Here is a 56389-nt window from a genome sequence, read left to right as displayed (position 1 = left end):
GCGGAGGGCCACGGCGCCGGTGCCAAGCCCGGAGCCGCAGCCCGAGAAGGCCTCAGACTCCGCGTGAACGAGCCCTGCCCGCAAGCACCTTGATGCACAGCAGCGCGATCACCGACAGCCCGATGATGTACCCGGACACCGCCATCGACGTCCCGGTGGCCTCCAGCAGGAGCACCATCAGGAAGGGCGCGAGCCCACCGCCGAGCACGGCGGCGATCTGATAGCCGAGCGAGGCTCCGGTGTACCGCATCTCCGGCGTGAACAGCTCGGCGAACAGGGCGGCTTGGGGGCCGTACATGATGCTGAGGAAGCACCCGGCGACGAAGGTGCTGACCGCCAGCCACAGCAGCGACCCGGTGTCGATGAGCAGGAACATCGGTACCGCCCACAGAGCGATCCCGACCGCCCCGAGGGCGTAGATCCGGATGCGGCCGAAGCGGTCGGAGAGGGCCGCGGCTGCCGGGATCAGGACGAGCTGGGTGAGGCTGACGCAGAGCGAGACGGTGAGGACGGCGCTCTTCCGCATGTCGAGTTCGCGGGTCGTGTAGTCGAGGACGCCCGTGATCAGGATGTAGAAGGTCGCGGTGTTGACGGCGAAGGAGCCGCCCGCGAGCAGGACCGTGCCGAGGTGGTGACGGAGGATCGTGCGCAGCGGGGAGTTCTGCCCGCCCTTCTCCTGCTCGGCCAACTCCCGCTCGGCCTGGCGGAATTCGGGGGTCTCCTCGACCTTGGCGTGGATGTACCAGGCGAGCGCGAGGACGAACAGGCCGATGAGGAACGGGATGCGCCAGCCCCAGGCCGCGAAGCCGGTGTCCGTGGTGAACGCGCCGGCCAGCAGGAAGACCGTGTTGGCCGTCACCACGCCGATGGGGACGCCGAGTTGGACGACACTGCCGTAGAGGCCGCGCTTGCCCTCGGGGGCGTACTCGGTGGCCAGCAGCATCGCGCCGCCCCACTGGGCGCCGACGGCGACGCCCTGTACGACGCGCAGGAGGACGAGCAGGATCGGGGCGGCGACGCCGATCGTGTCGTACGTCGGCAGCAGGCCTATGCCGGTGGTGGCGAGGCCCATGAGGGTGAGCGCGAGGACCAGCATGGGCTTGCGGCCGCGTTTGTCGCCGAGCTGGCCGGCGACGATGCCGCCGATCGGACGGGCGAGGAAGCCGACGGCGAAGGTGGCGAAGGCGGCGAGGACTCCGGCGCTGGAACTGCCCGCCGGGAAGTACAGATCGCCGAGGACGAGAGCGGCGGCTATGCCGAAGACGAAGTAGTCGTACCACTCGACGGCGGAAGCGAGTGCGGCGGCCGTGGCGACGCGGCGGCGGTTGACCGTGGGGAGGGCGGTCGCGGGGAGGGGGTGAGCGGAGGGGGCCATGTCCATGCGTGCACACTCCGATGGGTGCTGTGGGGACGTTGGCGCGAGCATACTGACCGGACGGTATGCCGTAAACGGTCCTGCGCGAAGGTTGCCCGGAGCACCTGAAGGCCCCGGGCAACCGGCCGACAGGGCTCAGAACACCACGAGCGCCCTGCCGCCCTTGCCCGCCAGCATGTTGTCGAACGCCGCCGGGATCCCGTCCAGCGCGATCCGCTCGGTCACCAGCATCCCGAGGTCCAGGCGGCCCGCCCGGACGTGTTCGGCAAGCACCGGGAGGTCCTCGGCCGGGTTGGAGTTGCCGTAGACACAGCCCGCGAGGGTGCGGCCCCAGTGGAAGATCTCCAGGGCGTTGAAGCTGACCTGCTGGTCCTTGCCGCCGATGCCGACGACCGTCGTACGGCCGCCACGGCGGGTGGAGTCCCAGGCCGTACGGATGGTCGACGCGCGGCCGACGCACTCGACGGCGACATCGACGCCCTGCTTGCCGGTGAGGCCCCTGATCTCGCGGGCGGTGTTCTCGGAGGCGATCACATAGTCGGTGGCTCCGGCGGCGCGCGCCAACTCCTCCTTCTCCGGAGACACATCGACCGCGACGATCCGTGAGGCGCCCGCGATCCGGGCCGCCTGGAGTGCGGCCAGGCCCACTCCCCCGACGCCGTACACGGCCACCGTCTCGCCCTCCCGGACGCGCGCCGAGTGGTGGACGGCGCCGTAGCCGGTGAGGACCGCGCAGCCGAGCAGGGCCGCGTCCGTTAGGGGGATGCCCTCGGGGAGGGGCAGGAGGCACGACTGCGACACCACCGTCTCCTCGGCGAACGCGGCGACGTTCAGGCCGGGATGGAGGTCGGTGCCGTCGGCGGTGCGGGCGTACACATCGGCGGCGCCGTTGAGAGCGTTGGCGCACAGCCAGACCTCGCCGAGCGAGCAGGCGTGACAACTCCCGCAGGAGGGAGCCCAGTTGAGGACGACCCCGACGCCGGGCGCCACTCCGGTGACGCCCTCGCCGACCGCGACGACCGTGCCCGCGCCCTCGTGGCCGAGGACGGCCGGGACGGGGACGCGCATGGTGCCGTTGGACAGGGACAGGTCGGAGTGGCAGACGCCGGCGGCGGCGAGGCGGACGCGGACCTGGCCGGGGCCGGGGTCCGGGAGGTCGATGTCGGTGACTTCCAGGGGAGCGCCCACGGCGGGAAGGACGGCGGCACGAACCACGGGACGACTCCTCAGAACTGGAGGGACTTGGTCTGGAGGTACTCGGCGAGGCCGTGCGAGCCGAGCTCGCGGCCCACACCGGACTGCTTGTAACCCCCGAAGGGGGCAAGGGGGTTGAAGCGGCCGCCGTTGATGTCGACCTGGCCGGTGTCCATGCGGTGGGCGAACGCCACGGCCTCCGTCTCGTCACCGGCCCAGACGGCGCCCGCGAGGCCGTAGGCCGTGCCGTTGGCGATGCGCAGGGCGTCTTCCTCGTCCGCGTAGCGGAGGATGGACAGGACCGGGCCGAAGATCTCCTCCTGCGCGATCGTCATCTCGGGCGTCACATCGGCGAAGACGGTCGGGGCGACGAAGTAGCCCTGTTCACGCGGGGATTCGGGACCACCGGCCACCAGCCGCGCGCCCTCGGCCGTGCCCTTCTCGATGTAACTGCGCACCCGCGCCCGCTGCTTGGCGTTGACGACCGGGCCGATGCGCTCGCCGTACTTCGCGGCGGCCGCGGTGGCCAGCTCGACGGCCTCGTCGTACTGCGCGGAGTGCACCAGCATCCGGGTCCAGGCGCTGCACGTCTGGCCGGAGTTGGACATCACGTTGGCGACGCCGACGTTGACCGCCTTGGCGAGGTCGGCGCTCGGCAGGATGACGTTGGCGGACTTGCCGCCGAGCTCCAGGGCAACCTTCTTCAGCGCGGCGCCGGCGGTCGCGCCGATCTGGCGTCCGACCGCGGTGGAGCCGGTGAAGGAGACCAGGTCGACGTCCGGGTGTTCGGCGAGGGCCTGCCCCGCGACCGGGCCGAGGCCGGTGACCAGGTTGAAGACTCCGGCGGGGACACCGGCCTCGTGGACCGCCTCGGCGAAGAGCTGGGCGACCAGCGGGGTGTCCTCGGCGGGCTTGAGAACGACAGTGCAGCCCGCCGCGAGGGCCGGGGCGACCTTGGCGACGATCTGGTGGAGCGGGTAGTTCCAGGGCGTGATCGCGCCGACGACGCCGATCGGCTCCTGGTGGACGGTGGAGTTGCCGACCCTCTCCTCGAAGGGGTGGGTCGCGGCGAGCTCGGCATAGGAGGCGGCGACGGCGATGGGGACGGCCGCGTGGACGTTCTGCGAGAACTTCAGCGGTGATCCCAGCTCGGCGGTGACCGTCTCGGCGATCTCGTCCTTGCGGGCGGTGAGGACGTCCCGGAGGGCCGCGAGTCGCGCGGCCCGCTCGGCGGGGGCGGTCCGGGCCCAGGCCGGGAGGGCGGCACGGGCGGCCCGTACGGCGAGGTCGACGTCCTCGGCGGTGCCGGCGGGCACCCGGCCGATGACCTGCTCGTCGGCCGGGTTCACGACCTCGATCACGTCCGGGCCGGTGGCCGGGCGCCACTCGCCGTCGATGTACATGCCGTCGTGCGCCTTCATGGTGCGTCCTCCCGGGCTGGGCCGTGTCGTCGTCCGGCTCACAAACTAGCGGCGTTAGTTTTTCTGCGCCAGGTCGGGTCCTGACGACCCCAGGAGATCAGAAGTCGACGCGGGCCCGGTCGTCCACCCTGCCCACGGCCTCCTGTCCGAACGCCTTCTCGTACACCCGCCGGATCTCCTCGATCCTCCGGTCGCTCGCGGCGGCCCGCCCCACCGGATACAGCAGGATCAGCTCGTACGACCGCTCCGACTCGATCTTCCCACCGGCGTCCCGCCACTGTCCGCGCCCGGTCTGCACGGTCAGCCCGTCGGGGAACTCCGGGGTGACCTCCGTGTCGACGAAAGCCATGAACTGCTTGTCGGTGACAGCCGGTCCGCCGTCCGGGCGCTGGGTACCGAAGAAGAGCTGGGTCTCGACGTACGGCGCCCCGCGCTCCGGCGCCCTCGCCGAGGAGTCGGCCTCCGCGAGGGTGGCGTAGGCGGTGGGTGCGGCGGCGAGCAGGAGCGCGGCGCCGGTGAGAAGGGCCCTGGTCCGAGTGAGATGCACGTTCATGCACCCTTGCCTGGCAGCCCGCACTCCCCCGTGTCCGCCGGCCGCGCCCGGATTCACTCGTCCAGGGCGCCAAGCCGCGCGGGGGCCGTCCCGGCGGGTCGGTCGAGCGACACCGACCGGTGCCTGCACCGACCGCACCCCCGACCGGCCAGGGTCACCCACCGGCCCCCGTGGGCCAGGCGGCCACCCGCGCCACGTCCGGCACCCTCACCCCCTCCTCCAGGGCAGCAAGCCCCGCGACAGCCGGGCTCGGCGGGTTCGGTAAGAGCAAACGCCGACCAGCGCCAGCACGGCATCACACCCCCGACCCGCCCGGGTCACCCACCGGCCCCGTGGGCCAGGCAGCCGCCCGCGCCCGTCCGGCACCCTCACCCCCTCCTCCAGGGCAGCAAGCCCCGCGACAGCCGGGCCCGGCGGGTTCGTGCGAGCAACGCCGACCGGGGCAGGCACAGCCGACACCGACCACTCCCCGACCCACCCGTCAGACGCGCCCGTGACACTTCGCGGGCCCACCGTCCGACGCCCTCGCCCCTTTCACTCCTCCAGGTCCGGAAGCTGTGCCGGGGACGGGCAGATTCGTTCGCCGTGCTGGTCGAAGACGAAGAGGTGGGAGACGTCGACGAGGAGGGGGACCTGCAGGCCGCGGCGGAGGTCGATGTCCGGGGTGGTGCGGACGACGAGGTCACCGGGGAGGCGGGGGTCGACCACAGGGGACTCGGGGTCCGGCGGGTCCTCCAGGACCACCACGGGGCCCGCCCGAAGGGAACCCGCGCGTTCCCTCAGGCGGTCCAGGACCGTGCCCTCGCGGCGACGGCGCCGGGCCGGACGAGGGGCGGGGCGCGGGGCCTCCAGGTCGGGGACGAGGGCGGGGCGGGAGCCGGTGTTGAAGTGGACGAGGACCTCGTGGCCCTGGAACTCCACGTGCTCGACCAGCCCGGTGATCGGCATCTCGCCGGGGCGGGCGGAGGCCGGCTTGGCGATACGGATCGCCTCCGAGCGCAGACCGACGATCACCTCGCGGCCCTGCTGGACACGGAGCAACTGGTGATCAAGGGACAGGGGTTCGGGCAGGCGCAGATACTGCTTGCCGAGGCTGATGGTCATGGCGCCGTCCAGCGGGGCCCGGACCAGGCCGCGCAGAAGGTTGATGCGTGGGGTGCCGATGAAGGCGGCGACGAAGACGTTGCGGGGCAGCGCGTACACCGAGCGCGGGGTGCCGACCTGCTGGAGTACGCCCCCGCGCATGACGGCGACCCGGTCGCCGAGCGACATGGCCTCGGCCTGGTCATGAGTGACGTAGACCGTGGTGACGCCCAACTCACGGGTGAGGCCCGCTATTTCGGCGCGCAGATGGTTGCGGAGCTTGGCGTCGAGGTTGGACAGCGGCTCGTCCATGAGGAAGGCGGACGGATGGCGGGAGATGGCCCGCCCCATCGCCACGCGCTGGCGTTCGCCGCCGGAGAGCTGGCCCGGGTAACGGTCGAGAAGGTCCTCGATGCCCAGCATGCGGGCGGTGGCGTCCACACGTGCGCGGGGGTCCTCGCCAGGGGCCTCGATCCGCAACGGGAAGCCGATGTTCCCGCGGCTCGTCATGTTCGGGTACAGGGCGAAGTTCTGGAACACCATCGCCATCCGCCGCTCGGCGGGGAGCAGGTCGTTGGCGTACTCGCCGTCGAGTCTGAGCTCGCCCTCGGTGATCTCCTCCAGTCCGGCGATCATCCTGAGCAGGGTGGATTTGCCGCAGCCGGAGGGGCCGAGCAGGACGAGGAACTCGCCGGGCGCGATGTCCAGCGAGAGCCGGTCCACCACCCGGTTTCCTCGCGTGTAGGTCTTGCTCACGTGGTGCAGGGAGATGGCGCGTGTCATGGCAGTGCCCCCGAGGGCTCACTGAGCGAACGCTGGCGCTCCGCGGTCGGACGCCACGTGCGGGTCGTACGGGGCGTGTGAGTCACGGAAGCTAACGGAAAGTGCGCGCCTTGGGGAAGACACGTGCGTGATTCGGACGCCTCGGTCCACCTGGTGAGAAAGCGGATGGCCTGCTTCAGCGGCCGACGGGGTACGGATCTGGGTGAGATGGGCGAGATGGGCGAATACGACGAGGTTGCCCGAATAGCTGGTTCTGCGGTCGTAAATCATCGCCCCACGCACCGTCAGATATCGCTCTTACGGCTCAACGGCCGACGCACCCGGGGCGCCCCGGCAGGTTCCTCCGCGGGCCTAGCCGACGACCGCACCGCGACGCCCGACGACACCAGCAGCAGCGCGCCCAGCATCACGAACGGCGCCGCCACGCCCGCGGCTCCCGCGACCAGGCCCGCGGCGGCGGGGGCAGCCACCTGACCGAGACGGTTGCCGGTCAGCCGCAGGGCGAGCGCGGTGGAACGGGCGCCGTCGGGCGCGGCCTGGACGACCGTCGTCATGGACAGCGGCTGTCCGACGCCGAGGCAGAAGCCGAGCAGCGCAAGGATCACGGCCAGCGCCCACACCGGGACCGGCAGGGCGATGCCCGCGCACAGCAGGGCGGCCAGGAGGCACGTCACGGTGAGGAACAACGCGCGCCCCAGCAGCCGTAGCAGAGGAGTCAGCACCAGACGGCAGGCGATCGTCGCGGCCGCGCGCAGGCTCAGCAGCAGGCCGATCACCGAGGGGGCGATGCCCCGGTGCTCGCCGACCACCGGAAGGTAGGCGGTGAGGATGTCCGTGGCGGACAGCACGGAGAGGCTGACGAAGATGCCCCCGGGCACGCCCCTGGTGCGCAGTATGCGTCCGACGGGGACCCGATCCCCTTGCCCGTCACGGTAGTTGGCGGCCGTGTCCCGATGCTCGATGCGCCACAAGGAGGTGAACGCGACCGCCGCCCCCGCACCGGCGACGAGCAGAGCCAGCGCGCTGGTGCCGGCCATGTCGGAGCCGCCGATCAGCGCGCCCGCCGCGATCGGGCCGACCAGCTGGCCGAGGGAGGCGCCGATGGTGAAGTGGCCGAAGTTGCGGTCCTGTTCGTGCGGTGCGGACTGGCGTGCGACGAGCGACTGGGCGCCGATGACGAAGCAGAGGTGGCCGAGGCCCATCACCCCGCTCCAGACCGCCATCGCCCAGAGGGAGTTGACGACGCCGCTGAGCGCGCAGCCACCGGATATGAGGACGACTCCGACCGGCAGCAGGGGCGCACAACGCCCGTGATCCGTACGGCGGCCCAGCGGTACGGCGGCGAAGAGCGGCAGCAGCGCGTACACCCCGGCGATGACACCGATCGCCCGCTCGTCCGCGCCCAGCGCGAGGGCCCGGTAGGAGACGGCGGGCCGGGCCATCGACACCGCCCCCTGCGCGAAGCTGAAGGCGATGACGAGGCGGAGCAGCCAGCCGCGGTTCCCACCGGGCCTCACAATGACGTCCTCCATGAACTGATCAGATGATTCCGAAGAGGATCCCTGCCCCGAGGATGACCAGGCATGTGAGGGCCGCCCACTTGACCACGAACTTCGTGTGGTCGCCGAACTCCACCTTGGCCATGCCGACCAGGACGTAGACGGCCGGGACGAGCGGGCTCGACATGTGCAGCGGCTGGCCGACGAGGGAGGCGCGGGCCATCTCCAGCGGGGTGACACCGTGCGCCGCGCCGGCCTCGGCGAGGACCGGGAGGACGCCGAAGTAGAAGCCGTCGTTCGACATGAAGTAGGTCAGCGGGAGGCTCAGGATGCCGGTGACCAGGGCCATGTGCGGGCCCATGCCCTCGGGGATGACGTCCACCATCCAGCGGGCCATGTGATCGACCATGCCGGTGCCCTGAAGGACGCCGGTGAAGACGGCGGCGGCGAAGACCATGCCGGAGACGTTGAGGACGTTGTCGGCGTGGGCGGCCAGCCGGGCCTTCTGGTCGGGGATGTGCGGGAAGTTGACGGTGAGCACGAGCGCGGCGCCGAGCAGGAACAGCACCGGGATCGGCAGCCACTCCATGATCATGGAGGTGAGCAGGGTGGCGGTGAGCAGCGCGTTGAACCAGTAGAGCTTGGGGCGCAGGGTGGGGCGGTTGGGGTCGAGGACCTGGAAGCGCTTCTCGTCGCCGTCCTCGGCGTCGGCGTCGGTGCCGGAGCCTCCGGCGCCCACCGCGGCCTTGCCCGTGCCGGATCCACCGGAACCGGCGCCGACCAGGACCGCCTCGGTCTCCCTCTCCTCGACGAGCTCCTCCACGGGCTCCTTGACCAGCACGTCGCCCAGCGTCAGCGTGCCGAGCCGCTTGCGCTCGCGCATGCCGAGGACGTACGAGAGGACGATGACGCCGAGGAGACCGACGGCCAGGGCCGGGATCATCGGGACGAAGATGTCGCTGGCGTCGACCTTCAGCGCGGTCGCGGCACGGGCCGTCGGGCCGCCCCAGGGCAGGGTGTTCATCACACCGTTGGCCATGGCGGCGACACCGGTCATCACGACCAGGCTCATCTTGAGGCGCTTGTACAGCGGGTACATCGCCGAGACGGTGATCATGAAGGTGGTCGAGCCGTCGCCGTCCAGGGAGACGATCGCGGCGAGGATCGCCGTACCGACCACGATCCGCATCGGGTCGGCCTTCGCGAACTTCAGGATCCCGCGCACGATCGGGTCGAAGAGACCGACGTCGATCATCACACCGAAGTAGACGATCGCGAACATGAGCATCGCCGCGGTGGGGGCGAGGCTGGTGACGCCTTCGATGACGTAGTCACCGAGCTTGGCGCCCTTCCCGACGAAGACGCAGAACAGTGCCGGGATCAGCACGAGCGCCGCGATCGGCGACATTTTCTTCATCATGATCAGGACCAGGAAGGTCGCGATCATGGCGAAGCCGAGGATGGTCAGCATGAGTGGATACCTAACGTTCGCCCTTGAACTCCCACCGGAGTCGGCAGTGCGATGACGTTAGGACCCGTCAAGCGGCGTTAACAAGACGTTGACATGCGAGCAATAAGCGCAAAACTGCTGGTCACAGCTTTGCACTGCTCACAGCGTCGCCAAGGCGGCCAGTTTTACCGGTACGCCGTTGAGGACCGCGTTGCCCGAGAGCGGGTCGAGCAGGCTGCCGTCGAGGAGCTGGTTGACGTTGACGCCGGGGTCCTTGAGGGCGTGGCTGAGCCGGGTCCCGGGCCGGTCGTGGCCCCAGCCGTGCGGCAGGCTGACCACGCCGGGGCGCACGGCGTCGGTGAGCTCGGCCTCGGTGACCACCTCTCCCCCTGCGCCCCTGACCCGCACCGCGACGCCGTCCTTCAGACCGAGGCGTTCGGCGTCCTCGGGGTGGATGTGCAGGGTGCAGCGGTTGGTGCCGCCGGTGAGGGCGGGGACGTTGTGCATCCAGCTGTTGTTGGAGCGCAGGTGCCGGCGTCCGATGAGGACGAGCCCGTCGGCCTTGTGCCGCAGGGCTTCCCGCAGCCTGGGCAGGTCGTCAGCGATCGGCTGCGGCAGCAGCTCGACCTTGCCGCTCCTGGTCTTCAGCGGCTGCGGCAGCCGGGATCGCAGCGGACCGAGGTCGATGCCGTGCGGATGCGCGAGCAGCTTCGTGAGGCTCAGCCCGTCCGGTCGTACGCCGAAACCGTCGCCGTAGGGACCCAGGCGCAGCATCATGTCGAGCCGCCGCTCCGGGCCGGTCTCGCCCTCCAGGAGCGCGGCCAGTTCCTGCGGATCACGGCCGTGGACCGGGGAGTACGGCTCCTTCACCGCCTTGCCCAGGGTCTGGCCGACGACCAGGTCGTCCACGGCGGACGGGTCGGCGCCGTGCATGCCGGTCGCGGCGAGGATCAGCCGGGCGAAGATCTCCGTCTCGGCCATCCGGCCGGGCTCCAGCGGGACGGCGGGGCGGGTGTAGCGGACCTGGTTGCGGACGGCGAGGGTGTTGAAGGCGAAGTCGTGGTGCGGGCTCTGGGAGGGCGGGGGCGGCGGCAGCACGACATGGGCGTGGTGCGAGGTCTCGTTGAGATACGGGTCCACGCTGACCATGAAGTCGAGCGAGCCGAGGGCCTTGTCGAGCCGGTCGCCGTCGGGGGCGGAGAGCACGGGGTTGGTGGCGACGGCGACGATCGCCCGGATCGGCTCGCCCTCCGCGGTCGCGGTGTCGATCTCCTCGGCGAGCGCGGAGAGCGGCAACTCGCCCTTCGCCTCCGGGTGTTGGCTCACCCGGGAGTGCCAGCGCCCGAGACCGAAGCCGTGACTGGGGCCCGCGGGCCGTGGTGTGCGGTCGGTGGCCGCCTGCGGGAAGAGTGCGCCGCCGGGCCGGTCGAGGTTGCCGGTGAGGATGTTGAGCACATCGACGAGCCAGCTCGCGAGGGTGCCGTGCGGGACGGTGCAGCTGCCGATACGGCCGTATACGGCGGCTGTCGGGGCGGCGGCGAGTTCGCGGGCGAGGGTGCGCGTCACCGAGGCGTCCACGTCACAGGCGGCGGAGACCGCTTCGGGGGTGAAGTCCCGTACGGCTTCCCGGAGTTCGTCGAGCCCTTGGAGATGGGGGGTCAACTCCCCGGTCTCGACGAGGTCTTCCTCGAAGAGCACGTGCGCCATGGCGGCGAGCAGCAGCGCGTCCGCGCCGGGCCGGACGGCGATGTGACGGTCGGCGAGCTTGGCGGTGCGGGTGCGGCGGGGGTCGATGACGGTGAGTGTGCCGCCGCGGGCCTTGAGCGCCTTGAGTTTGCCGGGGAAGTCGGGGGCGGTGCACAGACTCCCGTTGGATTCCAGGGGGTTGGCGCCGATGAGGAGGATGTGGTCGGTGTGGTCGAGGTCGGGCACGGGGATGGCGTTGGCGTCGCCGTAGAGCAGCCCGCTGGAGACGTGTTTGGGCATCTGGTCGACCGTGGAGGCGGTGAAGACGCTCCGGGTGCCGAGTCCGGCGAGCAGCACCTGCGGGTAGAGGGCACCGGCCATGGTGTGCACGTTGGGGTTGCCGAGGACCACCCCGACGGAGTTCGCCCCGTACCGCTCGACCACGCCCCGGATCCCGGCGGCGACCGCGTCGAAGGCCTCCTCCCAGGTGGCCTCGCGCAGCTCCCCGTCCCGCCGGACGAGGGGTGTGCGCAGCCGGTCCGGGTCCCCGTCGACGGCCCCGAAGGAGGCTCCCTTCGGGCAGATGAACCCCTTGCTGAACACGTCGTCGCGGTCTCCGCGGGCCCCGGTGACCCGGGTCCCCTCAACGGTGAGCGTCAGCCCGCAGGTGGCCTCGCACAGGGGGCAGATTCGTAGGGCGGTGCGGGACACGGGTCCTCCCGGGGCAGCGGTGCCTGTCCGGGCGAGCATACCGACCGGTATGGATGGTGGCGAGGGGTTGTCGACGGTCAGTCCAGGACCCGCGCCAGATAGGCCCGCAACATCTCCCGGGCCTCCTGGATGATCCGCTCGTCCCCCTCCGGCGCCATCCGGAAGGCCAGGTGGACCAGGGTGTCGGCGGTTTCCACGGCGATCAGGAAGGAGCGGCGGAGGTCGTCGTCGGGTTCGCGGGAGAGGTAGCCGGAGAGAAGCTCGGTGAGGCGGTCGGCGACGCGGTGGTTCGGTTCGGCGTGGCGGGCACCCACGGGGATCTGATTGCCGAAGTCGACGAGGGAGAAGCCGGGTGCGGTGCGCTTCATGGCGATGTACTCGTCGAGGACGACGTCCATCGCCGTGCGCCAGCCGCCTTCCTCGCCCGACTCCTTGAGGCGGTCGGTGACCCGGTCCGTGAAGCGTTCGAGGTTGCGCTGGGCCAGGGCGTCGGCCATCTGCCGCTTGTTGCCGAAGAAGCGGTAGACCGAGCCGATGGGCACGCCGGCGCGCAGGGCGACGGCGCGGGTGCTCAGGTCGTCGTAGCCGACCTCGTCGAGGAGGTCGGCGCAGGCGTCGAGGATTCTGGTCAGCCGTTCGGCACTGCGCCGCTGCACGGGGGCGCGGCGAAGCGAGGTCGCTTGGGGCACGGGCTTCATGATGCCTTTCCGCCGAGGTCCGGTGAACCCCGCCACCTGGTACGGGGCCGGGGGACTGGAGCACTCACCGACCACCGCCGGTGCTCGCCGCGGATGGCGGTGCCGAGGCGCCGCCGTCGGTGCTCGCCGCGGACGGCGATTCGGAGGAACCGCCCGTGCTCGCCGTGGACTGCGGCTCGGAGGCCGTGACGTCCGCCGTGCTCTCCACCGGCTCACCCTCCACGGCCCACACGGTGCCGTCGTCGGCGTACAGCCGGGCGGTGACCTTGTGGGTGCCCTGCGGGACGTACGCGGCCGGGAGGCGGTAGGCGGGGTCGCGCAGGGTGGTGACCGGGCGATCGTCCACGAAGAGGACCGCGGCACCGCGGCCGGGGACGGCCTTCGCCTTGGCTCCGGCGGCCGAGAAGGTGAAGTTCTCGACGGTCAACCGCACGGACCAGCTGTCGTCGGTGTTCGGCTGCACCTCTATGCCGACCACGGGGGCGTTGCCCTTGTCCACCTCGCGGTAGTGCCGCCCCTCGTGGTCGGTGTCGTCGAGGACCTTGCCCACCGGCGAGACCGACTGGCCGTCCTTGTGCTCCTGTGTCCCACTGGTGCCACAGCTCACGGATCCGGTGACCAGCAGGACACAGACCGCGAGCAGGGCGAGGAGTCCCCGCGTCCACGACATGTCGGGGAGCCTAGAACACGGGTCCGACACCGCGAATCCCCCTGGGGTCTGGTTCTCATCCTCCTCCCTGAGGAGGTCACGGCCGCGCAATCGGTTCCACGCGACGACCCTCTTGCGTCGACGAAACCGCAATCCTACGGTGTTGCATAGGAATCAGACCGCAAGGGAGCGATCATGAGCGGGGACGCAGCGATCACGGGCGCGGACGCGCGGAAGACCGCCGAGGGCTTGGTCTACCTGTCCGGTTTCGGCAACGAGCACGCATCGGAGGCCGTGCCGGGCGCCCTGCCCGAGGGCCGCAACGCCCCGCAGCGCGCCCCCCTCGGCCTCTACGCGGAACAGCTCAGCGGTACGGCGTTCACCGAGCCCCGCGCCCACAACCGCCGTTCCTGGCTGTACCGGATCCGCCCGTCCGCCGCGCACCCGGCGTTCGTCCACACCCACAACGGCTGGATCCGTACGGCCCCGTTCACCGAGTCGGTCCCGGACCCGAACCGGCTGCGCTGGGACCCGCTGCCGGAGCCCGTCGAGGGCACCGACTTCCTCGCCGGTCTGTGGACCCTCGGCGGCAACGGCGACGTGACCCAGCGCACCGGCATGGCCGTGCACCTCTACCACGCCACCGATTCCATGGACCGCGTCTTCAGCGACGCCGACGGCGAGCTGCTGATCGTGCCCGAGCTCGGCGGACTGCTGCTGCGCACGGAGTTCGGACGACTGCATGTGGAGCCGGGACATGTGGCGCTGATCCCTCGCGGGGTCCGCTTCCGTGTGGAGCTCCTGGACACTTCAGCCCGCGGCTATGTGTGCGAGAACTACGGTGCCCCCTTCCAGCTCCCCGACCTCGGCCCGATCGGCGCCAACGGCCTCGCCGCCGCCCGCGACTTCCGGGCCCCCGTCGCCGCCTACGAGGACGTCGAGGGGCCGGTGGAGGTGGTCAACAAGTTCTGCGGCAACCTCTGGACGGCGACCTACGACCACTCGCCGCTCGACGTCGTCGCGTGGCACGGCAACCATGTGCCGTACGTCTACGACCTGCGCCGCTTCAATGTCATCGGCAGCATCTCCTACGACCACCCCGACCCGTCGATCTTCACGGTGCTGACGTCCCCGTCGGACACCCCGGGCCTGGCCGGAGTCGACTTCGTGGTCTTCGCGCCGCGCTGGCTGGTCGGGGAGGACACCTTCCGCCCGCCGTACTTCCACCGGAACGTGATGAGCGAGTACATGGGCCTGATCGAGGGCGCCTACGACGCGAAAGCCCAGGGTTTCGTCCCTGGCGGCGGCTCACTGCACAACATGATGTCGGCGCACGGGCCGGACCGGGAGACCTTCGACAAGGCCAGCGCGGCCGAGCTGAAGCCGCAGAAGGTCGACGACGGTCTCGCGTTCATGTTCGAGACCCGCTGGCCGGTGACGCTCACCGCGCACGCGGCCCGGGCGGATCACCTCCAGCCGCACTACGACGACGTGTGGCGGGGCCTCGAGCGTCACTTCCGCCCGTTGCGTTGACCGATCCGCGAAAGGTACGGATAGCCCGTGACCTCCTTCGCCCCGGACTCGATCGTCCTGAACCGCAAGCTGCCGCTCTGGTACCAGGTGTCGCAGTCCCTGCGCGCCTCGATACTCGGCCGCTCGCCCCAGGACCCGCTCCGCCTGCCCACCGAGGAACAACTGGCCGGGCACTACGGCGTGAGCGTGCTGACCATGCGGCAGGCACTGAAGGAGCTGGAGGACGAGGGGCTCATCACCCGCCACCGCCGCCGGGGCACCTTCATCGAGCCGGACGCCCGCCGGGGCTCCCCGGTCCGGCTGCTCGGCTCGGTGGACGCGATCGTGGCCCAGCAGTCCGGCATGACGACCGAACTGCTGGAGCACGGCAAGGCATCCGTGCCGTCCGAACTCGCCGAGCACTTCCCCGAATTGGACGAGGTGGCGTCGTACCACCGGCTGCGCAGCGACGAGCAGACCGGCGAGCCGACCAACCACGCCCGCAACTACGTCCGTCCCGAACTGGCCGCGCGCATCGACCCGTCCGACCTGGTGCGCTGGCCGATGACAAAGGTGCTGCGGGACATCGTCGGGGCGGACATCAGCCGCATCACGGACACGGTGGAGGCGCGGCTCGCGGACCCGGAGACGGCCCGACTGCTCCAAGTCCCGCTGCTCAGCCCGATCCTGCACTACACGGGTCTGGCGTACGACACGGAGGGCCGGGTACTGGACGCGGCGGTGATCCACTACCGGGGTGACCGGTTCTCCTTCTCGGTGACTCTGGAAGCCACATGACCTCACTGGAACCGGCTGCCTGTCGGCGAATGGTCGTACGATGCCCAGCGTGACGCACGACGACGCTCCGCCGCTGGCGGACCTCATGCCGTGGTCCGTCGCACCGCCGCGGCTCGGCCGGGGGTGGCCGACGGGCCCCGACGCGGCGTCCCTGAAAGCCCGCTGGGACGCCCTGCTGAAGGCCGAGGGACCCGACCGGGAGGCCCTGTTCGAGCCGACCCGCTCGCGTACCCTGCGCTCGGCGGTCGGACAGCTGCCGGGACGCACGGGCGGCACGGAGCGCCTCGCGCGCGCGTCCGGTCCCTGCCCGGAGCCGGTACGGGTCCTGCACGCGCCCTTCGACGAGCAGTGGCTGATCCCGGACCACCGGCTGATCGACGCGGCCCGGCCCGAGTTGTGGCGGGTGGCGGACGACGACCAGGTGTTCGTGGTGGAGACGCCGTCGGACACCCAGGGCCCCCGGCTCCTCGCGACCTCCCTCCTCCCGCTGCTCCGGCCCGGCCGCATCCGCCCGCTGCACCGCCGGCCAGGCGGCACGGAACCGAACCTGGCCCCGGGCCTCCTGGAGCACCTGCGGACCCGGCTCGGCGTCCCGGTGGAGCCCGTGGACACCCTCGCCTGGATCCTGACGGCCGTCCGCCCTGACCTCACCGTCCCGCTGACCGACGACCCCGAACTCTGGTCCCGGGGAGTGGAGTCGGGCCACCGTGCGCTCTGGCTGATGCGCCGCGACGGGGACCGTCCGAAGCTCCCCGGCGGCCGCCGCCCGTACGTTCGCGCACCCCTGCCGGCCCGCCCTCTGACCCTGGACTACGACCGCGACGAGGAGGCCCTCCTGCTGGACGAGGGCCGCGTCTCCCCCGTACCGCCGGAGGCCTGGGACTTCGCGACGGGCGGAGTGCGGGTACTGGAACAGTGGTTCACGACCCGGATCGCGGAGGCGGAACCGGGCACACTGTCCGCGATCCGCCCGGCGACCTGGCCGCAGACGTGGACGTCGGAACTCCTTGAGCTGATCACGGTGTTGACCCTGCTGGCGGATCTCCAGCCGCTGGAGGACGAGTTGACGTCACGGATCACGGCGACCGACCTGCGCGAGGCGGGGGTGCTGCCGGTCCCGGACTCGGCACGAAGGCCGGCCTCGGTCCTGGACGGCCACGAAGAGGGGCCGGAGGGCCAACTAACGCTGCTGTAGCCACCCAGGGGCGCGGGAACTGCGCACCCAGCCACGACTGGCGCCGCACCCCGCACGCAAACAGTCACCCCCGCGGCGCAAACCCATCCAACACCCGCCCCAACATCCGCTCGAACACGGCCTCAAGATCAATCGGCCCCGCGTCCTCCATGAACGACGCCGCCAGCCGCGGATACGCCCCCGACGCCACCTGGCTCCCCAGGTACGCGATCCGCACCGCGTTCTCCTGCTCCTCCGACCACGGCAACGACCGCGCCCGCTCAGCCGTGGACAGCTCGTTCGAGACATACGTCGTCACGCACCCGTTGAGCATCGCGACGAGCTCGATCTTCGTGCCGTAGGGGGCGTCCAGCGGGTCGAGGCAGGCGAGGCAGTGCTCCAGATAGCGCAGGGCGTTGGGGCTGAAGCCGTACACCCCTGACATCAGCCGCACCATCCAAGGATGCCGGTGCATCAGCGCCTTGGTCTGGCGCGCGTTGCGGAGCATGTCCGCCCGCCAGTCCCCCGTCGGCTCGAACAGCTCGTGCTCGCCGCTGACCGCGTCCACCATCAGCTCGTACAGGTCCTCCTTACGGGGGACGTAGTTGTACAGCGACATCGTCCCGCAGCCCAGTTCGGCCGCGACATGCCGCATGGACACCGCGTCCAGACCGCCGGCGTCCGCGAGCCGCACCGCCGCCGCCGCGATGTCCGCCCTGGTGAACGCGGGCTTCGGCCCACGCCCCGTCCGCTCGGGACGAGCCCAGATCACTTCGGGTACGGCCGCTCGGCCCGCCATCGATCATCACCTCGGCCACCATCCTAGTTACGTACAGCGTACGTAGTGCGCTATGGTCGAGCCATGACTTCTACGTACGGCGTACTTAGTGAAGGTCTGGAGAAGCGATTCGGGGAGGTCCATGCCCTGCGCGGCCTCGATCTCGCGGTCGCCCCGGGTACGGTCTGCGGCATCCTCGGCCCCAACGGCGCGGGCAAGACGACGGCCGTACGGCTGCTGACGACGCTGCTGCGGCCGGACGCGGGGTCCGCGCGGGTCGCCGGTCACGACCTCGTCCGGGAGCCGGAGGCGGTGCGCCGCGCGATCGCCGTCACCGGGCAGTACGCGTCGGTCGACGGGGACCTCACCGGTCGGCAGAACCTCCGGCTGTTCGCCCGGCTGCACCGGGTGCGGGGGCCGGCCGAGCGGACCGCCGAGCTGCTCGACCGCTTCGGGCTGTCCGAGGCCGCCGACCGGCCCGCGGCCACCTACTCGGGCGGTATGCGTCGCCGCCTCGACCTGGCGGCCAGCCTGATCCGCCGCCCCGAGATCCTGTTCCTCGACGAACCGACGACCGGGCTCGACCCGGCCAGCCGCAACCTCATCTGGGACGCCGTGCGCGAGCTCACGGCGGACGGCACGACCGTGCTGCTGACCACGCAGTACCTGGAGGAGGCCGACCAGCTCGCCCATGACATCGCCCTGGTGGACGAAGGGCGGGTCGCGCACACGGGTTCGCCGTCCCAGCTCAAGGCGCTGATAGGGGCGCATGTCGAGATCGTCGTCGCGGACGCGGACGTCCTGGTGAAGGCGGCGGGTGTCCTCGACCAACTCACCGGCGGGGAGCCGTCGTTCGACCATGAGCGCAAAGCGGTCGGCGCGGTCACCCGGGACACCACCCTCACCCTGCCCCGGCTGGTGCGCGAACTGGACGCGGCGGGCGTGCCGTTGCTCGACGCGAGCATCCAACCACCCACCCTCGACGACGTGTTCCTGCGTCTCACCAAGGAGCGTGCGGCATGAGCATGTTGGCCTACGACGGCACCGCGATGCTGGGCCGTCAGCTGCGGCGGGTCCGGAACAACCCCGGACTGCTGATCCTGACCCAGACGATGCCGATCACCATGCTGCTGTTCTTCGGCTACGTCTTCGGCAGCGCGCTGGCGATGCCGGGTGAGGAGTACCGGTCCTTCCTGGTACCGGGCCTGCTGGTGGCGACGGCGGCGAACGGGATCATGACCGGGATGTTCCAGGCGGCCCAGGACGTCCACCGGGGCGTGACGGACCGGCTGCGGACACTGCCGATCAGCCGGGCGGCCGTACCGCTGGGCCAGTCGGTCGCGGACGTGCTGGTCACGGCCGCCGGCACGGTGCCGTTCCTGCTGGTGGGACTCGCGGTGGGCTGGCGCGTCGAGGGGTCCGCAGTCCAGGCGGTGGGCGCGGTCGGGCTGTTGCTGCTGTTCCGGTTCGCGACGACCTGGATCGGTATCTTCCTCGGCCTGCTCACCCGTAGCGAGGAGGCCTCCGGACAGCTGGGCGGCGCGACCTTCGTCCTGCCGCTGCTGTCGAACGCGTACATCCCGACCGAGGGCCTGCCCGGCTGGCTGCGCACGCTCGCCGAGTGGAATCCGATCAGCGCGGTGACCACGGCCCTGCGGGATCTGTTCGGGAACGCGCCCGTACCGGAGGGGGCGTCCTGGCCGGTGGCCCATCCGATCGCCGGTTCGCTGGCCTGGTGTGCGGTGCTGCTCGCGGTCTTCGTGCCGCTCGCCGTCCGCCGGTATACGCGCGGCGAGGGCTGAACACCTCTTGCCGGGAAGGGGGTTCGGGCCCTGCCGGGGCCCGGGCCGACCTCGGAGTGCATGACAAAACTGTGACGCAGGGGACTGAGGCGGGGACGTACCCCGCGCTCGGTGGACTCACCTGGATCGTGCCGCATGCCGTGGGGATGACGGACGGGATCGCAGCACAACGCCGGGGTGGCGGTACCGCCGAGCGCGGGTCGGGACGTCTGAACCGTCGGCCCCGGGGGCCGGTACGGCTCAGCGCACCGGCACGGCTCAGCGACCGCCGAAGAGCGAACGGCGCAGTCGGCGCAGCGGCGCGAACAGCGAGACACGGCGGACCCGCGCACCCCTGTCACTGCGCTCCTGCTTGGTCCTGTCGCGCGCGGTCAGCTCACGCATCAGCAACGTCGCCTCGGCCGCCTCGCGCTGCGGGACGGCAGGCCCCGACAGCACCGAGAGATGGCGGTCGAGGCGCGAACTGGTCGCGCTGCTCCCGCAGGTGATCGCAGGGACCCTCGCCCTACGCACTGCTATCTGTTCCATGTCACTCCCCACCCGTACGAGTCCACCCGGCCCGGGCAGGGTAACCCTATCGCCCCGTCGGGGCACACGTGTATCGGCGTCACAGGATTCACCTTCCCCGTAAGGGTGTTGACGACCCCTCCATGATTACTCTCCGAATCCGACCGATTTCAGGGCGAGTTGGACAACCGGCTGGGTAGTGGGCTGCGGTGAGCCCCCGTCGGGCTCGACAGTCACAGCGAGTGATGTCGCGGACTTGTCGAGTCCGGTCGCGACCAAGGGCGTGTCGGCGTCGAAGAGCCCGAGGGAGCGTGGTTGCTCGTTGGGGCGCATGAGCCACAACTGGCGCACACGGCCGCTCGGGGGCGCGCTGTACCCGCTCAGGGTGACGACCGCACGCCCCTCCGATGCGGAAGCGATCACTCCGATCGTCCGGCCCTGTGGGTCCTGGCCCCGGGTCGCGAGCGCGTCCGAGGCCTGGAGAACGTGGGCGATCTCACTGGCCTGGGCCTTCTGCGCGTCCAGTTCGTCCTGCGTCCGGTTGGCCTGGACGGCGAACAAGGAGGCGACGACGAGGGCCGCGGCGGCGGTGGCCGTGGCGAAGGGCACGAACAGCGGCCGCCGCCGACGCTGCCTGGGCGGCGGCTGGGCACCCCAGACATGGGGCGGCAGCTGGGACTTGCGCGCGCGTGCCGGCTCCTGCCGTACGGCGGGCGCCTGCGGAATGGTGCGTACGGCGGCCAGCACCCGGTCGCGCATCGCGGCCGGCGGCGGAGCGGCGGCCGACCACGCGAGTCGTACGGCGTCCTCGGACAGCGCACGGACCTCCGCCGCACAACTGTCGCAGTCCCTCAGGTGCTTCTCGAAGCGGGCCCGTTCGGCGGGCTCCAGCGCGTCGAGGGCGTACGGGGCCGCGAGGGAGTGGAGGTCTTCTCGGCGGAAGAGGCTCATGCCACACCTCCCAGGCACTCCCGCAAGCGGGTCAGTCCGTCACGCATCCGCGTCTTCACCGTTCCCAGCGGCAGGGACAGTCGCTCGGCCACTTCACGATAGGTGTAGCCGTCGTAGTAGGCGAGGGTGACGGACTGGCGCTGCAGGACGGTCAAGCGGTCGAGACACCGCCGTACCCACTCCCTCTCCAGACCCGCCTCGACCTCTTCGGTGACATGGTCGAAGGCCGGGCTGTTCGCGCGGAGCGCCTCGCGCTGCTCGCGCTCACCTGCCGCGCGGGCGCTGCGCACCCGGTCGACGGCACGGCGGTGCGCGAGGGTGAGGATCCAGGACAGCGCGCTGCCCTTGCTGGGGTCGAACCGCGCGGCCGAACGCCAGAGTTCGAGCAGCACCTCCTGCGACACCTCCTCCGACTGCGCCGCATCGCGCACCACCCGCCGTACGAGCCCGAACACCGGTCCGGCCACAAGCCCGTAGAGCTCCTCGAATGCCTTCTGGTCACCGCCCGCCACGAGCACCAGAAGCTCGTCCGCTTCCAACTCGTCGCCCCCTCCCGCAAAGCCGCACCTGGGCCGTCCCGTCCCACGAGGTATTCGCAACGAACTCACCTTCGGATGGGTATGAGCATGCGCCACCTCAGGCTCATACGGATCAGCGGGCCGAAAACGCGGGTCGAGCAGCAGAAAAGAAGTTTTGAGATTCGACCAATCCGGCCCGGCCACCACTCCGAATCACCGAGCGTCAGGCAAGTTGGACTGAGGACGGACGGCATGACACCTATCTCCAGGAGCGGCTCGGGACGCAGGAGTCTCGCGACCCTCATCTGTGGTGCGCTGGCCGCCGGGGGGCTCGCAGCCGCCGGCGTTGCCACGCTGGAACCGGGGGCGGCCCTCGCCTCCAGTCACCGGGAGGCCCCGCTGATCTCGGGTGACCCCCAGTACGACAACACGGACCTGTACGCGTTCGTCAGCCCCGACAAGCCGGACTCGACGACGATCGTCGCCAACTGGATCCCCTTCGAGGAGCCCGGCGGTGGGCCGAACTTCTACCAGTTCGCCGAGGATGCGCAGTACGACATCCACATCGACAACAACGGTGACGGACAGGGCGAGTTGCTGTACCGCTTCACCTTCAAGACGCACATCAAGAACAAGAAGTCGTTCCTGTACAACACGGGCGCGGTCGAGAGCCTCGACGACCCCGACCTGAACGTCACGCAGACGTACGACATCGAGCTCTTCCAGCTCAAGAACCAGAAGGTGAAGTACAAGACGAAGATCGCCGACGACGTCCCGGTGGCGCCGTCGAACGTCGGCAAGGCCTCCATGCCGAACTACGAGAAGCTGCGCGACCAGGCGGTCTACAAGCTCCCCAACGACCAGACGTCCTTCGCCGGCCAGGCCGACGACCCGTTCTTCGCCGACCTGCGCGTCTTCGACCTGCTGTACGGCGGGAACCTCAGCGAGGTCGGCAACGACACGCTCAAGGGCTACAACGTCAACTCGATCGCCCTGCAGGTCCCGACGGACATGATCACCGAGTCCTCGCACCAGCCGATCGTGGGCATCTGGTCGACGACCCAGCGCAAGAACGCGCAGGGGTACTACTCCCAGGTCTCGCGCCTGGGCAACCCGCTCGTCAACGAGGTCGTCAACCCGCTCAAGGACAAGGACAAGTTCAACGCGTCCGCGCCGTGGGACGACGCGCAGTTCCTGAAGAACGTGACCAACCCCGAGCTGCCGAAGCTCATCGAGGCGATCTACAAGATCCCCGCCCCGAAGGAGCCGCGCAACGACCTCGTGGACGTGTTCCTCAAGGGTGTGAAGGACCTGAACCAGCCGCCCTATGTGCGTGCAGCGGAGGAGCTGCGCCTCAACACGTCCATCAAGCCCACCGATTCTCCGAAGCGGCTCGGTGTGCTTGATGGCGACAACGCCGGGTTCCCGAACGGGCGTCGGCTCACCGACGACGTGATCGACGCGTCGCTGCAGGTCGTCGAGGGTGAGCTGGTCGGGTCCAAGAACGACCTCGGTGACGCGGTCGACAAGAACGACAAGGACTTCGAGAAGTCGTTCCCGTACGTGGCGCTGCCGACGGAGGGTTCTCGCGGGCCGCTCGCGAAGGGCACCTCCGGTGGGAACGACGTGCGGAACCAGCTCGGGGACGCGCTGTCCCCCGCCGGGTCCTCCGGGTCGGACAACGTGACCCTGATCGCCGCGTCGGCCGGTGCGGGGGCCGCGGGGATCGCGCTCATCGGGGCGGCGCTCATGTGGTGGCGTCGGATGCGGGGGCGTGCCTACTAGGGTGCCTCGGCCCGTTGTGCGGCGGGTGCGGGTGCGTGGGGGCTGGTCGCGCCCACGCGGCGCAGCCGCATATCGATACAGCCCCGCGCCCCTGAAAGCCGTCGTCTCACCCCCCTTTACTGGCGCGGCCTGCGCGTACCCATCCCCCACGGTGCAGGCCGCGCCGCAGTACACGATCGATCACGAACGAATCAGGAGAGGGCAATGTCCGGGTCTACGACCGACAGCGCAGCCGAGAACGAGCACGACGGATCGTCGGAGACCGTGGAGCCCTCTGCTCAGGCCGATGACGAGAAGGTCGCCGCTGTACGGCGGGTGTCCGAGGCCGGGCGGCGGTGGCGGGCCGCTCAACTCGCCGGGTGTGCGGCCCTGTTGGCCGTCGCGCTGACCGGGGGGTCGATCGCCTTCGGGGCACTGCGGGACGGTGGTACCGCCACCGTCGCCAGTTCGTCCGCGGCCGTCTCCCCGGGGCTCATGGCCAGTGGGGACCTCGACACGAGCATCAAGGCGCTGCAGGCCCATCTCCGCGGTCAGCCCAAGGACTTCGGCGGCTGGGCCACCCTTGGACTCGCCTACGTCGAGCAGGCGCGGACGAAGGGTGACCCCTCGCGGTATCCGCAGGCCGAGCAAGCCCTCAAGAAGTCACTGAAGTTGGCCGCGGACAACGAGCAGGGCCTCGCCGGGCTCGCCGCGCTCGCCGCCGCCCGCCACGACTTCAAGGGCGCCCTCGGTTACGCCGACAGGACCCTGAAGCAGAACCCCTACAACGAACGCGCCCTGTCCTCCCGTATCGACGCACTCGTCGAACTCGGCCGCTACGACGAGGCGTCGAAGGCCGCCGGCCTCGCGGACGAACGACGGCCCGGCATCCCGGTGTTCACCCGCTACGCCTACGTCCACGAGCTCCGCGGCGACGTCCGCACCGCCCGCGGCGTCCTGGAGCAGGCCCTGGCCACCGCGACCACCCCGGGAGACATCGCCTACGTGGCCACCGCACTGGGCCAACTCGCCTGGAACCAGGGCGACTACGACACGGCCCTGACCGACTACGCCCGCGCCCTCGCCGCCGACGACGCCTACCTCCCCGCTCTGGAGGGCCGGGCCCGGGCCCAGGCCGCGAGCGGGGACCGCGCCGCCGCGATCAAGGGCTTGGAGGCCGTCGTAGCCCGGTATCCGCTGCCCCAACCGCTCGTCGAACTCGGTGAGTTGTACGAGGACAGGGGTGCCGACGGCGACGAGGTGAAGGCCAAGGACCAGTACGCACTCGTCGACGCCTGGATCGCGCTCGCCCGGGCCAACGGCGTCAACGCCGACCTCGACACCGCGCTCGCCGCCGCCGACCACGGCGACAAGGCCTCGGCCCTGAAGGCCGCCCGCGCCGAGTGGGCCCGTCGGCACACCGTGCACACCGCGGACGCCCTCGCCTGGGCCCTGCACGTCAACGGCCGCGACAAGGAGGCGCTGCCGTACGCCCGGCAGGCCACCGCCACCGGCTACCGCAACGCCTCCTTCCGCTACCACCGAGGCGTCATCGAGCTCGCCGCGGGCGACGCGAAGGAGGGCCGGAGCCAACTCGCCTCCGCCCTGAAGCTCAACCCCGGTTTCTCCCCCCTCGGCGCCCGTGAGGCCCGCAAGGCACTCAAGGAGGCGTCCAAGTGAAGCCCCGCCGTCTGTTCGCGTCCGTCACGGCCGTCCTGACGGCGGCTTGTGCGCTCGCGCTGCTCCCTTCCAGCAGCGCGAGCGCCCACCCTCTCGGCAACTTCACCGTCAATCGCTACGACGGTCTCGTCACCGCCCCGGGCCGACTCCGCGTCGACCATGTCGAGGACCTCGCCGAGATCCCGGCCACCCAGGCCAAGCCGGACATCGAGAAGCTCGGCATGACCGGGTGGGCGGCTCAGCGCTGTCAGAAGGCAGCCGAGGGCGCCAAGGTCACCGTCGACGGTCGTACGGCCGCTCTGGCGGTCGCGAGCAGCCACGCGCGCGTGCGTCCCGGTCAGGCCGGGCTCGACACCCTGCGTGTGGAGTGCCGGCTGACCGCCCCGCTCCCCGAGGACACCACCGTCGCCCTCGGCTTCCACAGCGCGGGCACCGACTCCGGCCCCGGCTGGCGCGAGATCACCGCGCGCGGTGACCGGACGACGCTCACGAAGTCGGACGTACCCACGAAGTCGATCTCGAACGAGCTGACCAAGTACCCGCAGGAGCTGCTCTCCTCGCCCGCCGACACCGTGACCGCCTCCGTGCGGGTACGGCCCGGTGGTCCCGCTCTCGCCGAGGAGCAGTCGGACGCCCCGGCCGCCTCCGTGCTGCCCCGCGGCGCCGACCGTTGGACCCGCGCCCTGGACTCCCTGGTCGCCCGGCACGACCTCACCGTCGGTTTCGCCGCGCTCGCCCTGCTCATCGCGGTCTTCCTCGGCGCGATGCACGCGCTCGCGCCGGGCCACGGCAAGACCCTGATGGCCGCGGTGGCCGCGGCGCGCGGCGGCAGGGCCCGGATGAAGGACGTTCTGCCGCTGGCCGCCTCGGTGACGGTCACCCACACCCTCGGCGTGGTCGCCCTGGGCCTCCTGGTCACGGCCGGTTCGGCGGCAGCCCCCTCGGTGATCGCCTGGCTGGGCATCACGAGCGGGGTGATGGTGACCGCGGCGGGAATCACCCTGCTGCGCCGGGCCCAGCGCGACCGCGCCCACCAGCACGGGGGCGGTCCCGGGCACGGGCACACCCATGACCATGACCACCCGCACGGGCCGGACGGCCACACCCACACGCCCGCCGTGGAGGAGCCCGAGGAGCGCTCCCTGGTCCTGGTGTCCGCCCACACGGAAACCGCCTCCGCGACGGCGGAGGCCCACACACACTCACACGCACCCGGCCACAGCCATGATCATGGCCACAGCCACGATCATCCTCACGACCACGGACACACGCACGCCCCCTCCCACTCCCACACCCTCGAACACACCCACGGCGGCTTCACCCACACCCACGCCGTCGCCCCCACCATCCGCGGCACGATCCTCCTCGGCTTCGCCGGCGGCCTCGTGCCCAGCCCCTCCGCGGTCGTCGTGCTCGTCGGCGCCGCCGCGCTCGGCCAGGCCTGGTTCGGTCTGCTGCTCGTCGTGGCGTACGGCGTCGGGCTCGCCCTGACCCTGACCGCGGCCGGATTCGCCGTCGTCAGGCTGGGCAGTGGAGTCACACGGGTGCTGGACCGGCGCCCCCGTCTGGCGGCGAGCCCGCTGACCGCACTGGTGCGCAGGAGCGCACCGCTGATGTCGGCGTTCGTCGTCGTGGCCCTTGGGGCTGGATTGGTGCTCAAGGGGGCGGCATCCGCACTCGGCTGAGCTACTTTTGTGAAGAAATCATGCGAAGTCGAGTGGAGTGCGAATTGGGGGACGTCCGTGTCCGAAGAACCGGGCAGTGAGCGAGTGATCGCGGGCCGCTACCGGCTCCTTTCCCCGCTCGGCGAGGGCGGCATGGGAACCGTGTGGCGCGCCCGTGACGAAGTGCTGCACCGCGAGGTCGCCGTCAAGGAGGTGCGCGCGCCCCACGGACTGCCGACGCACGAGGTCGAGCGGATGTACGCCCGCCTCGAACGCGAGGCGTGGGCGGCGGCGCGGGTGGCGAACCGCAATGTGGTGACGGTGTACGACGTGGCCACCGAGGACGGCCGCCCGTGGATCGTCATGGAACTGGTGCGCGGTATCTCGCTCGCCGAACTGCTGGACGCCGAGGGCCCCTTGAGCCCGCAGCGGACCGCGCACATCGGTGCCGAGGTGCTCTCCGCGCTGCGGGCCGCGCACGAGGCCGGGGTGCTGCACCGGGATGTGAAGCCCGCCAACGTGCTGCTGTCGAACGACGGCCGTGTGGTGCTCACCGACTTCGGTATCGCCCAGGTCGAGGGAAGCTCGGCACTGACGATGACCGGCGAGGTCATCGGCTCGCCCGAGTTCCTGGCCCCGGAGCGGGCGCTTGGCCGCACCCCGGGCCCCGAGTCCGACCTGTGGTCGCTGGGCGTGCTGCTGTACGCGGCCGTCGAGGGCAACTCCCCGTTCCGGCAGAACACCCCGCTCAGCACCCTGCGCGCGATCGTGGACGAGGAGCTGCCGCCGCCGTACCGGGCGGGTCCGCTCACCCCGGTGATCGAGGGGCTGCTGCGCAAGGACCCGGCCGAGCGGCTGTCGGCCGACCTGGCCGAGCAGGAGCTGCGGATCATCGGGGCGGGGGGCACGCCCCGGGCGGACACCGTACAGGCGGCGCCGTACCCGCCGACTGTTGCGGCGCCGTTGCCGCAGGAGCCGCCGTACCGGCCCGCGCCCACGCCGACCTCCACCCCGGTCGCGGCCACCACGGCCTCCCACGCGCCCGACCGCAACCGCCGAGCGGCCTTCGTGCTGATCGCGGGTGTGGTCGCCCTCGCGCTGGCGATCGCGGGGCTGACGTACGCGTTGCTGAACCGGGACGACAACGACAGGAACGGGGAGACCGCCAAGGACACCGGTCCCGCGGTGAGTTCACCCGCGCGGACCGAGACGGAAGGGTCCGGCGAGGAGAACCCGCCGCCCAGCGAGAACGAGAGCACCACGAGCGCACCCCCGCAGCAGTCGGTGGACGTCTCGCTGGCGGGCGCGAACACCGACTACTCCGGCACCTGTCCGCCGGACAAGTCGGCGGCGCCCACCTTCACGGCCACGCTGACGGTCGGCAGGCTTCCGGCGACGGTGACCTATCGCTGGGTGTCGAAGAACGGCTCGGTGAACGGCAGTTGGAAGACGCTCACGTTCCCGGCCAGTGGCGGAAAGACGCAGGAGGACCGGCGGTTCGTCACCACGCAGGACAACAGCGGGACGTTCCAGGACGTCATCAGCGTGGAGGTCCGTGATCCGGTCGAGGAGACGTCCAACTCGGTCCCCTTCTCCCTGACCTGCGTGGCGGAGACCCCGACCGACACCGGCGAGGCCTCCCCCACTGCGTCCCCGTGAGAGGGATCAGCCGACGCTCTTCAGCACGGGCAGATAGCCGCCGGACTGGCCGGCCGCCATCGGGTGGTAGGACTCGGTGATGTTGAACAGGTTGAGGCTGTGCAACCAGGCGCTCCCCGAGCAGAGTTCGTGGCCGGTGAAGGTGCCACGGACGTCACCCCAGGTGAAGCCGTGGTCCGCGGCGCGCTTGGCGACCGCGGTGTCGAGGTAGTCCGCGGCGTCGTTGATCGCCTTCCGCTTGGTCTCGGAGAGGCCGAGGCAGGTGGTGCCGAGCTTGTAGAAGCGGGGGTAGCCGAGGACGACCACATGGGCGTTGGGGGCCCGGCCGCTGATCGCCGAGTAGACGTTGTCGAGTTGCCCCGGCAGCGTCGAGTCGACGTACGCCTTCGCGGTGTTGATCCGGGACAGGCACGAGCTGTCGGACTGGAGCACACAGGTCGTCATGACGTCGGCGAACCCGGCGTCGTTGCCGCCGATGCTGATCGAGACAAGGGCGGTGGCGGAGCTGAGCGGGGTCAGTTGACTCGCCAGAACATCACCCGTTCGGGCGCCCGAGCACGCCGTGAAAGCGAACGACGAGGGTGAGTTGGCGGCCGCCCAGAGGTAGGGATAGGACTTCGTGCTGCGCTTGCAGTCGCCGCTTGAGGCGATGTAGCCGCCCGCGCCGACTCCCGAGGAATAGGAGTCCCCGAGGGCCACATAGGGGCCTTCGGCGGCGTGTGCGGTGCCTGTCCCGGTGAGGACGGCGGCGAGGGCGAGGAGGAGCGAGCCGACGTACGCGGCAAATCGGGAACGTCTCATGGAACCTCCCTTTAGCAGGATCTCTGCCACCACCGTCGTACCAACTACGCGCATCGACGGGAAGTGTCCATGCCAAAAGCCACCTTGATTTCGTGGGCATGACAGATTTGTTGACTACTGCTCAACTCCCTTGTTCTGCACGGGTAGTTGGTCCACTCTTTACTCCAGCCCGGAGTGGAACGCGACGCTCCAGGCCGTGCGCACGATCACGCGCACCCCCCACGGACGCGCGCCCGACCCAGGCGCGCGTCGCCTATGAGGAGGACTCCCTCGTAATGGCACAACTGCGTAGCAAGAAGTTCCGGTTCGCCGCGATCACCGGCCTGGCAACCGCCGCCCTGGTGGGCGGGTTCACCGCCCTTCCCGCCCAGGCCGCCCCGGCCGAGGGCAAGGTCCTTGCCGCCGGCTCCCCCACGGCCGTCAAGGACAGCTACCTCGTCACGCTCAAGAAGGACGCGGGCTTCAAGTCCTCGTCGAGCGAGGGCAAGGGACTCATCAAGGAGTACGGCGGCTCGGTGAACAAGACGTTCGGCGCCGCGCTGAACGGCTACACCGCGACCCTCTCCGCGGCCGAGGCCCGCAGACTCGCCGCCGACCCGGCGGTCGCCACGGTCGAGCAGAACCAGACGGTGCACCTCACCGACACCACCCAGTCCAGCGCGCCCTGGGGTCTGGACCGCTCCGACCAGACCTCGCTCCCGCTCTCCGGCACGTACACCTACCCGGACACCGCGGGCGGCGGTGTGACGGCGTACGTCATCGACACCGGCGTACGCATCACGCACTCCCAGATCAGCGGCCGGGCGAGCTACGGCTACGACGCCGTGGACGGCGACACCACGGCCTCGGACGGCAACGGCCATGGCACACACGTGGCCACGACCATCGCCGGCACCACCTACGGCATCGCCAAGAAGGCGAACATCGTGGCGGTTCGGGTGCTCGACAACGCCGGCTCCGGCACCACCGCGGGCGTCGTCGCGGGCATCAACTGGGTGACCGCGAACCACAGCGGTCCCTCGGTCGCCAACATGTCGCTCGGCGGCAGCGCCTCCACCACGCTGGACAACGCCGTGGCCAACTCCATAGCCAGCGGCGTCACTTACGCGGTAGCGGCGGGCAACAGCAGCGCCAACGCCTCCTCGTACTCCCCGGCCCGCGTCGCCACCGCGATCACGGTCGGCGCCACCACCAGCACGGACGCCAGGGCCAGCTACTCCAACTACGGCTCGATCCTGGACGTCTTCGCCCCCGGCTCCTCCATCACCGCGGGCTGGAACACCAGCGACACCGCGACCAACACCATCTCCGGTACGTCGATGGCGACCCCGCACGTCGCGGGCGCGGCCGCGGTCTACCTGGCGAACCACACCTCGGCCACCCCGGCCCAGGTCGCCACGGCCCTGGTGAACGGCGCCACCACCGGCGTGGTCACCAGCGCGGGTACCGGTTCGCCGAACCGGCTCCTGAAGATCGTGCCGTGATCACGGCACACATCTTCTGAACCACCGTTCCCCGGAGGTGCTTTACGCCTCCGGGGAACACCCGTGTCCGAGTCCGTACCAGGGCGTCTTGACGGCCCCCGTGGCACTGAGCGACATTGAAGCCCGGCATCCGGCGCTTTCTGGGGGGAAACGTCGCCCATGCAGATCACACGTAACCGGACATCCACGAGAGCGTCGGACAGAGACCTGACGCCACTGCTCGCGGGTGCCGCCACCGCCGTAGGAGCATTCGGCGCGCTGCTCGCGCTCACCGGCTCCGACTCACCGCTGCGCGCACCGCTCGTGCTCTTCTTCCTGCTCGGGGCACCCGCCGTCGGCCTCGCCGCCCTGCTGCGCGGCCTCGATCCGTTCGCCCGGGTGCTGGCCGCGCTGGCCGGCTCGGTCGTCCTCAACATGCTGGTGGCCCAGGGCATGCTGGCCACGCACCGCTGGTCGGCGCGCGGCGGCGTCGTGGCGATGGCCGTGATCAGCGCTCTGATCCTCCTGCCCGTGCTGGTACGGCGGCGCCGTACGGCGCCGGGTCAGGACGTCTGACGTGGACATCAGCGTGTTACGACCCGGCGAGCTGAGCGCGGCCGACCGGGCGGCGTGGACGGCCCTGCAGTCCAAGGCCCATCTGCAGGGCGCGCCCGGCCTTGCGAACCCGTTCCTGTCCCCCGAGTTCACGCTCGCGGTGGGCCGGTGCCGGCCGGGCGTACGGATCGCCGTCGTACGGGAGCGGGGCGAGCCCGCCGCGTTCTTCCCGTTCCAGAGAACCGCCGCCGGCGTCGGCCGGGCGGTCGGACTCGGCGTCTCGGACGCCCAGGGACTGGTGCACCGGCCCGGATTCACCTGGGACACCCAGGAGTTGCTGCGGGCCTGCGGACTGGCCGTCTGGGAGTTCGATCATCTGGTGGAGGGCCAGGGGCCGTTCGAGAGGGGAGCCGTAGGCGGCTTCCCCTCCCCGGTGATGGACGTCGACCAGGGGTACGAGACCTATCTGGCCAAACTACGTTCCCGCTCACCGAAGTTCACCCGGACCACCCTCGCCAAGGAACGCAGGCTGGCCCGCACCGCGAGCGAGGTGCGCTATGTCCACGACGAGCGCGACCCGGCCGCCCTGGACACACTGATGGGCTGGAAGTCCGCCCAGTACCGCAGGACCGGCCGCAGCGACCGCTTCGCGCACGAGTGGATCGCCCGGCTCGTACGACAGCTGTTCCACACCCGCTCCGAGCCGTTCGCCGGGATCCTGTCGGTGCTGTACGCCGACGGGCAGCCGGTCGCCGCGCACTTCGGGCTGCGCACGGAACGGGTTCTCGCGTGCTGGTTCCCGGCGTACGACCCGGCCTGCGCGAAGTTCTCCCCCGGACTGATCCTGCATCTGCGCATGGCCGAGGCGGCCGCCGCCGACGGCATCGCGTACCTCGATCTGGGCCGGGGCCGGAAGGAGTACAAGGACTCCCTGAAGACACGGGAACTGACCGTGTCGGAAGGGTGGGTGGCCCGCAGGCATCCGGTCGCGGCAGTACACCGCGTCCGCCGTGCTCCGGTGCGGGCCCTGCGCAACGCCGTGGTGACGCGGCCGGAGCTGTTCGGACCCGCCGACCGGCTGTTGAAGAAGGTGGGAAAGATCCGCTCTGACGCGACTGTAACGGTCAAACCAACAAAAACGTGAGGCCTCGTTCCAGGTCTTGCCATACGGGTTCAATCGTCAATACCGTCACACATCACACCCGCATCGTCCCGTCATCTAGCGGCTCTAGGGGAGGGCTCAAGGACCGCGACGGGGGACGCGGGGCGCGGTAGGGGGGTGCCGTGCTCGGTGACCGCACAGGTGACCGAGTCGTGCCGCGCGACCGGCCGTCGTTTCTTTGAAACAGGCACAGCACGACGGCGGTCGGCCAGCTTTGCCAGCTCACCCGGCAGGTACGGAGATTCCTTCCGGCATGCCGTGCGTGAGAACCCCCCTTTCGAACCGGAGCAAAAAGCCGGACCGCCCAGGGGCGGGCGGTCCACCGGACGAGAGGGAACCAGACTCATGAGTTCAGTTCTGCGCCCGGCGACTACGGGCCAGGATGTGCCGACGGCCGGTCAGTACCGGCCGATCTCGACCCATCTGGCCATAGCGCCACCGGTGAGCGTGGTCATACCCGCCATGAACGAGGCGGAGAACCTTCCGTACGTCTTCAAGACCCTGCCGGACTGGATCCACGAAGTGGTCCTGGTGGACGGCAACTCCTCGGACGACACCGTCGCGGTGGCCCGCGAGCTGTGGCCCGAGGTGAAGGTCGTCAAGCAGCACGGCAAGGGCAAGGGGGACGCCCTGATCACCGGGTTCGAGGCCTGCACCGGTGACATCGTCGTCATGATCGACGCGGACGGCTCGGCCGACGGCAACGAGATCGTCTCCTATGTCTCCGCCCTCGTCTCGGGCGCGGACTTCGCCAAGGGGTCCCGCTTCGCCAACGGCGGCGGCACCGACGACATGACCTTCATCCGCAAGCTCGGCAACTGGGCGCTGTGCACCATCGTCAACCGCAAGTTCGGCGCCCGATACACGGATCTCTGCTACGGATACAACGCGTTCTGGCGGCACTGCCTCGACAAGATCGACCTCGACTGCACGGGCTTCGAGGTGGAGACCCTGATGAACATCCGGGTGGTCAAGGCCGGGCTGAAGGTGCAGGAGATACCCAGCTACGAGTACCTCCGCATCCACGGCGCCAGCAACCTGCGGGCGGTCCGGGACGGGTTCCGGGTGCTCAGGGTGATCCTCGGGGAGCGGTCCAACCGGCGTGCGCTGCGCCGCCGGGCCCATCACTCGCCGATGCTCGACTCGCGCCGGGGAGAGGTGTCTTGAGCGGTCCCGACGTCTCCGTCGTGATCTGCGTGTACACCGAGGACCGCTGGGAGGACATCCTCGCGGCGGTCGCCTCGGTGCGCACCCAGTCGTACCCGGCCTCGGAGACGCTGCTGGTCGTCGACCACAATCCGGCGCTTCTGGACCGACTGACCAAGGAGTACAAGGAGGTTCAGGAGGTCCGCGTGTTCTCCAACGCGGGCCCCCGGGGCCTGTCCGCCGGCCGCAACACGGGCATCGCCGCCGCGCGCGGCGAGGTGATCGCCTTCCTCGACGACGACGCCGTCGCCGAGCGCGACTGGCTGCGGTACTTCGCCTCGGGGTACGCCGACCCGCGCGTGCTGGCGGTCGGCGGCCGTACGGTGCCGATCTGGGCGTCGGGACGCCGACCTGCCTGGTTCCCGGAGGAGTTCGACTGGGTGGTCGGCTGCACCTACAAGGGCATTCCGTCCGGCCTGGTCCGGGTGCGCAACGTCCTGGGCGGCAACGCCTCCTTCCGCCGCAGCGCCTTCGACGCGGCGGGAGGCTTCGCCACCGGTATCGGGCGGGACGGGGACAAGCGTCCGCTGGGCTGCGAGGAGACGGAGCTGTGCATCCGGCTGAGCCGGGCCAGACCGGACGCGGTCCTGCTGATCGACGACCGGGCGGTGATCCATCACCGGGTGCCCGAGGCGCGCGAGCACTTCGGGTACTTTCGCACGCGCGCGTACGCGGAGGGCCTGTCGAAGGCCCTGGTGGCCCGAAGTGTCGGCGCGGACAAGGGACTTGAGTCCGAGCGACGGTACGCCACCCGGGTACTGCCGTCCGGAGTGGCGCGTGGGCTGCGGGACGCCGCGCTGGCCCGGCCGGGGGGCGCCGGCCGGGCGGGCGCGATCGTCGCCGGGGTGCTGACGGCGGCCGGTGGGTATGTGGTCGGCACTGTGCGGGCGCGGCGCGGAGGGGCCACGTTCTCGGTGGCCGAGATCGAGGGGGAGAGAGATGGCTGAACCGCCCGTACCGATCCTCATGTACCACGCGGTCGCGACCGACCCGAACGACGCGACCCGCGTGCTGTCGGTGTCCCCGGAGTCCTTCGCCCGGCAGATGGAACTGATCGGCGAGCTCGGACTCACGCCGGTCAGGACCGCCGATCTGGCCGCCCGTTGGCGCGACGGCCGCCCGCTGCCCGAGCGGCCCGTCCTGATCACCTTCGACGACGGCTACGAGGGCGTCCACCGCCATGCCCTGCCCGTGCTCGCCAAGCACGGCTTCACGGCCACGGTGTTCGTCTCCACCGGCTGGATCCGGGGGCCGTACGACATGGGCGGTGGCCTGGACACCATGCTGGACTGGGACCAGGTCCGCGAACTCGCCGCGGCCGACGTCGAGATCGGCGGCCACACCCACACACACCCGCAGCTCGACCAGCTCGACGACGCCACGCTGCGCCACGAGCTGATCCACTCCAGGGAGATCGTCACCGACGAACTCGGCACCGCACCGGCCTCGCTCGCCTACCCGTACGGCTACTCCAGCCGCCGGGTGCGCGAGGCGGTGCGCGAGACCGGGTACGGCCAGGCGCTCGCCGTGAACAACGGCCTGGCGCGGCGCCGTCAGGGGCCGTATGCGCTGACGCGTCTGACCGTGCGCCGCTCCACCACGGCCGAGGAGTTCGAGCGGCTCGTCCAGGGCCGGGCGATCGCCCGGGACTTCGCCAGGGACCGTGCCCTCACCAAGGGGTACGCGTTGGTCCGAAGAGCACGACAGGTCCGCCGGAAGGTCTCCCGTTCCCGTGTCTGACACGACGACCACGACCGAGCCCGAGTCGACCGCGGCCAAGGCGCCCGAGCAGTCGGGGCGCCGTCTTCGGCTGCCCGGCCTCGGCAGGGGCGGAGGTGGTGGCAACCAACTTTTCCGCAACGCCTACGCCCTGATGCTCAACACCGGAATCTCCGCGGTGCTCGGCCTCGGCTTCTGGCTGGCGGCCGCCCGCTACTACTCCGAGTCGGCGGTCGGCCAGGGCTCCGCCGCGATCGCCGCGATGAAGTTCCTCGCGGGCCTGACCGCGGTCACCCTGACCGGAGCACTGGCCCGGTTCATCCCGGTCGCGGGCCGGGCCACCGGGCGGCTCATCTTCCGTACCTACGCGGGCAGTTCACTGATCGTGGCGGTGGCCGCGGGCGTCTTCCTGCTGACCCTGGACGTGTGGGGGCCGTCGTACCGCTTCCTGCACGGTCCGCTCAACGGCCTCGGCTTCATCGCGGCGATCGTCGCCTGGAACGTGCTCACGCTCCAGGACGGCGTACTGACCGGGCTGCGCAGCGCGCTCTGGGTGCCGGTCGGCAACACCGTGTTCTCCGCGGTGAAGCTGGGGCTGCTGGTCGCCTTCGCGGTGGCGATCCCCACGGCCGGAGTCTTCGTGTCCTGGGTCGCGGCCATCGCGATGTCCGTACTGCCGCTGGGCTGGCTGGTGTTCCGCCGCCTGGTGCCGCGGCATGTGAAGGCCACCGAGGACCGCGCCGAGCCGCCCTCCCTCCGGGAGATCGGACGCTTCCTCGCCGGCGACTACACCGGCTCGCTGTTCTCACTGGCCGTGGTCTACCTGATCCCGGTGATCATCGCCTCCCAGGTCAGCTCCGAGGACAACGCGTACTTCTACATCACCACGACGATCGGCGGCACCTGCAACCTGCTCGCCATCAACATGGGCGCCTCCCTCACCGTCGAGGGCTCGCACGACCCTGGCCGCCTGGCCGCCAACACCCGTGCCGCGCTGAAGCGGATGGCGCGGATCATGCTGCCGGTGGCCGGGATCCTGTTCGTCGGGGCGCCCTGGATCCTCGGCGTGTTCGGGACGGGCTACGCGGACGCGGCCACCCCGCTGCTGCGCTGGTTCGCGGTCGGCGCGGTGCTCAGGGTCGTCATGGAGACGTACTTCGCAGTCCTGCGCGCGCAGAGCCGCACCTCCGGACTCGCCTGGTTGCAGGGCCTGTTGTGCGTGCTGGTGCTCGGTCTGACGCTGCTGCTCCTGCCCCGCATGGGGCTGACCGGAGCGGGCGTCGCCGAGATCTCCTCGCTCACGGTGATCGTCGCGATCGCCGCGCCCAAGCTGTACCGGACGATCCGGCACGCGCCGCCCGCCGAAGTGCCCGTGAGCGCGGCTCCCGACGGCGATCTCGCCGACCTCGGGGCCCGCGAGGTCCCGGCCGGCGGCCGCAACCGCCGTCCGGGCTGGGCGCTCGACCAGGACACCCTCGCGCTCGGCATCCACGTCGACTTCGACCATCTGGAGCGCCGTCCCGACGTACGCCCGGGCCCCGGCACCCCGCCCACCGGCACACCCGTGACCGGAGCGACGCACGACCGGCCGACGTGGGCGCTGGCAAGGCTCCCTGAGCTCGGGCTGCCCGTGGAGGAGCGAGAGCCTGGCTCCGAGTCATCCCTGGGGCCGTCCGGGACGGAGGTGGACGCACCGTTCGAGGTGGCCTTCGACACCGGCAAGGAGATCGACGTACCGGAAGAGCCCGCCGTACCGGAGGAGGTGCCACAGCCTGCGGAGCCGCCACGGCCCCTGTCCTGGCGGGAGCGACTCCAGCCCACCTGGCTCGGGATGTTCCTCGGCGGTCTGCTGGCCGTCGCCCTGCTCCTGTACTGGATACCGGCGTTGCGCCTGGGCGAGGCCGATCTGGACCGGATGGGCGGGCTCGGGCTGATCTCCGTCCTGCCGCTGCCCACGCTGGCCGGCGCGGCCCTGCTGGTCGTGGTCTTCGCCTCGCTGCTCTGGCTCGGCCGCGAGCACAAGGCGCTGTTGCTGGTCACGCTGGTGGCGACGGTGGTCTCGCTGCACGCGCTGCCTGCCGTGATCGAGACCGAACCGCGGTTCGCGACGGCCTGGCAGCACCTCGGGTTCATCGACTACATCGACCGGACCGGCTCGGCGGTGCCCGACCTGGACGCGCGCTGGAGCTGGCCGGGCTTCTTCGCGGTGGCCGCGTTCGTGGGGCGGGCCTGCGGGGTCACGGACTTCACCGAGGTCATCCGCTGGTGGCCGACGGCGATCCAACTCGCCTACCTGGTACCGATGTTCCTGCTCGTACGGCACATGCGGGCGAGCTGGCGGGCCAAGTGGACCGGCATCTGGATCTTCGTGCTCAGCGGCTGGGTCGGCCAGGACTACTTCTCCCCGCAGGGCTTCACCTATCTGCTGTACCTGACGTTCGTGGCGGTCCTGCTCGTCTGGTTCCGGGCCCCGCGCGTGATCTGGACGAAGCGGCGCCCCGGCGAGGCGGAGGTCGAGCCGACGAACCGCCGCCAACGGGCCGTGCTGCTCGCGGTGGTGATCGGCCTGTTCGCGGCGACCGTGCCCGCCCACCAGCTCACCCCGTTCGTGATGCTCGGCGTGCTGGCGGTACTCGTCCTGTTCGGCCGCAGCGAACTGCGCGGCCTGCCCATCCTGTTCGCCGTCATGGTCACCGCCTGGATCGGCTGGATGGCCGAACCGTACTGGTCGGGTCACTTCGACGACCTGTTCGGCGGGGTCGGCGGCGTCGGCGGCAATGTGTCCTCGTCGGTCTCCGGCCGTATCGAGGGCGGAAGCTCGACCCACAAACTGGTCCTGTACGTACGGGTCCTGCTGGCCGGCGGGGTCATGGCCCTTGCCTGCTACGGCTGGTGGCGCCGCCGCGACCACAAGTACCGGGAAGCCGCGCTGCTCGTCCTCACCTTCGTCCCGTTCCTCGGCTTCGGCATGCAGTCGTACGGCGGCGAAATGGCGCTGCGCGTCTTCATGTTCGCCCTGCCGGGCGCGGGCCTGCTCGCCGCGCTGGCGCTCTTCCCGCGCACCGGCGTCACCGCGAAGGAGCGCGAGAAGGACCGGGTCAGCCTCGCTCCGGTGGCCGCGCTCATGGCGGGTCTGCTGCTCATCGGCGGCTTCCTGATCGCCCGTTGGGGCAATGAGCCGTTCGAGCGGATCCAGCCCGGCGAGGTCGCCGCCATGGACTACGTGTACGCCCACGACGATCCGACGGTCCGGGTGCTGTGGCTCTCCAACGACACGGTGAACAACGTGACACCGGCGATGCCGTGGGGCGCCAAGGACATGGAGAAGGTGTCGTACGTGCCGACTCTGGCGCCGACCGACCCGGTGCTGGTGTCGGGTCTGGTCAAGGCGCTGAAGGACGCGGGCCCCCACTCGTATCTGATGGTCAACGTCAGCCAGGTCACGTATCTGCGCCTTGACGTGGGCTATTCGAGGACGTGGGAGCCGAGGCTGCTCGACAACCTCGACAACCGCAAGGAGCTCAAGCGGGTCTTCACCAACGACGACGTGACCATGTACGCACTGCGGGACCAGCCCGCGGGCAAGGTTCCGAGGCCCGATCCGGGGCCGATCGGGCCGCAGGTGACGTGGACGCCCTGGTCGGTGGTGGGGGCGCTGGCCGCGCTGGCGCTGATCCTGCTGCTGTCGGCGCGTGAGGTGGTGCGGGTCGCGGTGCGGCCGGGTGTGCGGCAGCTGCGGTGGCTGCAGAGCAGTTTCTGGTTCTCGCTGCCGCTGCTCGCGGTGTTCCTGGCGGCGTTGGTACAGCGGTTCCTGACGATGAAGTGAGGCTCAAGTGGCTCAGCGGGTGAGCCACTTGACTTCATACGCCTGCATGGCGAACTTCTTCCCGTCGATGTCGGCGCTGATCTGCCGGTTCAGGGTGTTGACCACCAGGACCGTGCTGTCGGTGGCGAGGACCCGGACGTTGGGCACGTCGTCGGCGGCGATGGAGACGTCCCTGTACGTGCTCCCCGGCGCGAAGGCCTCGCCGAACCGGCTGACGAGGTCGAACATCGGCAGCTTCTGCCCGCCGCTCCCGCTGCTCGTCGGCGTCCAGAGACAGCCCGCGCAGTCCGTGCCCTTCTCGTTCTCCGGGTTCCAGTAGAAGGCGGACGTGGTGCCGCCCTTGGCCAGCGCGATCATCCCGGCGGCCTGCACCGCGACCCGGCGGTTCTCGGACCAGCCCTCACGTTCGTCCCTGCTGTCGGCGGGCTCGACGTAGTACTCGGCCCACCACAGCGGCAGGTTCCCGGTCTGCTGCCGCACCCACCGGCTCACCGCGGTGAACTTGTCCGTGGCCGCGAACTCGTTCGGCAGCATTTCGTCGTCGTTGGTGTAGCTGGAGCCGTCCACGACCACGAAGTCGGCGCCGACCTTGTTCTTGTTCCAGTAGTCGAAGGCGTCGAGGATCCGCTGGTCCATGGCGCCCCAAGCGCCCTTGAAGGTCGTGGAGGCGTCGCCGGAGCGCGGGTCGACGCTGTCCATCACGAGGTACGGGCCGCCGACCATGATCTTCGGGTTGACCTTCTTCAGCGCCTTGTAGACCAGGTTGTAGAGCTGGGTGTAACCCTCGTAGTCCCAGCGGGCCTTGCCGTCGTTCCAGAAGCCCTTGAACTCGTTCCAGACGATGAAGTGGCTCACGTCCGGATAGCGCTTGGCGACGGTCGCGGCGAGCGCGGCGTAGTCCTTGAAGTGCGCCGGCTCGGGGGCGGTCTCCAGGGCCGCCTGGCTCCAGTCGGTGTTGTTGACGCCCGCCTTGCCGCCCTTCATCCAGTCCGGCGCGCAGCACAGGGTGATGACCGGGGTGGAGCCGGAGGCGCGCATGAAGTCGACACGCCGGTCCAGGTCCTCGAAGTCGTAACGCCCCTTGACCGGCTCGGGGTTGTCGGCGCCCCAGCCCATGATGTGCTGGTTCTGCGGGAGTCCGCCCGCGTCCTTGAGCTCTTGTTCGACCCGCTCGGTGGCATCGGAGCTGCCCTCGTCGGCGCTGTACTGGGTGTGGGTGAAGCCCCAGCCCACCTCCGGGGTCTCCGCGTCCGGAGTGGTCGTCGGAGTGCCGTGGACCCTGTCGCCGTTGCGCGAGGTGCCGTCGGTGCCCGCGCCGTTCCCCGGAAGCGTGTTGAGGAGGGTCACGACCAGCGCCAGAGCCGCTACGCCCACACCGAGCAGAGCGGTGAGCCGCCACCGCCGTGCCCCCGAATACCACCCATGACGTCCCATCGAGGGCAACGGTATCCGCGAACACCCCTGTGCGGGCAGATGCCGTGGATACACATCTCAGTAACAGGAGGTAAAAGGGGCGGATCACAAGAACACGGACACCGGCGACACAACCGGCGCACCACGGAAACCGGATGCACTCGACGGCCGTGTGCCGGATCATGGGCGCCATGTCCGCCAACCCGCACGACGCTCTGCCGATCCGGCTCAACGTCGACGACAGCGACTCGCCGTCCGACGTCGTCGACGCGCTGTTCCTCGGCCGCTTCGCGACGGGCGAGCAGCCCTACTCCCACGCGGCCAACATCGACCGCGTCCGCTCCGGGGCCACGCTGCTGCCGTCGGGCGCCCAGGTGCTGCGCGTCGCCCGCGACGACGACCGCAGCGCCACGCTCGCGGAGGGCGAGGGCTGGACCCTGCTGATCTCCCGCTGGAACCGCGGCGCCGACGTCACCGTCACCGCGACCACCGCCGAGCTCGCGAAGAAGGTCCTCGACCAGGCCACCGACGGCGCGGCGGACGAGCCCGAACCCCAGCCGGAGAACGTGACCATGGGCTTCTGGTACGTCTCCCCGAGGCGCGGCCCGCACCGCACCACCCGGCAGATCTCCGCGGGCACCTGGGACGAGGTCCGGGAGAACTACACGGCACCGGTCGCGGACGCGATGGACCACCTGATGAAGACGACACCGGAGAACATCGCGGGCCGCCTGCTGCTGCTCCACGGACCGCCGGGCACCGGCAAGACCTCCGCCCTGCGCACGCTGGCCCGCTCCTGGCGGGACTGGTGCCAGGTCGACTGCGTCCTGGACCCCGAGCGCCTGTTCTCCGACGTCGGCTACCTGATGGACATCGCGATCGGCGAGGAGGACTCGACGGGCAAGGGCCGCTGGCGGCTGCTGCTCCTGGAGGACTGCGACGAACTGATCCGCGGCGAGGCCAAGCACACGGCGGGCCAGGCCCTGTCGCGCCTGCTCAACCTGACCGACGGCCTGCTGGGCCAGGGCCGCAACGTCCTGGTGGGCGTCACCACCAACGAGGACCTGGAGCGCCTGCACCCCGCCGTCGTCCGCCCCGGCCGCTGTCTGGCGCGCATCGAGGTGGGTCCGCTGACCCGCCGCGAGGCGGTGAGCTGGCTCGGCACCGAGGAGGGCGTCGGGCGCGAGGGGGCGACCCTGGCCGAGCTGTACGCCCTGCGCCGGGGAACCTCTCCGACCGCGCTGCCGGAACCGCGGACAGGAGCGGACGCGGGGTTGTATCTGTAGGTGTTTTGATGGACATATGACCCTGTACGTCGGCACGTCGGGGTGGCAGTACAAGGACTGGCGTGACGTCCTGTACCCCGCCGACGTGCCCGTGCGGCGCTGGCTGGAGGAGTACGCGACGCACTTCACGACGGTCGAGATCAACAACGCCTTCTACCGGCTGCCGACCCGGGAGAACTTCGAGGCGTGGCGGGACCGGGTGCCGCGGGACTTCGTGGTGGCGGTGAAGGCGAGCCGCTACCTGACCCACATCAAGCGCCTGAAGGACCCGGAGGAGCCGGTGCGACGCCTGCTGAGCCATGCGGAGGGATTGGGCTCACGCCTGGGCCCGGTGCTCCTCCAGCTCCCCCCGACACTCAGGGCGGACGCGGGCCTGCTGGACACGTGCCTGTCCTGCTTCCCGTCGTCGACCCGGGTCGCGGTGGAACCCCGGCACGACTCCTGGTGGACGGCCGAGGTCCGCGAGGTCCTGACGGCCCGGGGCGCGGCCCTGTGCTGGGCCGACGTACGGGCCCGCCCGGTGACCCCGCTGTGGCGCACCACCGACTGGGGCTACGTCCGCTTCCACGAGGGCCGCGCACGGGACTGGCCGCACTACGGCAGGCGGTCCTTGAAGACCTGGGCCGAGCGGATCGAGAAGACCTGGGCAGGTGGCGAGGACGTGTACGCGTACTTCAACAACGACCCGAACGGTGCCGCCGTACGGAACGCGACGACGTTCGCGTCCCTTTCTCAGCCCGCCCCGTAAGCGGCCCGCAGCGCATCCCGTGCGGCCGCCAGGGCATCGCCCTCCGTCAGCCCCAGTCGCCGCACCCGCTCGGCATAGGCCTGGGCCGCCGACGCCGCCTCCCGCTCCGCGGCCGAGCCGGCGGCAGCCACGAACGTCCCGTTGCGCCCCCGCGTCTCGATCACCCCGTCACTCTCCAGCGCCCGATACGCCTTGGCGACGGTGTTCGCGGCGAGCCCGAGCGACTCGGCGAGCCCTCGCACGGTCGGCAGCCGGTACCCCACCGGCAGCACCCCCGCCCGCGCCTGCTCGGAGATCTGCACCCGCACCTGCTCGTACGGCGGCGCACTGTCGTCGATGTGGATCTTCAAGGTCACGAGCCGATTGTCCCGCACCGGCCGGAAAATGAGAGGCATCCGTGCACACCCCCCACGTAACGTGCGCCTTCATGACCGTGATCGTGCGCGACCTTCGCCCGGAGGACCCGGCCGACGTCGAGAACTTCACCCACGCCCGCCAGCTGGCCCTCCCATACGTGCTGTGGACCGCGGCCGGTGTCCTGCACCGCACCCTCCACACCCACCCGGACGCCCACTACCGCTCCCTCGTCGCGGAGGCGGACGGCGAGGTGATCGGCACGGCCCAGCTCGGCCTCGCCCACGACAGCCCGGAGGCGGGCCACGGCTACCTCAACATCTACGTACGCCCGGACCGCACCCGGCGCGGTGCCGGCGCCCTCCTCGTCCGTACCGCCGAGGACCACCTGGCGGCGCACGGCGCGACCAGGCTGTTCTCCTGGGTCCTGGACGAGCCGCAGAACCGCGCCTTCGCCGAACGGCACGGCTACCGGCCCAGCCGCTCCGCCCACTTCCTCCGCCTGGACCTGACGAACGCCACGCTGCCCCCGCTCCAGCCCCCTCCCCCGGGCGTCGAACTGCGCACCGCCGCCGACCTCGCGGACGATCCGCGCCCCTTCTTCGAGCTGGACGCGGCGACCATCGTGGACGAACCGAGCGACGTGGACGCCGAGTTCACGGACTACGACACATGGATCGAGGAGAACTGGAAGCATCCGCTCCTCGACCACGCCCTGACCACGATCGCGTTCGTCGACGGCCGCCCCGCCGCCTTCAGCGCCGCCCACACCGACGGCACCGGCCGCTACGCCACCGCCATGACCGGCACCGCCCGCGCCTTCCGCGGGCGCGGCCTCGCCAAGCTCACCAAGAACGACTCCCTGCACCGCGCCCGCGCCGCCGGACACACGGAGGCCCTCACGGGCAACGACGCCGGCAACGAACCCATGCTCGCGATCAACAAGTGGTTCGGATACGAGATCCGCGCCACGGAGGTACGTCATGTCCGCGAACTCACCTGAGCCGCAGCTTTTCCTGGACGTCGTCCTGGTCAAGGCTGGCCGTACGAAGATCCGTTACGAGGCCGAACTCGTCACCGACGACGGCACCCGCATCACCGTCCGCGCCCCCTGGGCAGGAGCGGGCGTCCGCGACTTCGGCTTCGTCCGCTTCGAGCCCGGCGACGTCTTCACCGAGCACTACTGGCGAGACCGCTGGTACGCGATCAAGGAGGTCCGCACAGCCGACGGCACCCTGAAGGGCTGGTACTGCGACATCACCCGCCCGGCGACACTGAACGGCGCCGAGCTGGTCGTAGAGGACCTGGACCTGGACCTGTGGGTCTCGGCCGACGGCAAGGAGGTGCTCCGCCTGGACGAGGACGAGTTCGAGGAGAGCGGCCTGAGGGAGCGGGACCCAGAGGCGGCGTCAGCGGCGACGAAGGCTCTGGATGAGTTGGAAGCGTTGGCCCACCGCTTCAGGGGCGCGGGGAACCGCGCGACAAGCCCCCACGCACCCGCAGCCGACCCGCAGCACCGCTTCCCACCCCTCTAGTCGCCCCTCACGACCACCACCGCATACCGCTGGTCATCCACGTCCTTCCCCCACAACAAGGAGTCCCCCGACAACGACTCCACCCGCACCCGCCCACCCAGCGGCTCCACCAGCCCCGTCACCATCTCGGCCGATATCCCGACCTCCCCCCACACCCCCTCCACCAGCACCACCCGCCCACCCGGCCGCAACAACCCCCACCACCGGCGCAGCACCCGCCCGGGATCGGGCAACGCCCACAGCACATGCCGACCGAGCACCACATCGAACCGCTGCTCCCCCACCGGCGGCGCCGCAGCGTCACCCACCAGGAACACCGAGTCACGACCCGCCAGCTTGGCCCGGGCCAGCCCCACCATCACCGGCGACAGGTCAACGCCAGTGACCCGGTGTCCCTGTTCCGCCGCGAGCAGCGACAGACTCCCCGTGCCGCAGCCGAGGTCCAGGACGTCCGAGGCTCGCTCCGGCAGCCACCCCCGCAGCCGATCGTCCCAGGCCCGCCGTACCTCGGGGTCCCGCAACCCATGGTCCGGCTCCTCGTCGAAAGAGGCCGCCTCGACATCCCAGTCCACGCCACCGTTCTCCGTCATGCGCCCAAGAGTGACACCCGCCACTGACAGTCGATTCGTGACAACCGCCACTGACAGACCAGGGACCGATGAGGAACCCTCCCCCAAAGGGTCTACCTCCGTGAGAACGCGGAACTCGTAGGCACTGAAGGAGGCAGCCATGCGCCGCACCACCGTGCACAAGCCCCTGAAGAGGACGGACGCCCGCCGGATCCGCGAGGAGGCCGACGAGCGCCCCGCGGGACGACCCGAGGTCCGAAAGGACATCGCCCGCACATGGTGGCCCGACGGCTGACGGCGCCTGCCATGCCCCGTCTCAGACCAGTCGCTTACGGTAGTGGACGCGGTCATGGGGCCCGTCCACTCGTCGTTCCACGACCTCATAGCCGAACTTCGGGTAGATCTTCTGGTTCTCCCACATCATCGCGTTCGTGCAGAGCCTGACCTCGGGCAGTCCTCGCGCACGCGCGTGTGCCTCGACGAACCGCAGCAGCCGTCCGCCCACGCCCTGCCCCTGGGCGTCGGGACGGACGGCGATGTTGTCGAGGTACAGATGGTCCGCGTGCTCCTCGACCACCACGAGCCCGACCACGGGATCCCCCGTGACGAACACCCGCCCCGCGGCCACGTTCGCCGCGTGGTCCCGCTCCATGGGCTGCGGCACCCGCCCGATGCGCTCGATGTAGTGCTCGTACGCCGCGTCGGTCAGGGCCTTGACGGTCGGCACGTCGGCCGCTCCGGCGGGCCGGATCTCCTCGTTCGTCATGCGCGCACGCTACCTACCTGATCTCCGTCTCAGCACTCCCTTAAGAGGGCCATAAAGATCGCCACCGGGCGTCACAAGCCGGCGATTTCAGGGTTTCTTTGATCCGGCACCCATCAGTTCCGCTTCCGAGGAGATCCCCCATGCCCGCACGCCGCAGGACCGCCGCGGTCGCCGCTGTCGGCCTGGCCCCGATCGCCCTGACCGCGCTGGCCTCAGCCCCCGCGTCCGCGCACGGCTCGATGGGCGACCCGGTCAGCAGGGTCTCGCAGTGCTACGCGGAGGGCCCCGAGAGCCCGAGGTCGGACGCGTGCAGGGCGGCGGTCGCGGCCGGCGGCACCCAGGCTCTCTACGACTGGAACGGCATCCGCATCGGCGACGCGAACGGACGGCACCAGGAGCTGATCCCGGACGGCAGGCTGTGCAGCGCGAACAACGACGAGTTCAAGGGCCTCGACCTGGCCCGCGCCGACTGGCCGGCAACGAGCGTGAGCAGTGGGTCGTACACCTTCAAGTACCGCGTGACGGCCCCGCACAAGGGCACCTTCAAGGTGTACGTCACCAAGCCGGGCTACGACCCCGCGCAGCCCCTGGCCTGGGACGACCTGGATCTGTCGAACCCGGTCGCGACGGCCACCGACCCGGTCGCCTCGGGCGGCTTCTACACGTTCTCCGGCACGCTTCCGGAGCGCTCAGGCAAGCAGCTCCTGTACGCAGTCTGGCAGCGCTCGGACAGCCCGGAGGCGTTCTACTCCTGCTCGGACGTGACGTTCGGGGGCGACTCCGGTGCCGCGGCGAGCAGTTCGGCCCCGACGCCGAGCGCTTCCGCGCCCTCCGAGGAGCAGATCGAGGACGGTGCCGGCCAGTCGACGGTCGAGCACCACGGGCACGGCGACGACGACGCGAGTACGTCGGCGGAACCGGTGGCCGAGACGGAGAGCCTCCCTGCCGGCGGCGCCAACGACGTACAGGTGGCGGGCACTTCGCAGAACCTCGCCGAGACGGGCGGCGACGGCAGCACGCCGTATCTCGCGATGGGCGGCGCGGCCACGCTCGCGGCCGGCGCGGCGATCCTGTTCGGCTCGGTGCGGCGGCGCGCGGTGAACGGCGGTGCACGGCACGGCCGTTGACCGCATGGACTCCGGGGCCTGACCGGCGGCTCAGGCCGGACAGGCCCCGGAGGTGCTCAGCTCAGCGCCGACGCGCAGGTGGTGGCGGTGGCGTGCGCCGGGTCGAGCGCGTTGGCCACCTCGTGGAAGGCGATCCGGTCGAACAGTCCGATCGCCGCGTGCTCGGAGAGGTCGAGCGGGCACAGGTCCTGGAGCAGGACGTTGTGGACGCCGGACCCGCTGAGGAACTGGCTCTGGTACGGCGTCACGACCTCGTCGTACTTGGTGGCGAGGACCGTGTACTTGACGCCTGGGACGGTGTCGCCGCCCTCGTTGAGTTTGGTGAGGAAGGCGGAGCCGATGATCTGGTCGGCGAGGGCGGGGGTGTTGGTGGTGAGGAGGTCCCCTACGCCCGGGAAGTAGGGCAGCAGGTTGGTGAGGCCCGACAGGGTGGTGCCGTGGTTGTCGGGGGCGATGCCGACGAGGGCGTTCACCTTGGCGGCGCCGCCGAGGAACCTGAGGTAGTAGCGGGGCATCATCCCGCCCTGCGAGTGGCCGACGAGGTCGGTCTCGGGGGCACCGGTCGCGGCGAGCACCTTGTCGACGAAGGCGCTCAGCTGCTCCGCCGACTTGTCGATGGGGCCGAGGCCGTGGATGAGGGGCACGCCGGACAGTTGGCCGTAGTCGAAGGAGAAGACGCAGTAGTCGCGGTCCTCCAGATAGGGCGCGAGGGCGAGCCAGTTGTCGACGGAGTTGGCGAAGGTGCCGTGGACGAGGACGACGGGGCGGGGGTGGGCGGCGGAGGGTTTGCAGGAGTAGTCGTTCCAGCCCCTGCTCGGGGCGTCGGCCGCCTGGGCGGCTCCGGCGGCGGGGACGACGGCGACCGCGGCGGTCAGCAGCAGGGCGGCGACGGGTCTGAGCACTCGTTTCCAGGGCAGCATCGTGTGATCTCCTTGCGGCTCAAGGGAGTTGCGACGGCCTTACGCCCTGTGATCCGGATCACGAGGATGCTGTTCAATTCGAAAGTTACGGACGAGTAGTGGAATTGTGAAGTTACGCGTCAGTAAAAACTTCCAGTGATAACCGGGTCGGGATGCATCCGCTGATGAACCGTCACCAGGCGGGCCTGATGGGACCATAGGGAGCAATACGTCCCAATACCGCGCACAACACGCGAACTTCACCCTCACCGGCCACATCGACCCAGGCCTGCACGACCTCCGCGGCAGCCTCCTCCGCCGCCCGGGCACAAGCCCACCCCTGCTCGGTCAGCACGACGAGCCGGGCCCGCGCGTCCTCGGGATGCGGTCGCCGCTCGGCGTATCCCTTGCGCACGATCTCGTCGACCAGCTGACTGGCGGCCTGCTTGGTCACCCCGAGATGCCCGGCGAGCTCCGTGACCGTGGCCCCGTCCGGCGCGAGCCGCGTGAACGCGAAGCCGTGGGCGGGGCGCACCCCTTCGAATCCACGGGCGACGACACCGTCGTTGATGCGCCGTGTCAGATCGCTCGCGGTGGAGAGCAGGGCGGCGGCCAGAGAAAGGGCTTCGGAGTTCTGCATGAAGACACTATAGTCAAGCTACTTGCTCAAGTTGCTTGACCATCTGTCGATCACGGAGGCCCGCATGCCCATAGTCCGCTCGTCCGAAGCCGTCACCCACGAGATCCACGGCGCCCGTTTCGTCTCGTACGCCACTCCCCTCACCGGCAGCAGGGAGCTGTGCGCCTGGCGCGGTGAGATCCCGCCCGGGACCAAGGCTCCCGCGCACACGGTCAACCGGGAGGAGATCTTCCACCTGCTCATCGGCGAACTCCTGATCGCCCTCGACGGCACCACCCACCGGATCACCGCGGGCGACACGGTGATCATCAACCCTGGCGCGACCCTGGCCGTCGAGAACCCGACCGATCACACCGCGCTCACCTGGGTCACGACCTCCATCGGTCTGGAGGCGGAACTCGCCGACGGCACCCGCATCACTCCGCCGTGGGCCAACTGACCCCTACGCCGCCAGCGTCCCCGGCATCACCGCGAGCGGCCCGAACCTCGCCCGGGCACGGTCCGCTGCCTCCTCGATACGGCGGAGCTTCTCGTCGGTGGGGTCGAAGGTGAGCTGGTGGGAGGCCTGCTCGGCGGAGTCGAGGCCCTCGGCCCGGAGGGAGATGGAGCGGACCCGGGCCCGCTGGAGGCCCAACGCCTCGTACATGCCGTAGGCCGCCCTGGTCAGGGCCGCCGAGTGGGCGGTGGGTTCGCCGAGGGTGCGGCTGCGGGTGGTCGCGGTGCGGTCGGCGTAGCGCACCGTGAGGGTCAGGGTGCGGCAGACCTTGTCGAGGGCGCGCAGCCGGGCGCCCAGTTCCTCGGTGGCGGAGAGCAGGACGCGGCGGTGCCGACCGGAGTCCAACTCATCACGGGCGAAGGGGCGTTCGGTGGCGAGGGACCGAGCGACACCGTTCGGGACCACCCGGCCGCGGTCCACGCCGTTCGCCTTCTCGTGCAACTCGCGGCCGACCTTGGCGCCGACCAGGCGCTGGAGTGTGGACAGGGGCGCGGCGGCGACCCGGCCCAGGGTGTCGAGGCCGTACTCGCACAGGACGCGGGCGGTCGCGGCACCGACGCCGGGGAGCACGGCGACGGGCCGGTCGGCGAGGAAGTCCGTGACCATGTCCTCGGGAACCGCACAGGTCAGCCCAGGCAGGGCGTCCTTCAGCGCCATACGGGCCAGCATCGGTCCGGGCCCGGCGCCGATCGCGCAGTCGATCCCGTGCAGCGCGAGGGCGCGGACCCGGATCACCGAGGCCAGCTCGACGGCGTCCCGCTTGAAGTAGCGTTCGGCGCCCCGCAGATCGGCCAACGCCCCGTCCGGCGGCAGCGCCTCGACGACGGGCGTGAACTCCTCCAGGAGGCCGAGCAGTTCGGGCAGGGCCGCCTCCCGCGTCGGCGGCAGCTGGAAACGTACACAGAGGATGGTCATCCCGCACTCCCCGGACTCTGGTGCCACAACTTCCGTACCTGTGAAGCCTCTTGACCCGCCGGTCGTAGATCGGCCCACGGATGCAGTTCGTATCCCGTCGGCATTTGGATTCGCCGGCCGCCGGTCGGATCCCCTGCCGCGTCGCCGGTCCGCGCAGGCGTCGGCTCCGCCAACCGCGCCGCCACCGCGTCGAGGCCCTCCCCGTCCCGCAGTTCGACCAGTTCGGCGAGGTTCCAGGCGGCCGCGCCCACCACACTGAGGCTGCGCGGACCGCGCCGCTGCACCACTCCGCGCACCAGCAGCAGCCAGGAGTGGAAGACGGTGTGCGCGCAGGCGTCGTGCGAGTCCTCGAAGAAGGCGAGATCGACCAGGCCGGTGCCGTCGTCGAGGGTGGAGAAGACGACCCGCTTGCCGGACCGGATCGGCGGCGTCTGGGTGGCCGCCTTGGCCCCCGCGACCAGTACGGTCTCACCGTGCCGCGCCTCCCGCAGCCGCCGCGCGCTGACCACGCCCAACTCCCGCAGGAACTCCTGGTGGTCGTCCATCAGATTGCGCGAGACGTCCATCGACAGCACGCCCAGCTCGGCGCTGAGCCGCTCCACGGAGGAGAGATCCGGCAACCCGGCCGGGGCGGTCTTCCGCCCACCGGCCAGGGGGAGTTGACCACCGCCCGCACCCCGCCCGCCCCGGTGCAGCTCGGTCAGGTGCAGTTGCAGATCCCGCCGGTTGGCGCCGAAGGAGTCCAACGCCCCTACTTGGGCAAGCCTTTGGGCCAGGGGCCGACTCGGCCGCGCCCGCTCCCAGAAGTCCAGCAGTGAGGCGTACGGCTGCCCCTGAGCGATCCGCTCCGCCTCGGCCTCGCTGATGCCGTGCACGTCGGAGAGGGCGAGTCGCAGGCCCCACACCGAAGGATTATCAGACACCAGTTCGATCCGATGTGCGACCCCCGACCCGTTCACGTCCAACGGCAGGATCGGCACCCCGCGCCGCCGTGCGTCCGCCAGCAGCAGCCGCTTCGGGTACATCCCGGGATCGTGCGTGAGCAGCCCGGCGTAAAAAGCAGCAGGATGGTGCGCCTTCAGCCACGCCGACTGGTACGTCGGTACGGCGAAGGCGACCGCGTGCGCCTTGCAGAAGCCGTACGACCCGAAGGCCTCGATGATCTCCCAGGTCCGCTGAATCGTTTCCGCGTCATAGCCGTTCGCCGCCGCGTGCTGCGCGAACCAGAACCGGATCCGCCCCTGCGACTCCGGATCGGACAGCCCGCGCCGCACCCGGTCCGCCTCGCCGCGCCCGCACCCGGTCATGATGTCGACGATGTCGATGATCTGCTCGTGGAAGACGACGACCCCGTACGTCTCCCTCAGCGGCCGCTCCAGGTCCCGGTGCGGATACCGGACGGGCGCCCGCCCGTGCCGCGCCTCGATGAACGGCCGCACCATGTCGGCGGCGACCGGCCCCGGCCGGAAGAGCGAGATGTCGACGACGAGGTCGTGGAAGGTCGCCGGCTGCAGCCGCCCGACCAGGTCCCGCTGGCCCGGCGACTCGATCTGGAAGCAGCCCAACGTCTCGGTGGAACGGATGAGTTGATACGTCGCCGGGTCGCCCGGCGGTACGGCGTCCAGGTCGACCCGCTCCCCCGTCGCCCGCTCCACCTCCGCGACCGCGTGCGCCATCGCCGACTGCATCCGCACGCCCAGCACGTCGAGCTTGAGCAGCCCGAGATCCTCGACGTCCTCCTTGTCGAACTGCGACATGGGCAGCCCCTCGCCACTGGTCGGCACGACCGGCGTACGACGGAGCAGGGAGGCGTCGGAGAGCAGCACCCCGCACGGATGCATGGCGATTCCGCGCGGAAGGGCGTCGAGCGCCTCGACCAGCTCCCACAACCTCCCGTACCGCGCCCCTTCCCGCCGGAGCTCCCCTGCCAGCGCCTTGAGTTCGGGCAGCTCCTCCAGCGCCGCGCGGGCGTCCCGCGCCCGGATGTGCGGGAAGGACTTGGCGATACGGTCGATGTCGGCGGGGTCCATCGACAGCGCCGCACCGACGTCCCGGACCGCGTGCCGCACCCGGTACGTCTCCGGCATCGCGACCGTCGCGACCCGCTCGGTGCCGAACCGGCCGATGATCGCCCGGTAGACCTCCAGGCGGCGTGCGGACTCCACGTCGATGTCGATGTCGGGCAGCACGAGCCGTCGCTTGGACAGGAACCGCTCCATCAGCAGCCCGTGTTCGAGGGGATCGGCGTGGGCGATCCCGAGAAGGTGGTTGACGAGCGAGCCCGCACCGGAGCCACGGGCGGCCACCCGGATTCCCATGTCCCGCACGTCGTCGACGACCTGAGCGACCGTCAGGAAGTAGGAGGCGAAACCGTGATGGGCGATGATGTCGAGTTCCTGATGCATCCGATCCCAGTAACTCCGCCTCCCCGCATACCCCTTCACCGCCATCCCCGCCGCCGCCCGTGAGGCCAGCGCCCGCTGAGCGGTGCGCCGGCCCGCGCCGACGAGATGCGGCTCGGGGAAGTGAACGGTGCCGATGCCGAGGTCGTCCTCGGGATCGACCAGGCACTCGGCGGCCGTCACCTGTGTCTGCTCCATCAGCCGGTACGCGGTGTCCCGCCGGAAACCCGCGGCTTCGACGATCCGCTCGGCGGCCCCCAGCATGGCGCCCGGGTCCTTGAGCCAGGCCTCGCCCGAGTCCAGTTCCTCGATGGCACCGACCGGCACGAGCCGCCGGGCGGAGTCCAGCACATCGGCGACCGGCCCGAGCCCGGCGTCGGCGTACCGGACGGCGTTGCCGAGCACGGGCCGGACCCGCTGCTCGGCGGCGAAGCCGACGGTACGGGCGGCCAGCCGCAGCGAGCCCGGTCCGGTGCCCTTGCGCCCGTGCCAGACCGCTTCGAGCCGCAGGGCGTCGCCGTAGGTCTCCCGCCAGGGAACAAGCAGCCGGGCGGCCCGGTCGGGACGGCCGGCGGCGAGGGCGCGGCCGACATCGGAGGCGGGCCCGAGCAGCACGGTCAGGCCGTCCCCCCGGTTCTCGGCCCGGGCCAGCAGCGGCGCGCCTTGCCCCGTGTGCGCCGCCGTGACGAGTCGGCACAGGTCGGCCCAGCCCCGGGCGCCGTCCCGGGCGAGGAAGGTGACCCGGGGTGTCGACTCATCGATGAAGGCACCGCCCCGCACGGGAGCACGGCGCCGCTCCTGTCGTACGGGCTCGGCCTCCTCCACCGCCAGCCCCACTCCGAACAACGGCCGCACCCCCGCCTTCGCACAGGCCTTGGCGAACCGGACCGCACCCGCGAGGGTGTCCCGGTCGGTGAGGGCGAGGGCGTCCATGCCCCGCTCGGAGGCGCGCTCGGCGAGATGCTCCGGGTGCGAGGCGCCGTAGCGCAGGGAGAACCCGGAGACGGTGTGCAGATGGGTGAAGCCGGTCATCCGCACCTCCCGCTCTCGAACATCAGTTCCCTACTGCCTCAGCACCACCATACCCCCATCTTCGAACTCTTGTACGATAGCCATTCGAACGCCTCCCACCTGCGGAAACGCTCGCTTGCGGGTCGGGTTGTCGGGCGGCTGCGGCCCGGTGGGGGCTGGTCGCGCAGTTCCCCGCGCCCCTGGGGTGGGGACGGTGGACGCACCTTTAGCCGCGTACGGCGCGCAGGGGACGGGGTGGGGGGTGTCCGCCCGCAGCGGCCGGCGTCCGTTACAGAGCACTGTTGAAGCAACAGCACCCGCCGGACCGAGGACGGACACCCCCCACCCCGTCCCCGACCCACAACCCACCCGCACGCGCTACACAAACCCCACCAAACCGAAACAGGCCGCCGCAGGCATTCAGGGGCGCGGGGAACTGCGCAAAACGGCCCCCCCCCCCCCCCCCGCACAGGCCGCAGCAGGGGCAGTGCTACTCAGCCGCGCCGTACAGACGGTCGCCCGCGTCGCCGAGGCCCGGAACGATGTAGCCGTGCTCGTTCAGATGGTCGTCGACCGCCGCCGTGACCACCGTCACCGGCGTCCCGGCCAGCTCCCGCTCCATGATCTCCACGCCCTCGGGCGCGGCAAGCAGCACCACCGCGGTCACATCGTCCGCGCCGCGCCTGATGAGCTCCCGGATCGCCGCGACCAGGGTGCCGCCCGTCGCGAGCATCGGATCGAGGACGTACACCTGCCGCCCCGAGAGATCCTCCGGCATACGCGCGGCGTACGTGGTGGCCTGCAGCGTCTGCTCATCGCGGATCATGCCGAGGAAACCCACCTCGGCGGTCGGCAGCAACCGGACCATGCCGTCGAGCATGCCGAGCCCGGCGCGCAGGATCGGCACCACCAGCGGCCGCGGGTGGGACAGCTTCACACCGGTCGTGGAGGCGACCGGGGTCCGGATGTCGACCGCCTCGGTACGTACGTCCCGCGTGGCCTCGTAGGCGAGCAGGGTGACCAGCTCATCGGCGAGACGACGGAAGGTCGCGGAGTCGGTGCGCTGGTCGCGCAGCGTGGTGAGCTTGTGGGCGACCAGCGGGTGGTCGACGACGTGGAGACGCATGTGCACAACAGTAGCCGGGCCCACCGCACCGCTCGCGCTGGCGTCAAACCGCCCGACCGGGGGAAAGTGGGAGGGACGGACTGGGGTGGTGAACCGATGCCTGACCTTCCTGACCTGCCTGAGCGCGATACCGACCAGGACCCGTCACAGCGCGAGCCCTCGGCACGAGACCTGAGCGAGCCCTCGCCGCGAGACCCGCGGGAGAGCGAAGCCGACCGCCGCCGCCGTCGCGCCCAGTTCCTGCGCGACCTCGCGGAAGCCCGTGAACTGCGCGACCGGGTGCAGCCGCGCCGCGCGAAGGTCGCCCGGCTGCGGCACGCGATGCGCATGCGGACCTTCCGTTGGTGAGGAGAGACCACGCGCCCCGAAGGGGTCCAGGGAGTGGTGCGGAACACCCCGGCGGTGCGCTGAACAGGTGGCCGTGCGAAGGCGCTTGGAAAAGCCGCGTACGATCCCGCTCGTGGCGGCAACGAGTGCGCTGGTGAGTCCTTCGCCGATGTGCCGATGCATGTGCGATCAAAACCACCGGACACAGGGTGCCGAAGACGTCCCCTGAACGCCTTGTTTCTGCCACGATTCCGAGTGGGTGGGGCTCGGAGCCGAGCTCTCCCCGCCCGCAACCTCCGCCGGGGGGACCGCCAACCGGCACGCCTATGACCAGTGGGAGAGTCACGGTGTACTTCGCCGCACTGCTCGCGCGCACCGAAGACGGGTGGGAAGCGAGCGACACAGAGCTCGACGATGTGGAGACCCTGTCGGATCTGGCCGACCTCGCCAGGGAAGCCTCGGCCGAGGACGACACGGTGCTCGTACTGATCGAGCAGGAGGACGCCTGGTTCGGGGTCGTCCGCATCGACGGCGAGGAAGACCCTCGCATCTATGTCTCCGACGCCGCCGCCGCTGCCCGCAGCTCGTACGGCGAGATCCTGCTCACCGACGAACTGCTCGGAAGGGAGCCCGGCGACGACGACGCCGACCTGGAGTCCCTGGACCTCGACGGGACCGAGGACGGTGAGGACGAGGAGGAGGACGACGACGCCGAGAGCGGCGGCGGCTCCGCCGAGGCCGTACCGCACGGTCCGGTCGGCGATCCCGCGGTCCTCGACGACCTGGGCGTCAGCGAGAAGGAGCTGAAGACCCTGTCGCAGGACGCGGTCAGCGAGATCGCCGAGGCCCTGGGCGCCTCGGAGGTCCTGGAGACCGTCCGCTGACCGCACCGACCCCTCAGGAAAGCACCCCCGACCCGGTACGCGACCGCTGGCGGGCCGCGATGCGGCTCGCCCTGGCCGAGGCCGGCAGGGCCGGCGCTGACGTGCCTGTGGGCGCCGTCGTCCTGTCCCCGGACGGTACGACCGTGCTCGCGGCCGGCCACAACGAACGCGAGGCCACCGGCGATCCGACGGCCCACGCGGAGGTCCTCGCGATCCGCCGGGCCGCCGCGGAGGCCGGCGAGTGGCGGCTGACGGGCTGCACGCTCGTCGTCACCCTCGAACCCTGCACGATGTGCGCGGGCGCGATCGTGCAGTCCCGGGTGGACCGGGTCGTCTACGGCGCCCGGGACGAGAAGGCGGGCGCGGCCGGCTCCCTGTGGGACGTCGTCCGCGACCGGCGGCTCAACCACAGGCCCGAGGTGGTCGAGGGCGTCCTCGCGGAGGAATGCGCCCGGCTGCTCACGGAGTTCTTCCGGGACCGCTGAAGGAGCCGCGACCGGGCCCACCGACGACCGATTACCGATTTCAAAGCACGCCCCACCTTGCTGTAAGGTCTCCCTCGGTAGCGTGTCCGAGCGGCCGAAGGAGCTCGCCTCGAAAGCGAGTGTGGCGCAAGTCACCGAGGGTTCAAATCCCTCCGCTACCGCTTGAGAAGGGCCCCGTCGAGAGACGGGGCCCTTCATGCATGGTGATCACCCCGGTTACACTCGCGCCCCAGAAGGAACAGCAGCACCAAGCGGGGGAGGCCGCAGTGGCGGTGAACGGAAAGAAGATCGCCGTCTATGTACTCGTGGTCTTCGTGCTCTACGTGGTGATCACGGACCCCAAGACGGCGGCCGGCTACGTGCAGATAGGGTTCGAGGGCATATCAGACGCCGCCAAGGCCATCGGCGACTTCTTCACATGGCTCGCCGACGGGGCGCACTAGCTGGGAGCGCAGATGATCCGCCACCTCGTCCTCTTCAAGCTCAACGAGGGCGTCGAGCGCGACGACCCGCGGGTCGTGGAGGGCGTCGAGGCCTTCCGCTCGCTGGACGGCAAGATCCCCGAGATCCGTTTCTGGGAGCTGGGCTGGAACCTCAGCGACCGCCCCATCGCCTACGACTTCGCCATCAACTCCGGCTTCGACGACCCGGCCGCACTGCGGACGTACGTCGAGCACCCGGAGCACCAGGCGGGCGTGGCGCTGTGGAAGGAGTTCGCGACCTGGGTGATCGCGGACTACGCGTACTGAGCCCGCTCACTCCGAA

53 protein-coding genes and 1 tRNA gene (1 of these 54 running past the window's edge) are annotated in these 56389 nt (G+C 70.6%); 30 read left to right on the top strand and 24 right to left on the bottom strand.

The window, feature by feature from the left end:
* Positions 1–67: the 3' portion of a DMT family transporter gene (locus tag ACI2L1_RS27295; RefSeq protein WP_404742035.1), read on the top strand. 872 nt of this gene lie to the left of the window's left edge; the window shows 67 of its 939 coding nt (coding positions 873–939); its start codon lies off the left edge, out of view; it ends in the stop codon at positions 65–67.
* On the opposite strand, the gene ACI2L1_RS27290 is transcribed toward ACI2L1_RS27295, so the two are convergent.
* The 10 genes from ACI2L1_RS27290 to ACI2L1_RS27245 all read right to left on the bottom strand — a co-directional run bounded on the left by ACI2L1_RS27290 (position 53) and on the right by ACI2L1_RS27245 (position 13123).
* On the bottom strand, positions 53–1381 hold the full coding sequence (locus ACI2L1_RS27290) for an MFS transporter (RefSeq protein WP_404742006.1): 1329 nt from the start codon (positions 1379–1381) through the stop codon (positions 53–55). The genes ACI2L1_RS27295 and ACI2L1_RS27290 overlap by 15 nt on opposite strands.
* Before the next feature lie 129 nt (positions 1382–1510).
* On the bottom strand, positions 1511–2590 hold the full coding sequence (locus tag ACI2L1_RS27285) for a Zn-dependent alcohol dehydrogenase (protein ID WP_404742005.1): 1080 nt from the start codon (positions 2588–2590) through the stop codon (positions 1511–1513).
* A gap of 11 nt (positions 2591–2601) precedes the next feature.
* Entirely contained in the window at positions 2602–3990 is a 1389-nt protein-coding gene (locus ACI2L1_RS27280; protein WP_404742004.1) for an aldehyde dehydrogenase family protein, read from the bottom strand.
* Positions 3991–4087: 97 nt separating this feature from the next.
* A complete protein-coding gene (locus ACI2L1_RS27275; protein WP_404742003.1) occupies positions 4088–4543 on the bottom strand; it encodes a DUF3574 domain-containing protein in 456 nt (151 codons plus the stop codon).
* A gap of 534 nt (positions 4544–5077) precedes the next feature.
* Entirely contained in the window at positions 5078–6409 is a 1332-nt protein-coding gene (locus tag ACI2L1_RS27270) for an ABC transporter ATP-binding protein (protein ID WP_404742002.1), read from the bottom strand.
* A gap of 284 nt (positions 6410–6693) precedes the next feature.
* Positions 6694–7926, bottom strand: coding sequence for an MFS transporter (locus tag ACI2L1_RS27265; protein WP_404742034.1), 1233 nt, complete (start codon positions 7924–7926; stop codon positions 6694–6696).
* Positions 7927–7948: 22 nt separating this feature from the next.
* Positions 7949–9379 carry a CitMHS family transporter gene (locus tag ACI2L1_RS27260; RefSeq protein WP_404742001.1) on the bottom strand — a complete coding sequence of 477 codons (1431 nt, stop codon included), beginning with the start codon at positions 9377–9379 and terminating at the stop codon, positions 7949–7951.
* A gap of 138 nt (positions 9380–9517) precedes the next feature.
* Positions 9518–11755, bottom strand: coding sequence for a molybdopterin oxidoreductase family protein (locus ACI2L1_RS27255; RefSeq protein WP_404742000.1), 2238 nt, complete (start codon positions 11753–11755; stop codon positions 9518–9520).
* A 77-nt stretch (positions 11756–11832) separates the two neighbouring features.
* Positions 11833–12453 (bottom strand): TetR family transcriptional regulator, encoded by a 621-nt coding sequence (locus tag ACI2L1_RS27250; RefSeq protein ID WP_404741999.1) that lies wholly within the window; start codon positions 12451–12453, stop codon positions 11833–11835.
* Positions 12454–12517: 64 nt separating this feature from the next.
* On the bottom strand, positions 12518–13123 hold the full coding sequence (locus ACI2L1_RS27245) for a hypothetical protein (RefSeq protein ID WP_404741998.1): 606 nt from the start codon (positions 13121–13123) through the stop codon (positions 12518–12520).
* A gap of 174 nt (positions 13124–13297) precedes the next feature.
* Between ACI2L1_RS27245 and hmgA the strand changes: the two genes are divergently transcribed.
* Genes hmgA through ACI2L1_RS27230 form a run of 3 tightly spaced genes read left to right on the top strand, consistent with a single transcriptional unit; the run spans position 13298 to position 16607 of the window.
* A complete protein-coding gene (hmgA, locus tag ACI2L1_RS27240) occupies positions 13298–14635 on the top strand; it encodes a homogentisate 1,2-dioxygenase (protein ID WP_404741997.1) in 1338 nt (445 codons plus the stop codon).
* Between the two features lie 27 nt (positions 14636–14662).
* The gene (locus ACI2L1_RS27235; RefSeq protein WP_404741996.1) at positions 14663–15412 is read left to right on the top strand and encodes a GntR family transcriptional regulator; all 750 of its coding nucleotides are present in this window, start codon (positions 14663–14665) and stop codon (positions 15410–15412) included.
* A 40-nt stretch (positions 15413–15452) separates the two neighbouring features.
* Positions 15453–16607, top strand: coding sequence for a type ISP restriction/modification enzyme (locus tag ACI2L1_RS27230; RefSeq protein ID WP_404741995.1), 1155 nt, complete (start codon positions 15453–15455; stop codon positions 16605–16607).
* A gap of 64 nt (positions 16608–16671) precedes the next feature.
* Here ACI2L1_RS27230 and ACI2L1_RS27225 read toward each other — a convergent pair whose 3' ends face one another.
* Positions 16672–17385 carry a TetR/AcrR family transcriptional regulator gene (locus tag ACI2L1_RS27225; protein ID WP_404741994.1) on the bottom strand — a complete coding sequence of 238 codons (714 nt, stop codon included), beginning with the start codon at positions 17383–17385 and terminating at the stop codon, positions 16672–16674.
* A gap of 63 nt (positions 17386–17448) precedes the next feature.
* On the opposite strand from ACI2L1_RS27225, the gene ACI2L1_RS27220 reads away from it, so the two are divergent.
* A complete protein-coding gene (locus ACI2L1_RS27220) occupies positions 17449–18387 on the top strand; it encodes an ATP-binding cassette domain-containing protein (protein WP_404741993.1) in 939 nt (312 codons plus the stop codon).
* Entirely contained in the window at positions 18384–19166 is a 783-nt protein-coding gene (locus ACI2L1_RS27215) for an ABC transporter permease (RefSeq protein ID WP_404741992.1), read from the top strand. Before ACI2L1_RS27220 ends, ACI2L1_RS27215 begins: the two co-directional genes overlap by 4 nt.
* A 258-nt stretch (positions 19167–19424) precedes the next feature.
* Here ACI2L1_RS27215 and ACI2L1_RS27210 read toward each other — a convergent pair whose 3' ends face one another.
* The 3 genes from ACI2L1_RS27210 to ACI2L1_RS27200 all read right to left on the bottom strand — a co-directional run bounded on the left by ACI2L1_RS27210 (position 19425) and on the right by ACI2L1_RS27200 (position 21163).
* Complete coding sequence (locus ACI2L1_RS27210) at positions 19425–19694, bottom strand: hypothetical protein (protein ID WP_404741991.1); 270 nt, start codon at positions 19692–19694, stop codon at positions 19425–19427.
* A gap of 126 nt (positions 19695–19820) precedes the next feature.
* Positions 19821–20624, bottom strand: a complete 804-nt coding sequence (locus ACI2L1_RS27205) for an anti-sigma factor domain-containing protein (protein ID WP_404741990.1) — start codon at positions 20622–20624, stop codon at positions 19821–19823.
* The gene (locus tag ACI2L1_RS27200) at positions 20621–21163 is read right to left on the bottom strand and encodes a sigma-70 family RNA polymerase sigma factor (protein ID WP_404741989.1); all 543 of its coding nucleotides are present in this window, start codon (positions 21161–21163) and stop codon (positions 20621–20623) included. The genes ACI2L1_RS27205 and ACI2L1_RS27200 overlap by 4 nt, the downstream gene beginning before the upstream one ends.
* 231 nt (positions 21164–21394) lie before the next feature.
* Between ACI2L1_RS27200 and ACI2L1_RS27195 the strand changes: the two genes are divergently transcribed.
* From ACI2L1_RS27195 to ACI2L1_RS27180, 4 genes are all read left to right on the top strand, one after another.
* Complete coding sequence (locus ACI2L1_RS27195) at positions 21395–22927, top strand: DUF4331 domain-containing protein (protein WP_404741988.1); 1533 nt, start codon at positions 21395–21397, stop codon at positions 22925–22927.
* 204 nt (positions 22928–23131) lie between these two features.
* The gene (locus ACI2L1_RS27190; RefSeq protein ID WP_404741987.1) at positions 23132–24586 is read left to right on the top strand and encodes a tetratricopeptide repeat protein; all 1455 of its coding nucleotides are present in this window, start codon (positions 23132–23134) and stop codon (positions 24584–24586) included.
* Positions 24583–26271: a sulfite exporter TauE/SafE family protein gene (locus tag ACI2L1_RS27185; RefSeq protein WP_404741986.1), complete on the top strand. Its 1689-nt coding sequence runs from the start codon at positions 24583–24585 to the stop codon at positions 26269–26271. Before ACI2L1_RS27190 ends, ACI2L1_RS27185 begins: the two co-directional genes overlap by 4 nt.
* Before the next feature lie 57 nt (positions 26272–26328).
* Positions 26329–27909, top strand: a complete 1581-nt coding sequence (locus ACI2L1_RS27180) for a protein kinase (RefSeq protein WP_404741985.1) — start codon at positions 26329–26331, stop codon at positions 27907–27909.
* Between the two features lie 6 nt (positions 27910–27915).
* On the opposite strand, the gene ACI2L1_RS27175 is transcribed toward ACI2L1_RS27180, so the two are convergent.
* Positions 27916–28710 carry an SGNH/GDSL hydrolase family protein gene (locus ACI2L1_RS27175; protein WP_404741984.1) on the bottom strand — a complete coding sequence of 265 codons (795 nt, stop codon included), beginning with the start codon at positions 28708–28710 and terminating at the stop codon, positions 27916–27918.
* A gap of 275 nt (positions 28711–28985) precedes the next feature.
* On the opposite strand from ACI2L1_RS27175, the gene ACI2L1_RS27170 reads away from it, so the two are divergent.
* The 7 genes from ACI2L1_RS27170 to ACI2L1_RS27140 all read left to right on the top strand — a co-directional run bounded on the left by ACI2L1_RS27170 (position 28986) and on the right by ACI2L1_RS27140 (position 38641).
* Complete coding sequence (locus ACI2L1_RS27170) at positions 28986–30194, top strand: S8 family peptidase (RefSeq protein ID WP_404741983.1); 1209 nt, start codon at positions 28986–28988, stop codon at positions 30192–30194.
* A gap of 159 nt (positions 30195–30353) precedes the next feature.
* A complete protein-coding gene (locus ACI2L1_RS27165; RefSeq protein ID WP_404741982.1) occupies positions 30354–30749 on the top strand; it encodes a hypothetical protein in 396 nt (131 codons plus the stop codon).
* 1 nt (position 30750) lies between these two features.
* Entirely contained in the window at positions 30751–31872 is a 1122-nt protein-coding gene (locus tag ACI2L1_RS27160; RefSeq protein ID WP_404741981.1) for a GNAT family N-acetyltransferase, read from the top strand.
* 363 nt (positions 31873–32235) lie between these two features.
* Positions 32236–33057: a glycosyltransferase family 2 protein gene (locus ACI2L1_RS27155; RefSeq protein WP_404741980.1), complete on the top strand. Its 822-nt coding sequence runs from the start codon at positions 32236–32238 to the stop codon at positions 33055–33057.
* Positions 33054–34043: a glycosyltransferase gene (locus ACI2L1_RS27150; protein ID WP_404741979.1), complete on the top strand. Its 990-nt coding sequence runs from the start codon at positions 33054–33056 to the stop codon at positions 34041–34043. The genes ACI2L1_RS27155 and ACI2L1_RS27150 overlap by 4 nt, the downstream gene beginning before the upstream one ends.
* On the top strand, positions 34036–34836 hold the full coding sequence (locus tag ACI2L1_RS27145) for a polysaccharide deacetylase family protein (RefSeq protein ID WP_404741978.1): 801 nt from the start codon (positions 34036–34038) through the stop codon (positions 34834–34836). Before ACI2L1_RS27150 ends, ACI2L1_RS27145 begins: the two co-directional genes overlap by 8 nt.
* Positions 34829–38641, top strand: a complete 3813-nt coding sequence (locus ACI2L1_RS27140) for a lipopolysaccharide biosynthesis protein (protein WP_404741977.1) — start codon at positions 34829–34831, stop codon at positions 38639–38641. Before ACI2L1_RS27145 ends, ACI2L1_RS27140 begins: the two co-directional genes overlap by 8 nt.
* Before the next feature lie 12 nt (positions 38642–38653).
* On the opposite strand, the gene ACI2L1_RS27135 is transcribed toward ACI2L1_RS27140, so the two are convergent.
* Entirely contained in the window at positions 38654–40075 is a 1422-nt protein-coding gene (locus ACI2L1_RS27135; RefSeq protein WP_404741976.1) for a xylan 1,4-beta-xylosidase, read from the bottom strand.
* Positions 40076–40245: 170 nt separating this feature from the next.
* Here ACI2L1_RS27135 and ACI2L1_RS27130 point away from each other — a divergent pair, with 170 nt between their 5' ends.
* Positions 40246–41340, top strand: coding sequence for a DUF5925 domain-containing protein (locus ACI2L1_RS27130; RefSeq protein WP_404742033.1), 1095 nt, complete (start codon positions 40246–40248; stop codon positions 41338–41340).
* Positions 41341–41356: 16 nt separating this feature from the next.
* On the top strand, positions 41357–42088 hold the full coding sequence (locus ACI2L1_RS27125) for a DUF72 domain-containing protein (protein ID WP_404741975.1): 732 nt from the start codon (positions 41357–41359) through the stop codon (positions 42086–42088).
* Here ACI2L1_RS27125 and ACI2L1_RS27120 read toward each other — a convergent pair.
* Entirely contained in the window at positions 42073–42444 is a 372-nt protein-coding gene (locus ACI2L1_RS27120) for a GntR family transcriptional regulator (protein ID WP_404741974.1), read from the bottom strand. The genes ACI2L1_RS27125 and ACI2L1_RS27120 overlap by 16 nt on opposite strands.
* Before the next feature lie 71 nt (positions 42445–42515).
* Here ACI2L1_RS27120 and ACI2L1_RS27115 point away from each other — a divergent pair, with 71 nt between their 5' ends.
* Both ACI2L1_RS27115 and ACI2L1_RS27110 read left to right on the top strand, forming a co-directional pair.
* Complete coding sequence (locus tag ACI2L1_RS27115; RefSeq protein WP_404741973.1) at positions 42516–43445, top strand: GNAT family N-acetyltransferase; 930 nt, start codon at positions 42516–42518, stop codon at positions 43443–43445.
* Complete coding sequence (locus ACI2L1_RS27110; RefSeq protein ID WP_404741972.1) at positions 43426–43977, top strand: DUF402 domain-containing protein; 552 nt, start codon at positions 43426–43428, stop codon at positions 43975–43977. Before ACI2L1_RS27115 ends, ACI2L1_RS27110 begins: the two co-directional genes overlap by 20 nt.
* On the opposite strand, the gene ACI2L1_RS27105 is transcribed toward ACI2L1_RS27110, so the two are convergent.
* Positions 43974–44567 carry a class I SAM-dependent methyltransferase gene (locus ACI2L1_RS27105; protein ID WP_404741971.1) on the bottom strand — a complete coding sequence of 198 codons (594 nt, stop codon included), beginning with the start codon at positions 44565–44567 and terminating at the stop codon, positions 43974–43976. The genes ACI2L1_RS27110 and ACI2L1_RS27105 overlap by 4 nt on opposite strands.
* A 139-nt stretch (positions 44568–44706) precedes the next feature.
* Between ACI2L1_RS27105 and ACI2L1_RS27100 the strand changes: the two genes are divergently transcribed.
* The gene (locus ACI2L1_RS27100; RefSeq protein ID WP_360758008.1) at positions 44707–44841 is read left to right on the top strand and encodes a hypothetical protein; all 135 of its coding nucleotides are present in this window, start codon (positions 44707–44709) and stop codon (positions 44839–44841) included.
* Positions 44842–44862: 21 nt separating this feature from the next.
* Here ACI2L1_RS27100 and ACI2L1_RS27095 read toward each other — a convergent pair whose 3' ends face one another.
* Complete coding sequence (locus ACI2L1_RS27095) at positions 44863–45312, bottom strand: GNAT family N-acetyltransferase (protein WP_404741970.1); 450 nt, start codon at positions 45310–45312, stop codon at positions 44863–44865.
* Positions 45313–45452: 140 nt separating this feature from the next.
* Here ACI2L1_RS27095 and ACI2L1_RS27090 point away from each other — a divergent pair, with 140 nt between their 5' ends.
* Entirely contained in the window at positions 45453–46439 is a 987-nt protein-coding gene (locus ACI2L1_RS27090; RefSeq protein WP_404741969.1) for a lytic polysaccharide monooxygenase, read from the top strand.
* A gap of 56 nt (positions 46440–46495) precedes the next feature.
* Here ACI2L1_RS27090 and ACI2L1_RS27085 read toward each other — a convergent pair whose 3' ends face one another.
* Positions 46496–47359: an esterase/lipase family protein gene (locus tag ACI2L1_RS27085; RefSeq protein WP_404741968.1), complete on the bottom strand. Its 864-nt coding sequence runs from the start codon at positions 47357–47359 to the stop codon at positions 46496–46498.
* A 172-nt stretch (positions 47360–47531) separates the two neighbouring features.
* A complete protein-coding gene (locus ACI2L1_RS27080) occupies positions 47532–47978 on the bottom strand; it encodes a MarR family winged helix-turn-helix transcriptional regulator (RefSeq protein WP_404741967.1) in 447 nt (148 codons plus the stop codon).
* 64 nt (positions 47979–48042) lie between these two features.
* Between ACI2L1_RS27080 and ACI2L1_RS27075 the strand changes: the two genes are divergently transcribed.
* Positions 48043–48417 (top strand): cupin domain-containing protein, encoded by a 375-nt coding sequence (locus ACI2L1_RS27075; protein ID WP_404742032.1) that lies wholly within the window; start codon positions 48043–48045, stop codon positions 48415–48417.
* Between the two features lie 3 nt (positions 48418–48420).
* On the opposite strand, the gene ACI2L1_RS27070 is transcribed toward ACI2L1_RS27075, so the two are convergent.
* The 3 genes from ACI2L1_RS27070 to upp form a co-directional block, all read right to left on the bottom strand.
* Positions 48421–49389 carry a DNA polymerase thumb domain-containing protein gene (locus ACI2L1_RS27070; RefSeq protein WP_404741966.1) on the bottom strand — a complete coding sequence of 323 codons (969 nt, stop codon included), beginning with the start codon at positions 49387–49389 and terminating at the stop codon, positions 48421–48423.
* Complete coding sequence (locus ACI2L1_RS27065) at positions 49386–52823, bottom strand: DNA polymerase III subunit alpha (protein WP_404741965.1); 3438 nt, start codon at positions 52821–52823, stop codon at positions 49386–49388. Before ACI2L1_RS27065 ends, ACI2L1_RS27070 begins: the two co-directional genes overlap by 4 nt.
* 469 nt (positions 52824–53292) lie before the next feature.
* Positions 53293–53928 (bottom strand): uracil phosphoribosyltransferase, encoded by a 636-nt coding sequence (upp, locus tag ACI2L1_RS27060; protein ID WP_404741964.1) that lies wholly within the window; start codon positions 53926–53928, stop codon positions 53293–53295.
* A 114-nt stretch (positions 53929–54042) separates the two neighbouring features.
* Between upp and ACI2L1_RS27055 the strand changes: the two genes are divergently transcribed.
* The 6 genes from ACI2L1_RS27055 to ACI2L1_RS27030 all read left to right on the top strand — a co-directional run bounded on the left by ACI2L1_RS27055 (position 54043) and on the right by ACI2L1_RS27030 (position 56373).
* Positions 54043–54276: a hypothetical protein gene (locus tag ACI2L1_RS27055; RefSeq protein WP_404742031.1), complete on the top strand. Its 234-nt coding sequence runs from the start codon at positions 54043–54045 to the stop codon at positions 54274–54276.
* 326 nt (positions 54277–54602) lie between these two features.
* A complete protein-coding gene (locus ACI2L1_RS27050; RefSeq protein WP_404742030.1) occupies positions 54603–55139 on the top strand; it encodes a hypothetical protein in 537 nt (178 codons plus the stop codon).
* Positions 55140–55198: 59 nt separating this feature from the next.
* A complete protein-coding gene (gene tadA, locus ACI2L1_RS27045) occupies positions 55199–55624 on the top strand; it encodes a tRNA adenosine(34) deaminase TadA (RefSeq protein WP_404741963.1) in 426 nt (141 codons plus the stop codon).
* 76 nt (positions 55625–55700) lie between these two features.
* Positions 55701–55785, top strand: a tRNA-Ser gene (locus ACI2L1_RS27040).
* Between the two features lie 105 nt (positions 55786–55890).
* Positions 55891–56067, top strand: coding sequence for a hypothetical protein (locus tag ACI2L1_RS27035; protein ID WP_404741962.1), 177 nt, complete (start codon positions 55891–55893; stop codon positions 56065–56067).
* Positions 56068–56079: 12 nt separating this feature from the next.
* Positions 56080–56373 carry a Dabb family protein gene (locus ACI2L1_RS27030; RefSeq protein WP_404741961.1) on the top strand — a complete coding sequence of 98 codons (294 nt, stop codon included), beginning with the start codon at positions 56080–56082 and terminating at the stop codon, positions 56371–56373.
* Positions 56374–56389: the final 16 nt, after the last annotated feature.

The organism is Streptomyces sp. NPDC019531, from assembly GCF_044903305.1.
GTDB lineage: Bacteria > Actinomycetota > Actinomycetes > Streptomycetales > Streptomycetaceae > Streptomyces.
The sequence above is the reverse complement of the archived record's forward strand: the minus strand, read 5'-3'. Positions and strand labels throughout refer to the sequence as shown.

Bases quoted from the DNA above. Each gene is read 5' to 3' on its own strand.
- ACI2L1_RS27075 (WP_404742032.1), top strand. From the start codon at position 48,043: ATGCCCATAGTCCGCTCGTCCGAAGCCGTCACCCACGAGATCCACGGC.
- tadA (WP_404741963.1), top strand. From the start codon at position 55,199: ATGCGGCTCGCCCTGGCCGAGGCCGGCAGGGCCGGCGCTGACGTGCCT.
- ACI2L1_RS27195 (WP_404741988.1), top strand. From the start codon at position 21,395: ATGACACCTATCTCCAGGAGCGGCTCGGGACGCAGGAGTCTCGCGACC.
- ACI2L1_RS27170 (WP_404741983.1), top strand. From the start codon at position 28,986: ATGGCACAACTGCGTAGCAAGAAGTTCCGGTTCGCCGCGATCACCGGC.
- ACI2L1_RS27135 (WP_404741976.1), bottom strand. From the start codon at position 40,075: ATGGGACGTCATGGGTGGTATTCGGGGGCACGGCGGTGGCGGCTCACC.
- ACI2L1_RS27080 (WP_404741967.1), bottom strand. From the start codon at position 47,978: ATGCAGAACTCCGAAGCCCTTTCTCTGGCCGCCGCCCTGCTCTCCACC.
- ACI2L1_RS27220 (WP_404741993.1), top strand. From the start codon at position 17,449: ATGACTTCTACGTACGGCGTACTTAGTGAAGGTCTGGAGAAGCGATTC.
- ACI2L1_RS27205 (WP_404741990.1), bottom strand. From the start codon at position 20,624: ATGAGCCTCTTCCGCCGAGAAGACCTCCACTCCCTCGCGGCCCCGTAC.
- ACI2L1_RS27210 (WP_404741991.1), bottom strand. From the start codon at position 19,694: ATGGAACAGATAGCAGTGCGTAGGGCGAGGGTCCCTGCGATCACCTGC.
- ACI2L1_RS27085 (WP_404741968.1), bottom strand. From the start codon at position 47,359: ATGCTGCCCTGGAAACGAGTGCTCAGACCCGTCGCCGCCCTGCTGCTG.
- ACI2L1_RS27115 (WP_404741973.1), top strand. From the start codon at position 42,516: ATGACCGTGATCGTGCGCGACCTTCGCCCGGAGGACCCGGCCGACGTC.
- ACI2L1_RS27275 (WP_404742003.1), bottom strand. From the start codon at position 4,543: ATGAACGTGCATCTCACTCGGACCAGGGCCCTTCTCACCGGCGCCGCG.
- ACI2L1_RS27190 (WP_404741987.1), top strand. From the start codon at position 23,132: ATGTCCGGGTCTACGACCGACAGCGCAGCCGAGAACGAGCACGACGGA.
- ACI2L1_RS27230 (WP_404741995.1), top strand. From the start codon at position 15,453: ATGCCCAGCGTGACGCACGACGACGCTCCGCCGCTGGCGGACCTCATG.
- ACI2L1_RS27100 (WP_360758008.1), top strand. From the start codon at position 44,707: ATGCGCCGCACCACCGTGCACAAGCCCCTGAAGAGGACGGACGCCCGC.
- ACI2L1_RS27260 (WP_404742001.1), bottom strand. From the start codon at position 9,379: ATGCTGACCATCCTCGGCTTCGCCATGATCGCGACCTTCCTGGTCCTG.
- ACI2L1_RS27270 (WP_404742002.1), bottom strand. From the start codon at position 6,409: ATGACACGCGCCATCTCCCTGCACCACGTGAGCAAGACCTACACGCGA.
- ACI2L1_RS27145 (WP_404741978.1), top strand. From the start codon at position 34,036: ATGGCTGAACCGCCCGTACCGATCCTCATGTACCACGCGGTCGCGACC.
- ACI2L1_RS27105 (WP_404741971.1), bottom strand. From the start codon at position 44,567: ATGACGGAGAACGGTGGCGTGGACTGGGATGTCGAGGCGGCCTCTTTC.
- ACI2L1_RS27250 (WP_404741999.1), bottom strand. From the start codon at position 12,453: ATGAAGCCCGTGCCCCAAGCGACCTCGCTTCGCCGCGCCCCCGTGCAG.
- upp (WP_404741964.1), bottom strand. From the start codon at position 53,928: ATGCGTCTCCACGTCGTCGACCACCCGCTGGTCGCCCACAAGCTCACC.
- ACI2L1_RS27065 (WP_404741965.1), bottom strand. From the start codon at position 52,823: ATGACCGGCTTCACCCATCTGCACACCGTCTCCGGGTTCTCCCTGCGC.
- ACI2L1_RS27215 (WP_404741992.1), top strand. From the start codon at position 18,384: ATGAGCATGTTGGCCTACGACGGCACCGCGATGCTGGGCCGTCAGCTG.
- ACI2L1_RS27070 (WP_404741966.1), bottom strand. From the start codon at position 49,389: ATGACCATCCTCTGTGTACGTTTCCAGCTGCCGCCGACGCGGGAGGCG.
- ACI2L1_RS27165 (WP_404741982.1), top strand. From the start codon at position 30,354: ATGCAGATCACACGTAACCGGACATCCACGAGAGCGTCGGACAGAGAC.
- ACI2L1_RS27110 (WP_404741972.1), top strand. From the start codon at position 43,426: ATGTCCGCGAACTCACCTGAGCCGCAGCTTTTCCTGGACGTCGTCCTG.
- ACI2L1_RS27130 (WP_404742033.1), top strand. From the start codon at position 40,246: ATGTCCGCCAACCCGCACGACGCTCTGCCGATCCGGCTCAACGTCGAC.
- ACI2L1_RS27125 (WP_404741975.1), top strand. From the start codon at position 41,357: ATGACCCTGTACGTCGGCACGTCGGGGTGGCAGTACAAGGACTGGCGT.
- ACI2L1_RS27155 (WP_404741980.1), top strand. From the start codon at position 32,236: ATGAGTTCAGTTCTGCGCCCGGCGACTACGGGCCAGGATGTGCCGACG.
- ACI2L1_RS27280 (WP_404742004.1), bottom strand. From the start codon at position 3,990: ATGAAGGCGCACGACGGCATGTACATCGACGGCGAGTGGCGCCCGGCC.
- ACI2L1_RS27225 (WP_404741994.1), bottom strand. From the start codon at position 17,385: ATGGCGGGCCGAGCGGCCGTACCCGAAGTGATCTGGGCTCGTCCCGAG.
- ACI2L1_RS27245 (WP_404741998.1), bottom strand. From the start codon at position 13,123: ATGTCGTGGACGCGGGGACTCCTCGCCCTGCTCGCGGTCTGTGTCCTG.
- ACI2L1_RS27095 (WP_404741970.1), bottom strand. From the start codon at position 45,312: ATGACGAACGAGGAGATCCGGCCCGCCGGAGCGGCCGACGTGCCGACC.
- ACI2L1_RS27030 (WP_404741961.1), top strand. From the start codon at position 56,080: ATGATCCGCCACCTCGTCCTCTTCAAGCTCAACGAGGGCGTCGAGCGC.
- hmgA (WP_404741997.1), top strand. From the start codon at position 13,298: ATGAGCGGGGACGCAGCGATCACGGGCGCGGACGCGCGGAAGACCGCC.
- ACI2L1_RS27290 (WP_404742006.1), bottom strand. From the start codon at position 1,381: ATGGACATGGCCCCCTCCGCTCACCCCCTCCCCGCGACCGCCCTCCCC.
- ACI2L1_RS27090 (WP_404741969.1), top strand. From the start codon at position 45,453: ATGCCCGCACGCCGCAGGACCGCCGCGGTCGCCGCTGTCGGCCTGGCC.
- ACI2L1_RS27175 (WP_404741984.1), bottom strand. From the start codon at position 28,710: ATGAGACGTTCCCGATTTGCCGCGTACGTCGGCTCGCTCCTCCTCGCC.